50 protein-coding genes and 1 tRNA gene (2 of these 51 running past the window's edge) are annotated in these 57671 nt (G+C 63.2%); 23 read left to right on the plus strand and 28 right to left on the minus strand.

The annotated features are described in order from the left end of the window. The 5 genes from lon to J6524_RS04470 form a co-directional block, all read right to left on the minus strand. Positions 1 to 672: the 5' portion of an endopeptidase La gene (gene lon / locus J6524_RS04450; protein ID WP_225669125.1), read on the minus strand. The gene continues 1755 nt to the left of window position 1, outside the view; 672 of the gene's 2427 nt are visible here — the first part of the coding sequence; its start codon is at positions 670 to 672; its stop codon lies beyond the left edge, outside the window. A 304-nt stretch (positions 673 to 976) separates the two neighbouring features. Then, positions 977 to 2251, minus strand: a complete 1275-nt coding sequence (gene clpX, locus J6524_RS04455) for an ATP-dependent Clp protease ATP-binding subunit ClpX (protein ID WP_171712506.1) — start codon at positions 2249 to 2251, stop codon at positions 977 to 979. A 429-nt stretch (positions 2252 to 2680) separates the two neighbouring features. Then, positions 2681 to 3316, minus strand: a complete 636-nt coding sequence (locus J6524_RS04460; protein WP_225669126.1) for an ATP-dependent Clp protease proteolytic subunit — start codon at positions 3314 to 3316, stop codon at positions 2681 to 2683. 301 nt (positions 3317 to 3617) lie between these two features. Further along, positions 3618 to 4976 (minus strand): trigger factor, encoded by a 1359-nt coding sequence (tig, locus tag J6524_RS04465; protein ID WP_225669127.1) that lies wholly within the window; start codon positions 4974 to 4976, stop codon positions 3618 to 3620. Positions 4977 to 5145: 169 nt separating this feature from the next. Further along, positions 5146 to 5230, minus strand: a tRNA-Leu gene (locus J6524_RS04470). A gap of 195 nt (positions 5231 to 5425) precedes the next feature. Between J6524_RS04470 and J6524_RS04475 the strand changes: the two genes are divergently transcribed. Both J6524_RS04475 and J6524_RS04480 read left to right on the plus strand, forming a co-directional pair. Next, on the plus strand, positions 5426 to 6694 hold the full coding sequence (locus tag J6524_RS04475; RefSeq protein WP_225669128.1) for a multicopper oxidase family protein: 1269 nt from the start codon (positions 5426 to 5428) through the stop codon (positions 6692 to 6694). A gap of 23 nt (positions 6695 to 6717) precedes the next feature. Continuing rightward, positions 6718 to 7806, plus strand: coding sequence for an enolase C-terminal domain-like protein (locus J6524_RS04480; RefSeq protein WP_225669129.1), 1089 nt, complete (start codon positions 6718 to 6720; stop codon positions 7804 to 7806). Positions 7807 to 7900: 94 nt separating this feature from the next. On the opposite strand, the gene J6524_RS04485 is transcribed toward J6524_RS04480, so the two are convergent. After that, positions 7901 to 9400, minus strand: a complete 1500-nt coding sequence (locus J6524_RS04485) for an NAD(P)H-hydrate dehydratase (RefSeq protein WP_225669130.1) — start codon at positions 9398 to 9400, stop codon at positions 7901 to 7903. Positions 9401 to 9798: 398 nt separating this feature from the next. Between J6524_RS04485 and J6524_RS04490 the strand changes: the two genes are divergently transcribed. The 4 genes from J6524_RS04490 (at position 9799) to J6524_RS04505 (ending at position 14024) form a co-directional block, all read left to right on the plus strand. Further along, on the plus strand, positions 9799 to 10137 hold the full coding sequence (locus J6524_RS04490) for a P-II family nitrogen regulator (protein WP_027537227.1): 339 nt from the start codon (positions 9799 to 9801) through the stop codon (positions 10135 to 10137). Between the two features lie 140 nt (positions 10138 to 10277). Next, positions 10278 to 11687 (plus strand): type I glutamate--ammonia ligase, encoded by a 1410-nt coding sequence (gene glnA / locus J6524_RS04495; RefSeq protein ID WP_225669131.1) that lies wholly within the window; start codon positions 10278 to 10280, stop codon positions 11685 to 11687. A gap of 210 nt (positions 11688 to 11897) precedes the next feature. Beyond that, the gene (locus J6524_RS04500; protein ID WP_225669132.1) at positions 11898 to 12485 is read left to right on the plus strand and encodes a TRAP transporter small permease subunit; all 588 of its coding nucleotides are present in this window, start codon (positions 11898 to 11900) and stop codon (positions 12483 to 12485) included. A 3-nt stretch (positions 12486 to 12488) separates the two neighbouring features. After that, the gene (locus J6524_RS04505; RefSeq protein WP_225669133.1) at positions 12489 to 14024 is read left to right on the plus strand and encodes a TRAP transporter large permease; all 1536 of its coding nucleotides are present in this window, start codon (positions 12489 to 12491) and stop codon (positions 14022 to 14024) included. 49 nt (positions 14025 to 14073) lie between these two features. Here the strand turns inward: J6524_RS04505 and J6524_RS04510 are convergent, their stop codons facing one another. Then, positions 14074 to 15189, minus strand: coding sequence for a TRAP transporter substrate-binding protein (locus tag J6524_RS04510; RefSeq protein ID WP_225669134.1), 1116 nt, complete (start codon positions 15187 to 15189; stop codon positions 14074 to 14076). Positions 15190 to 15606: 417 nt separating this feature from the next. Here J6524_RS04510 and J6524_RS04515 point away from each other — a divergent pair, with 417 nt between their 5' ends. Further along, complete coding sequence (locus J6524_RS04515; RefSeq protein WP_225669135.1) at positions 15607 to 16140, plus strand: DUF992 domain-containing protein; 534 nt, start codon at positions 15607 to 15609, stop codon at positions 16138 to 16140. 999 nt (positions 16141 to 17139) lie between these two features. On the opposite strand, the gene J6524_RS04520 is transcribed toward J6524_RS04515, so the two are convergent. From J6524_RS04520 to J6524_RS04530, 3 genes are all read right to left on the minus strand, one after another. Next, positions 17140 to 19041 carry a PAS domain-containing hybrid sensor histidine kinase/response regulator family protein gene (locus tag J6524_RS04520; protein ID WP_225669136.1) on the minus strand — a complete coding sequence of 634 codons (1902 nt, stop codon included), beginning with the start codon at positions 19039 to 19041 and terminating at the stop codon, positions 17140 to 17142. Positions 19042 to 19164: 123 nt separating this feature from the next. Beyond that, the gene (locus tag J6524_RS04525; RefSeq protein ID WP_225669137.1) at positions 19165 to 19935 is read right to left on the minus strand and encodes a gamma-glutamyl-gamma-aminobutyrate hydrolase family protein; all 771 of its coding nucleotides are present in this window, start codon (positions 19933 to 19935) and stop codon (positions 19165 to 19167) included. A 123-nt stretch (positions 19936 to 20058) separates the two neighbouring features. Continuing rightward, a complete protein-coding gene (locus J6524_RS04530) occupies positions 20059 to 20754 on the minus strand; it encodes a hypothetical protein (RefSeq protein WP_225669138.1) in 696 nt (231 codons plus the stop codon). Between the two features lie 151 nt (positions 20755 to 20905). On the opposite strand from J6524_RS04530, the gene J6524_RS04535 reads away from it, so the two are divergent. After that, complete coding sequence (locus tag J6524_RS04535) at positions 20906 to 22030, plus strand: AI-2E family transporter (protein WP_225669139.1); 1125 nt, start codon at positions 20906 to 20908, stop codon at positions 22028 to 22030. A gap of 5 nt (positions 22031 to 22035) precedes the next feature. Here the strand turns inward: J6524_RS04535 and J6524_RS04540 are convergent, their stop codons facing one another. Next, positions 22036 to 22338, minus strand: coding sequence for an antibiotic biosynthesis monooxygenase family protein (locus J6524_RS04540; RefSeq protein WP_225669140.1), 303 nt, complete (start codon positions 22336 to 22338; stop codon positions 22036 to 22038). Positions 22339 to 22544: 206 nt separating this feature from the next. Between J6524_RS04540 and J6524_RS04545 the strand changes: the two genes are divergently transcribed. After that, entirely contained in the window at positions 22545 to 24698 is a 2154-nt protein-coding gene (locus J6524_RS04545; protein WP_225669141.1) for a carboxypeptidase-like regulatory domain-containing protein, read from the plus strand. An 8-nt stretch (positions 24699 to 24706) separates the two neighbouring features. On the opposite strand, the gene J6524_RS04550 is transcribed toward J6524_RS04545, so the two are convergent. From J6524_RS04550 to J6524_RS04580, 7 genes are all read right to left on the minus strand, one after another. Then, on the minus strand, positions 24707 to 24943 hold the full coding sequence (locus J6524_RS04550) for a hypothetical protein (protein ID WP_225669142.1): 237 nt from the start codon (positions 24941 to 24943) through the stop codon (positions 24707 to 24709). 141 nt (positions 24944 to 25084) lie between these two features. After that, positions 25085 to 26056 carry a Bug family tripartite tricarboxylate transporter substrate binding protein gene (locus J6524_RS04555; RefSeq protein WP_225669143.1) on the minus strand — a complete coding sequence of 324 codons (972 nt, stop codon included), beginning with the start codon at positions 26054 to 26056 and terminating at the stop codon, positions 25085 to 25087. Between the two features lie 57 nt (positions 26057 to 26113). Continuing rightward, positions 26114 to 27244, minus strand: a complete 1131-nt coding sequence (locus J6524_RS04560; RefSeq protein ID WP_225669144.1) for an iron-containing alcohol dehydrogenase — start codon at positions 27242 to 27244, stop codon at positions 26114 to 26116. Between the two features lie 16 nt (positions 27245 to 27260). After that, positions 27261 to 28298, minus strand: coding sequence for a 4-hydroxythreonine-4-phosphate dehydrogenase PdxA (pdxA, locus tag J6524_RS04565; RefSeq protein WP_225669145.1), 1038 nt, complete (start codon positions 28296 to 28298; stop codon positions 27261 to 27263). Further along, positions 28295 to 29401 carry a four-carbon acid sugar kinase family protein gene (locus tag J6524_RS04570; RefSeq protein ID WP_225669330.1) on the minus strand — a complete coding sequence of 369 codons (1107 nt, stop codon included), beginning with the start codon at positions 29399 to 29401 and terminating at the stop codon, positions 28295 to 28297. Before J6524_RS04570 ends, pdxA begins: the two co-directional genes overlap by 4 nt. Positions 29402 to 29403: 2 nt before the next feature. Then, positions 29404 to 30867, minus strand: coding sequence for an FAD-binding oxidoreductase (locus J6524_RS04575; RefSeq protein WP_225669146.1), 1464 nt, complete (start codon positions 30865 to 30867; stop codon positions 29404 to 29406). A gap of 25 nt (positions 30868 to 30892) precedes the next feature. Continuing rightward, positions 30893 to 31816, minus strand: a complete 924-nt coding sequence (locus tag J6524_RS04580) for a dihydrodipicolinate synthase family protein (RefSeq protein WP_225669147.1) — start codon at positions 31814 to 31816, stop codon at positions 30893 to 30895. 157 nt (positions 31817 to 31973) lie between these two features. Here J6524_RS04580 and J6524_RS04585 point away from each other — a divergent pair, with 157 nt between their 5' ends. Next, complete coding sequence (locus tag J6524_RS04585; RefSeq protein WP_225669148.1) at positions 31974 to 32819, plus strand: IclR family transcriptional regulator; 846 nt, start codon at positions 31974 to 31976, stop codon at positions 32817 to 32819. On the opposite strand, the gene J6524_RS04590 is transcribed toward J6524_RS04585, so the two are convergent. The 4 genes from J6524_RS04590 to J6524_RS04605 form a co-directional block, all read right to left on the minus strand. Continuing rightward, complete coding sequence (locus J6524_RS04590) at positions 32820 to 34037, minus strand: GGDEF domain-containing protein (protein ID WP_225669149.1); 1218 nt, start codon at positions 34035 to 34037, stop codon at positions 32820 to 32822. It lies immediately after the preceding gene. A gap of 234 nt (positions 34038 to 34271) precedes the next feature. Then, the gene (rpsI, locus tag J6524_RS04595; protein ID WP_225669150.1) at positions 34272 to 34748 is read right to left on the minus strand and encodes a 30S ribosomal protein S9; all 477 of its coding nucleotides are present in this window, start codon (positions 34746 to 34748) and stop codon (positions 34272 to 34274) included. Position 34749: 1 nt separating this feature from the next. Then, positions 34750 to 35214 (minus strand): 50S ribosomal protein L13, encoded by a 465-nt coding sequence (gene rplM, locus J6524_RS04600; protein ID WP_171712483.1) that lies wholly within the window; start codon positions 35212 to 35214, stop codon positions 34750 to 34752. Between the two features lie 153 nt (positions 35215 to 35367). Beyond that, entirely contained in the window at positions 35368 to 35796 is a 429-nt protein-coding gene (locus J6524_RS04605; protein ID WP_225669151.1) for a PaaI family thioesterase, read from the minus strand. Positions 35797 to 35881: 85 nt separating this feature from the next. Here J6524_RS04605 and J6524_RS04610 point away from each other — a divergent pair, with 85 nt between their 5' ends. The 8 genes from J6524_RS04610 (at position 35882) to nadC (ending at position 44117) form a co-directional block, all read left to right on the plus strand. Continuing rightward, the gene (locus J6524_RS04610) at positions 35882 to 36706 is read left to right on the plus strand and encodes an enoyl-CoA hydratase (RefSeq protein WP_225669152.1); all 825 of its coding nucleotides are present in this window, start codon (positions 35882 to 35884) and stop codon (positions 36704 to 36706) included. A gap of 128 nt (positions 36707 to 36834) precedes the next feature. Further along, a complete protein-coding gene (locus J6524_RS04615; protein ID WP_225669153.1) occupies positions 36835 to 37419 on the plus strand; it encodes a CoA-binding protein in 585 nt (194 codons plus the stop codon). Between the two features lie 144 nt (positions 37420 to 37563). Beyond that, positions 37564 to 38844 carry an O-acetylhomoserine aminocarboxypropyltransferase gene (locus J6524_RS04620; RefSeq protein ID WP_225669154.1) on the plus strand — a complete coding sequence of 427 codons (1281 nt, stop codon included), beginning with the start codon at positions 37564 to 37566 and terminating at the stop codon, positions 38842 to 38844. A gap of 240 nt (positions 38845 to 39084) precedes the next feature. Beyond that, positions 39085 to 39669, plus strand: a complete 585-nt coding sequence (locus J6524_RS04625) for a hypothetical protein (protein ID WP_225669336.1) — start codon at positions 39085 to 39087, stop codon at positions 39667 to 39669. 34 nt (positions 39670 to 39703) lie between these two features. Further along, positions 39704 to 40660, plus strand: coding sequence for an NUDIX hydrolase (locus tag J6524_RS04630; protein WP_225669155.1), 957 nt, complete (start codon positions 39704 to 39706; stop codon positions 40658 to 40660). A 54-nt stretch (positions 40661 to 40714) separates the two neighbouring features. Next, positions 40715 to 41701: a quinolinate synthase NadA gene (gene nadA, locus J6524_RS04635; RefSeq protein WP_225669156.1), complete on the plus strand. Its 987-nt coding sequence runs from the start codon at positions 40715 to 40717 to the stop codon at positions 41699 to 41701. Next, a complete protein-coding gene (locus J6524_RS04640; RefSeq protein WP_225669157.1) occupies positions 41698 to 43251 on the plus strand; it encodes an L-aspartate oxidase in 1554 nt (517 codons plus the stop codon). Before nadA ends, J6524_RS04640 begins: the two co-directional genes overlap by 4 nt. Beyond that, the gene (nadC, locus tag J6524_RS04645; RefSeq protein WP_225669158.1) at positions 43248 to 44117 is read left to right on the plus strand and encodes a carboxylating nicotinate-nucleotide diphosphorylase; all 870 of its coding nucleotides are present in this window, start codon (positions 43248 to 43250) and stop codon (positions 44115 to 44117) included. The genes J6524_RS04640 and nadC overlap by 4 nt, the downstream gene beginning before the upstream one ends. A 6-nt stretch (positions 44118 to 44123) precedes the next feature. Here the strand turns inward: nadC and J6524_RS04650 are convergent, their stop codons facing one another. Both J6524_RS04650 and J6524_RS04655 read right to left on the minus strand, forming a co-directional pair. Further along, entirely contained in the window at positions 44124 to 44936 is an 813-nt protein-coding gene (locus J6524_RS04650) for an FTR1 family iron permease (RefSeq protein WP_225669159.1), read from the minus strand. A gap of 150 nt (positions 44937 to 45086) precedes the next feature. After that, the gene (locus J6524_RS04655; protein ID WP_225669160.1) at positions 45087 to 46175 is read right to left on the minus strand and encodes a COX15/CtaA family protein; all 1089 of its coding nucleotides are present in this window, start codon (positions 46173 to 46175) and stop codon (positions 45087 to 45089) included. A gap of 106 nt (positions 46176 to 46281) precedes the next feature. On the opposite strand from J6524_RS04655, the gene J6524_RS04660 reads away from it, so the two are divergent. Then, positions 46282 to 46494 (plus strand): DUF2842 domain-containing protein, encoded by a 213-nt coding sequence (locus J6524_RS04660; RefSeq protein WP_225669161.1) that lies wholly within the window; start codon positions 46282 to 46284, stop codon positions 46492 to 46494. Here J6524_RS04660 and J6524_RS04665 read toward each other — a convergent pair. After that, a complete protein-coding gene (locus J6524_RS04665) occupies positions 46491 to 47507 on the minus strand; it encodes a polysaccharide deacetylase family protein (RefSeq protein WP_225669162.1) in 1017 nt (338 codons plus the stop codon). The genes J6524_RS04660 and J6524_RS04665 overlap by 4 nt on opposite strands. Positions 47508 to 47672: 165 nt before the next feature. On the opposite strand from J6524_RS04665, the gene J6524_RS04670 reads away from it, so the two are divergent. Then, complete coding sequence (locus J6524_RS04670) at positions 47673 to 48863, plus strand: GNAT family N-acetyltransferase (RefSeq protein WP_225669163.1); 1191 nt, start codon at positions 47673 to 47675, stop codon at positions 48861 to 48863. A 182-nt stretch (positions 48864 to 49045) separates the two neighbouring features. Here the strand turns inward: J6524_RS04670 and J6524_RS04675 are convergent, their stop codons facing one another. Then, complete coding sequence (locus J6524_RS04675; RefSeq protein ID WP_225669164.1) at positions 49046 to 51310, minus strand: GumC family protein; 2265 nt, start codon at positions 51308 to 51310, stop codon at positions 49046 to 49048. A 277-nt stretch (positions 51311 to 51587) separates the two neighbouring features. Between J6524_RS04675 and J6524_RS04680 the strand changes: the two genes are divergently transcribed. From J6524_RS04680 to J6524_RS04690, 3 genes are all read left to right on the plus strand, one after another. Then, the gene (locus J6524_RS04680) at positions 51588 to 52721 is read left to right on the plus strand and encodes a glycosyltransferase family 4 protein (protein ID WP_225669165.1); all 1134 of its coding nucleotides are present in this window, start codon (positions 51588 to 51590) and stop codon (positions 52719 to 52721) included. Between the two features lie 114 nt (positions 52722 to 52835). Beyond that, positions 52836 to 54374 carry an undecaprenyl-phosphate glucose phosphotransferase gene (locus tag J6524_RS04685; RefSeq protein ID WP_225669166.1) on the plus strand — a complete coding sequence of 513 codons (1539 nt, stop codon included), beginning with the start codon at positions 52836 to 52838 and terminating at the stop codon, positions 54372 to 54374. A 178-nt stretch (positions 54375 to 54552) separates the two neighbouring features. Continuing rightward, entirely contained in the window at positions 54553 to 55833 is a 1281-nt protein-coding gene (locus tag J6524_RS04690; protein ID WP_225669167.1) for an O-antigen ligase family protein, read from the plus strand. Here J6524_RS04690 and J6524_RS04695 read toward each other — a convergent pair. Both J6524_RS04695 and J6524_RS04700 read right to left on the minus strand, forming a co-directional pair. Beyond that, positions 55796 to 56995 (minus strand): saccharopine dehydrogenase family protein, encoded by a 1200-nt coding sequence (locus tag J6524_RS04695; RefSeq protein ID WP_225669168.1) that lies wholly within the window; start codon positions 56993 to 56995, stop codon positions 55796 to 55798. The genes J6524_RS04690 and J6524_RS04695 overlap by 38 nt on opposite strands. Positions 56996 to 57124: 129 nt before the next feature. Further along, positions 57125 to 57671 carry the 3' portion of a DUF169 domain-containing protein gene (locus tag J6524_RS04700; protein ID WP_225669169.1) on the minus strand. 239 nt of this gene lie beyond the right edge of the window, so only the last 547 of its 786 coding nucleotides appear in the window; its start codon lies off the right edge, out of view — the gene reads right to left on this strand; its stop codon occupies positions 57125 to 57127.

The raw sequence follows: 57671 nt of genomic DNA on the forward strand, positions 1-57671 counted from the left end.
GACGCGCGAACGGATGCGCTTCTCGACCTGCAGCACCGAGATTTCGCTCTCCATCAGCCCCAGCACCTTCTCCAGGCGCTGCGTGACCGACAACGTCTCCAGGATGCCCTGCCGGTCCGCGATCTTGACGGCCAGATGCTGCGCGACCTGGTCGCTCAGCTTGGCGAAGTCGGTGATCGCCTGAACCACGCCGACGACTTCGGCGGAGATCTTCTTGTTCAGCTTCACATAGCTTTCGAAATCGGACACGACCGAGCGCGCCAGGGCTTCGGCTTCAACCGAATTGGCGTCGGTGTCGGCGAGCGCGATCGCGGTCGCTTCATAGTATTCGGTACGGTCGGAATATTTCTGCACGCGCGCGCGCTCAAGGCCTTCGACCAGCACCTTCACGGTGCCGTCGGGAAGCTTCAGGAGCTGCAGCACGCTGGCGAGCGTACCGACCTCGTAGATCGATTCCGGGCTTGGATCATCGTCGGACGCGTTCTTCTGCGTCGCCAGCAGGATCAGCGCGTCGTTCTTCATCACCTCTTCGAGGGCGCGGATCGATTTCTCGCGGCCGACGAACAGCGGCACGATCATGTGCGGAAATACGACGATGTCGCGGAGCGGCAGCACCGGATACGAATGGCTTTCGCCGAGAACGATGGTTGGCCGGGTTTTTGGGGATGTCATGGCCTATTCCTTCTGTTTTGCCCCCTTGCACGCAACCCGCTTAAGCCTGCGCAACTGCCACAAGGTGCCGGGAGTTCCGGTTCGCTCGGCCGCCTTCGCAAGCCGCCTCACCAGATGATTTTGCGACGAATCTCGAACGTGATTTCCGCCACCATGGGCATTAGGTGGCTATCGGGTATGGGGGTGTCAAGTCACGGAAAAATGCCCATTATTTCGGGCCAGATGCGCGGGGAAATACCGGCAACGAAGCGGCCGCCGGAAGGCCCGGCGGCCGTCTTATTCACGCAAATCTTTGCGGGCGCGATCAGGCGCTGGCGCTGCTCTCGACGGCGCGGTCGGAACGGTCCGCATAGATGTAGAGCGGACGGGCAGTTCCCTCGACAACTTCGCGCGAGATCACAACCTCTTCGACACCTTCCAAACCCGGCAGATCGAACATGGTCTCGAGCAGGATGCTTTCGAGGATCGAACGCAGGCCACGCGCGCCGGTCTTGCGCTCGATCGCCTTGCGGGCGACCGCGCCAAGCGCCTCGTCGGCGAAGGTGAGTTCGATGTTCTCCATTTCGAACAGCCGCTGGTATTGTTTCACCAGCGCGTTCTTCGGATCGGTCAGGATCTTCTTCAGCGAGTTCTCGTCGAGGTCCTCCAGCGTCGCAACGACCGGCAGACGGCCGACGAATTCCGGGATCAAGCCGTACTTCAAGAGATCTTCCGGCTCGACATGGCGGAAGATTTCACCGGTACGTCGATCCTCCGGCGCCAGCACCTGGGCGGCGAAACCGATCGAGGTCGAACGTCCGCGCGCGGAGATGATCTTCTCTAGCCCTGAGAAGGCGCCGCCGCAGATGAACAGGATGTTCGTGGTGTCGACCTGCAGGAACTCCTGCTGCGGGTGCTTGCGGCCGCCCTGCGGCGGCACGGAGGCAACCGTGCCTTCCATGATCTTCAGCAGCGCCTGCTGCACGCCCTCGCCCGACACGTCGCGGGTGATCGAGGGGTTATCGGACTTGCGGCTGATCTTGTCGATTTCGTCGATATAGACGATGCCGCGCTGCGCGCGCTCGACATTGTAGTCGGCCGACTGCAACAGCTTCAGGATGATGTTCTCGACGTCCTCACCGACATAGCCGGCTTCCGTCAGCGTCGTCGCATCCGCCATCGTGAACGGCACGTCGAGAATGCGCGCCAGCGTCTGCGCCAACAGCGTCTTGCCCGAACCGGTCGGACCGATCAGCAGGATGTTCGACTTCGCGAGTTCGACGTCGTTGTGCTTGGTCTGATGATTGAGGCGCTTGTAGTGATTGTGGACGGCAACCGACAGCACCTTCTTGGCATGGCTCTGGCCGATCACGTAGTCGTCCAGCACCTTGCAGATTTCCTTCGGCGTCGGAATCCCGTCGCGCGACTTCACCAGCGAGGACTTGTTCTCCTCACGGATGATGTCCATGCAGAGTTCGACGCACTCGTCGCAAATGAATACAGTCGGACCCGCGATGAGTTTGCGGACTTCGTGCTGGCTCTTTCCACAGAACGAGCAATACAGCGTGTTCTTGGAGTCGCTCGTGCCAACCTTACTCATTCCTGTCTCCGTCCGCCGTTCGATCCGTTACCCGATCGACCCATTCCGGCACTGCACCGGACCTGAAGGTAGATAGAGCAAATTCCATACCAGAAAAGACCCTAACTCAATTACGCACCGTGCTGCGAATCACGGCCCTAGAATCCCCCGCGATCTTAACCCAGTCTGCACAGCCAACCATGCTGTCACCCGACTATCAAGAATTCGCTAATCGGGGCGAAATGGCTACCCGTGACAATACCGTGATTTGTGGCGTTCGCACGGGGAGAAGTTGACGAAATCGACCGAGCGTTGCGGTATTGCCACGCCGCAAAACCGGCACGAAAGCGGAACTTTCGGCCCGTGCGGGCGCGCAAGCAGGCGCTTTCGGCCATATTTGCCGATTCAACCAACCGTTAAGGTCAACGCAGGGTGTCGCGATCCGTATCCTTACGGGACCCTCACCGGCGTCACTTCCTCGGGGCGCTTGTCGATCACCTTGTCGACGATCCCGAAGTCGTGGGCCATCTCGGCGGTCAGGAATTTGTCGCGCTCCAGCGCGTCCTCAATCGCCTTGTAGGTCTGGCCGGTGTGCTTCACGTAGATCTCGTTGAGGCGCTTCTTGAGATTCAGGATCTCCTGCGCGTGCAGCATGATGTCGGTGGCCTGGCCTTGGAAGCCGCCGGAGGGCTGATGCACCATGATACGGGAGTTCGGCAGCGAGAAGCGCATGTCCTTTTCGCCAGCGGCAAGCAGCAGCGAGCCCATCGAGGCCGCCTGGCCCGTGCACAGCGTCGATACCGGCGGACGGATGAACTGCATGGTGTCGTAGATCGCAAGACCCGATGTCACCACGCCGCCGGGCGAGTTGATGTACATCGAGATTTCCTTCTTGGGATTTTCCGCCTCGAGGAACAGAAGCTGCGCGACAATCAGCGTCGACATGCCGTCTTCGACCGGACCGGTCACGAAGATGATGCGCTCTTTCAGAAGCCGCGAGAAGATGTCGTAGGCGCGTTCACCGCGGTTGGTCTGTTCGACCACCATCGGAACGAGGTTCATGTAGGTTTCAACGGGATCGCGCATTGGTTACCCCAAGGGTTAGTAGAACGTTAGGCACCGAGCAGGCGGGCGAACATCCATCGGCAAGGCAGGCCAACCGGCATGATGCCGCGCTCGGACGAACGTCCCGTGATGCAGGACTTCAACTCAGAACTCGCGTTAGCGAGCCGCTCACAGATATGAGCCAATTTCCCGGCGACAAGACCGGGTAATCGCAAGCCGAACGAGGCGAGTTCAAGCTGATTCGCCGACGATCTCATAGCGACGGGTGGCGTCACCACGCCGCTTTCGCCGTTCATCATTAACGTGCGCCTGACCAAATCGATCAGGCTGCGCTCTTCTCGTCTTCGTCCTTGAACAGGTCCTCGCGCGAGACCTTCTTCTCAGTCACGTTAGCGAGTTCGAGGATGAAATCCACCACCTTGTCTTCATAAATCGGCGCACGAAGCTGGGCCAGCGCATTGGCATTATTGCGATAGTAGTCCCAGACTTCCTTCTCGCGGCCGGGCATCGAACGGGCACGCTCGATCACCGCGCGGCTGACCTCGTCGTCGGTGACGGTGATCTTGTTCTTCTCGCCGATCTCCGAGAGCACGAGACCGAGCCGGACGCGGCGGTCGGCGATCTTCTTGTATTCTTCCTTGGCTGCCTCTTCGGTGGTGTTCTCGTCGGCAAAGGTCTTGCCGGACGATTCCATCTCGGCCTTGATCGAGTTCCACATCAGGTTGAACTCTTCCTCGATCAGCGACGGCGGCGCCTCGAACTTGTGGCTGTCGTCGAGACGGTCAAGCAGCGCGCGCTTGACGCGCTGGCGCGTGGCGCCGGCGAACTCGGCGACCAGACGCTCGCGCGCGGCTTCCTTCAGCTTGTCGAGCGATTCCAGACCAAGCGTCTTGGCGAACTCGTCGTCGATCTTCGTCTCGCCGGGAGCTTCGATCAGCGTCGCCGTGGTCTCGAATTCGGCCGGCTGTCCCGCAAGCTTTTCGCTGGCGTAGTTCTTCGGGAACGACACTTTCAGCGTGCGGGTCTCGCCGGCGCCGATGCCTTCGAGCTGTTCCTCAAAACCAGGAATGAACTGGCCGGCGCCGATCACGACCTGGATGCCCTCGCCGGTGCCGCCGTCGAACGGCACGCCATCGATCGAGCCCTTGAAGTTGATGGTGACGCGATCGCCCTTCTCGGCCTTGGCGCCCTCGCCCTTGGCCGCGTAGGGACGGTTCTGCTCGGCAATGCGCTTGATCGCCTCGTCGACCTCGGTGTCGGTGACCTCGACCACCGGCTTCTCCACGGAGAAGGTCTTGAAATCGGCGAGCTGGATGGTCGGCACGACCTCAATCGCAACCGTGTAGGTCAGATCGGTCTTGCCGGCGAGCAGTTCCTCGACCTCTTTGGTCTCAGTCGGCATGGTGATCTTCGGCTCGGTCGCGAGGCGAAAGCCGCGCTCGGTGAAGATCTGCGTGTTGGTGTCGCGGATGGTCTGGTCGATGGTCTCGGCCATGACCGAGCGGCCATACACCTTCTTGAGGTGGGTCACCGGCACCTTGCCGGGACGGAAGCCATTGAGGCGCACCTTGTCCTTGAGATCGACCAGCTTGGCATCCGCCTTGGCGTCGAGATCCGATGCGGGAACGCTGACCTTAAACTCGTGTTTCAATCCCTCGGCGAGGGTTTCGGTGACCTGCATGGTATCAATCTTCTTCCGCTTGCGCCGGGCTGCAACCAGCCCGGCAGTGTCAACAATTCGAGGCGTGGCCTTGGCAAGCCTGGCGCCGGTGGTTCGGCAGACCTTGGCTCCCCCATCGGGGGAAGAAGGCCCGCCAGTATTCGTCATGCAAACGCTTGGATAGAGCGCTTGGTGCGGGCGGAGGGACTCGAACCCCCACAACTTTCGTCACTGGAACCTAAATCCAGCGCGTCTACCAGTTCCGCCACGCCCGCGTGAAAAGCATCCAATACCCGGCCGCGATGCCGCGGGCGGCGGGCTTATATCATGAGCCTACACCTCCGCAGCAAAAAAATGGTCCTTTTTGACAGCACCGGGGCAAGGCGTCACAGCTGAGATGGATAATACAGAAAATGGTCCGCATCGGTCCGATGACAAGCCCCAAATTCCCGCTCGATCGTCGCGAACTGATGGCCGGCCTTGGCGCGGCCGCACTTGCCCCGGTGTTGCCTGCTAGCGGCCGGGCACAAGGGGCCCCATCAGTCACGCTTCAGGGCAAGGCCGATACCATCGCCCTGCGCGACGGCCCGCCCACGCCGGTCTGGTCGCTGCACGGGCCTGAACTGCGCTTCAAGCGCGGCGAGACGGCCGAGGTCGCGTTCGCCAACGAGCTTCCTACCCCCGCGGTACTGAACTGGCGAGGAATCGACGGGATAGCTTCGGCCGAGCCGCTGACCGCCCGTCCCCCAGTCGCCGCGGGTGCCAAGCAAACCCTGCAACTGCCGCTGCGCCATGCCGGGACCTTCCTCTGCGATTTCGGACTGCTTGGGGACGGCCAGGCGCGCCCCACACGGTCACGGGCGCTGGTGGTTCGAGAAAACGAGGCCGTCTCGGTCGACCGGGATGAGGTATTTTTGATCGAGGATTGGCGGGTCCTGCCCGATGGGTCTGCGATTGCGCCCGGCCTTGAGCCGAAAGATGCCGTGCCGGCCTTTACGGTCAACGGCCGAACTTCACTCGAAATCTCAGCCCGTACAAACGAACGCGTCAGACTCCGCTTTATCAGCGCCTGTCAACGCACTGTTATTGCAACGAAAATGGAAAACTATGAGGTTCGCGTGATGGCCGTGTGCGGCCAGCCGGCCGAGCCTTTCCAGGCCCGCAGCGGCGCGCTGGTGCTGGCGCCGGGCGGCCGGGCCGACGTCTTCATTGATGTCGCTTTGCCGGCAGGCACTTCCACGCCGATCCTGCTGCACGACGGCAAGGAGGCGCGCCCGGTCGGCAAAATCGTCGTTTCAAGCGAGCCGCCGATCCGTCCCGCGCCGCTGCCACCGGCCGCGCCGCTGCGCTCCAACGGCCTGCCCGAGCGGATCGAGCTCAAGGGCGCGACCCGTGTCGATCTGGCACTTGGCACTCCACAAGGCGACTGGGTGGCTCCGGCCAGCTTTGTCGTCACCGCGGCCCCTGCCTTCCGCGTCAAGACGGGTCGCACAGTGGTGCTTGCACTCACCAACCGCGCCGCCATGGCCACCGTCTTCCACCTCCACGGCCATCACTTTCGCCTGCTCGACCGGCTGGACGACGGCTGGAAGCCGTACTGGCTGGATACGCTGGCAATCGAGCCCGGGCAGACCCAGCGCATCGCCTTCTTGGCTGAACACGCCGGCCGCTACTTGATCGAGTCCGTCGCGACAGACTGGGCAGCGCCGCGGCTGGTCCGGTGGTACGCTGTCGAGTGAGGAGCACGCCCGAGAGCAATGCCATGAGAAAACCCGTTCCTGCCATCCGCAGCGTCAAAGCGCGCGCGCTCGTCGTGCCGCTCAAGCGTCCCGTGAAGAACGCCTTTGGCGTGATCGATGTCGGCCCGCTGGTCCTGATCGACGTCGAGACCGATCAGGGCGTTACCGGGCACTCCTATATCTTCGCCTACACCCGCCTGACACTTAAGCCATTGGTGTATCTGCTCGAGGATATCGGGCGCGAGCTCATCGGCCGGCCGGTCGCGCCCTCCGATCTGATGGCGGCGATGGACGCCAAATTCCGGCTGCTCGGCTGGCAGGGCCTGGTCGGTATGGCGGTGTCGGGCCTCGACATGGCCTATTGGGATGCGCTCGGAAAGTTGGCGGGCAAACCGGTGGTTGAATTGCTCGGCGGTTCGCCGAAACCGATTCCCGCCTATGACAGCTATGGCGTGGTCGATCCGGTCACTGATGAACGCGCACTGCGCCATTCGCTCGAACAGGGGTTTCGCGGCATCAAGATCAAGGGCGGCGACGGCGATGCCGCCAACGACGAACGCGTGGTCAAGGGCGTGCGCGAACTGATCGGCCCCGATGTCGCGCTGATGATCGACTTCAACCAATCGCTCGATCCCACGGAAGCCACGCGCCGCATCGCGCGCCTGGCGCCCTACGATCTGCACTGGATCGAAGAGCCGGTGCCGCAGGAAAATCTCGCCGGGCACGCCAAAGTGCGTGCGGCCTCGCCGACGCCGATCCAGGCCGGCGAGAACTGGTGGTTCCCGCGCGGCTTTGCGGAAGCGATCGCGGCGGGCGCCAGCGACTTCATCATGCCCGACCTGATGAAGTGCGGCGGCGTGACTGGCTGGCAGGCTGTTGCCGCGCAAGCCGAGGCCGCCAACATTCCGATGTCGAGCCACCTCTTTGCGGAGGCCAGCGCCCACATGCTGGCGGTGACGCCCACTGTGCACTGGCTCGAATATCTCGACTTCGCCAGCATCATCCTCGCCCACCCTGCCAAGATCGTCGACGGCACGGTTACAGCGCGGGGACCCGGTCTTGGGCTGGAATGGAATGAGCCGGCAGTGGCGAAGTATCTGATCTTGTACTGACGTAGCGCGTAGGATGGGTGGAGCGAAGCGATACCCATCATCTCTCCGCGTAGGGATTTGATGGGTTTCGCTGCGCTCTACCCATCCCACGCTCTCAATACTCAACCCCGAACTCGTCAAAGAGTCTTCTGAACACCGCGGGCAGCACTTCCGGCAGATCTTCCGCAATCAGCCCCGGCCCCGCTTCGCCGGCGGCCTCGCCATGCATCCAGACGGCAATGCTGGTCGCTTCGAAGGCGGCGACGCCCTGCGCCAGCATCGCGGCGATCATCCCGGAGAGCACGTCGCCGGCACCGGCGGTGGCGAGCCAGGGCGGCGCGTTGGAGGCGATGGTCGCACGTCCATCCGGTGAGGCCACCACCGTATCCGGCCCCTTCAGCAGCACCACCGCACCGGCACGTTGGGCGGCGTCGCGCACCCGCTCCAGCTTGGAGCGACCGGGGTGCTTGTTGCTGATGTCGCTGAACAGGCGCGGAAACTCGCCCTCATGCGGGGTCAGTACGACCTGCGGGTCCTCGCTCGCCTTGATCGCCTCGAACAGCCGGTCCGGCGCCTCGGCGAAACTCGTCAGCGCGTCGGCATCGAGCACGAGGCCGCGCTTGGTGGATAGCGCGGTGTGAACGAGATCGCGCGTGCGGTTGCTGATGCCGGCGCCCGGCCCGATCACGATGGAATTGAGCCGCCGGTCGTTCAACAACTCGGCGAATTCAACCACAGTATCGAAGGGACGAACCATCACCGCCGTCAGCGCTGCGGCATTCACCGCCAGCGCCTCGCGCGGCGAGGCCACGGTCACGAGCCCCGCCCCTGCCCGTAGCGCCCCGCGCGCCGCAAGCCGCGCCGCGCCGGTTGATGTCGGCTCGCCGGACAGCACGACGGTATGACCGCGGGCATACTTATGGCCGTCGATCGCCGGTACGGGGAACGACTTCTGCCAGCTCTGCGGAACGTTCTCGAACGTCTGCGGCCGGATCTGCTCCAGCACCTGCCGATCGATGCCGATATCGGCGACGCGGACACGGCCGCAATGTTTGCGACCGGGCATGAGCAGATGCGCCGGCTTGCGGCGGAAGAACGTCACGGTCTCCACCGCATTAATCGCAGCGCCCATCACCGCGCCCGTCGTGCCGTTGATCCCGCTCGGCAGGTCGACGGCAAGCACCGGCGCGCCATTGGCATTGATTGCTGCGATCATCTCGAGCGGATCGCCCTTGACGGGGCGATTGAGGCCTGCGCCGAACAGCGCGTCGATGATCAGCGCCGGCTTGCCGATCGCCTGCGGGTTGAACGGCAGCACCGGATATTTCCAGCCGCGTGCGGCAAGCGCGGCGTCGCCCTGCAGGCTGTCGCGCTCGCAGAGCAGGATGACCGACACCTCGCGGCCACGCGCCGCGAGTTCGGCGGCCGCCACAAAGCCGTCGCCGCCATTATTGCCGCGGCCCGCGACCACCACGATCGGCCCCTCCTCGACGAGGTCCATCGCGGCTTCGGCCACGGCCTGGCCCGCGCTCATCATCAGCGCAAAGCCGGGCGTGCCGGCGGCAATCGTCAGCCGGTCGGCCCGCTCCATCTCCGTCGTGGTCAAAACTTCCATGCCGAATCCTCGATCCGTCAGCCCTTTCCAGAGGCACATTTCATCGTGTTAACGGCCTGCTTCACCCTCGGCTGCATACGAATTGATCGGTTTGCCTATTTTATAAGCTTCGCTATCATGCCTCGCCCGGCCTGACCTCTTTCATTTGCCTGTTAAAAGTCTGATAACGTTCCGAAATCAGGCGCAATAACAACTTGGCATAGACCCTGCTTTTGAGGAAGCCGGTTGGAATGCGAGCCCAGGATCGTCGCGGCTAGCGGCGAGAATGAGCAATCCGGCTTTGCTGGATGAATGCCGGCTTTGCCGGTGCAAGGATCAAACCAGACGGCGCCAGGGTAAGTTCACCAGGCTGCGACATCGACCTATCTGCAATTTTGGAAATGCCCGGGAGGCGCTCAGTGAAGAAGATTGAAGCCATCATCAAGCCATTCAAGCTCGACGAGGTTAAAGAGGCGCTTCAGGAAGTCGGACTCCAGGGCATCACGGTGACCGAGGCCAAGGGCTTCGGCCGGCAGAAGGGACATGCCGAACTCTATCGCGGTGCGGAATACATCGTCGACTTCCTGCCCAAGGTGAAAATCGAGATCGTGATATCGGACGAATTGGTCGAGAAGGCGATCGACGCGATCCGCCGCGCCGCCCAGACCGGGCGCATCGGCGACGGCAAAATCTTCGTCTCGAACATCGAGGAAGCGATCCGGATCAGAACCGGCGAATCCGGGCTGGACGCTATCTAAGGGCGGTGGTATCCCGAATTTTGCGGCTAAAAAGCAAGAAAAGGGCTGCTGCGGCAGCCCGATTTCGTTCGCGGCATCTTCTTACGATCGTCTGCGAAATGTCGCGTCCTGGAAATCGTCCGTAGCCAAAAGGGGTATTCATGAAGACCGCTAAAGACGTCATGAAATCGATCAAGGACAACGACGTAAAATACGTCGACCTGCGCTTCACCGATCCGCGCGGCAAGTGGCAGCACGTGACCTTCGACGTCAGCATGATCGAAGAGGACACCTTCGCCGAAGGCCAGATGTTCGACGGCTCCTCGATCGCCGGCTGGAAGGCGATCAATGAGTCCGACATGAACCTGATGCCCGATCCGGTCACCGCGACGATCGACCCGTTCTTCGCCGAAACCACCATGGTCATCATCTGCGACGTGCTCGAGCCAACCACCGGCGAGCCCTACAACCGCGATCCGCGCGGCATGGCCAAGAAGGCCGAGGCGATGGTCAAGTCGATGGGCGTTGGCGACACCGTGTACTTCGGCCCCGAAGCCGAGTTCTTCGTATTCGACGACGTGCGCTACCAGACCACGCCCTACAACACCGGCTTCAAGCTCGACTCCTCGGAGCTGCCGATCAATTCGGACACCGAATATGAGGGCGGCAATCTCGGCCACCGCATCCGCACCAAGGGCGGTTACTTCCCGGTGCCGCCGCAGGACTCGGTGCAGGACATGCGCTCGGAAATGCTCGGCGCCATGGCCAAGATGGGTGTGAAGGTCGAGAAGCATCACCATGAAGTGGCTTCCGCCCAGCACGAGCTCGGCATGAAGTTCGACACGCTGACGCTGATGGCCGACCAGATGCAGATCTACAAATACTGCATCCACCAGGTCGCGCACATCTACGGCAAGACCGCCACCTTCATGCCGAAGCCGGTCTATGGCGACAACGGCTCGGGCATGCACTGCCACCAGTCGATCTGGAAGGACGGCAAGCCGGTGTTCGCCGGCAACAAATACGCCGACCTCTCGGAAACCTGCCTCCACTACATCGGCGGCATCATCAAACACGCCAAGGCGATCAACGCCTTCACCAACCCGTCGACCAACTCCTACAAGCGCCTGGTCCCGGGCTATGAAGCGCCCGTGCTGCTCGCCTACTCCGCGCGCAACCGCTCGGCCTCCTGCCGCATCCCCTACACGGCAAACCCGAAGGCCAAGCGCGTCGAAGTCCGCTTCCCCGACCCGATGGCCAATCCCTATCTCGGCTTCGCCGCGATGCTGATGGCCGGCCTCGACGGCATCAAGAACAAGATCGATCCGGGCCCGGCGATGGACAAGGATCTCTACGACCTGCCGAAGGAAGAGCTGAAGCAGATCCCGACCGTGTGCGGCTCGCTTCGCGAGGCGCTGGAAAATCTCGACAAGGACCGCGCGTTCCTCAAGAACGGCGGCGTGTTCGACGACGACTTCATCGACAGCTTCATCGAATTGAAGATGACCGAAGTCGAGCGTTTCGAGATGACCCCGCACCCGGTCGAGTTCGAGATGTACTACTCGCAGTGATCCCGCGCGGCGCTCGGCCGCCGGTATCACCGTCCAACAACGCGAAAGGCGCTCCGTTTGGGGCGCCTTTTGTTTTTGCAGTCCGTCTGGCGCCGAGATCGCCGCTAAAGTAACATTCCACCGCACCGCTCGACGGGGACCAATTGGTCGCACTGGATATGCGGCCGTTTTCACGGAGTCCACGACCGGGCTGCCTCTGAGGGTCAGCTGATGGCCACTGCAACGACCAGCGTCTCCTCGCCGCCAAGGCCGACGCCCCCCCGGGGCTATTTGGCCGTTATCCGCACCATCGACAAGTTCACGGATTGGAGCGGCCACCTCTTCGTGCTCCTCATCATTCCCCTGGTGTTCGCCAACGTTTACGAGGTTTTCGCCCGCTACTTCCTGAGGAGCCCCACTGTCTGGGCGCTCGACGTGACGACGATGTCGTACGCGGCGCTCTTCATGCTGGGATCGACGCTGGCGCTTCTCAAGGGCGCTCACGTGCGCACCGACATGCTGTGGGAAGGATTCTCGGACCGAACCAAAGGCATGATCGACAGCCTCGCATTCATCCTGTTCTTCCTGCCGACGATGGCAGTGCTGTTCTACATCTCGATCGATGACTTCCTTTACTCGATCTCGATCGACGAGCGCTCGAGCTCCGGAGCCTGGACGCCGATATTGTGGCCGCTGCGCGGGGTTATTCCACTCACCGCCTTCATGCTGTCCCTGCAGGGCATCTCGGAGCTCATGAAGAGCCTGTGGGCATGGCGCACCGGTCAGTTCCTGACCAGGCACGAGAAGATCGAGGTCTGAAACATGAGCCATTCCGAGCTCCTCGGCCTCATCATGCTCCTCTGCATGGTCGCCGTCATCTTCATCGGATTCCCGATCTCCTTCACGCTGCTGTTTCTCGCGATCATCTTCGGCGGCTTCGGACTGGGCTGGGAGCAGACCTTCAACCTGAGCTACCTGCAGATCTGGGGCACGATGAAGGATGAGATCTTTCCGGCCGTGCCGCTGTTCATCTTCATGGGCTACATGACCGAACAGGCCGGATTGATGGAGCGCCTGTTCGGCGCGATGCGCAGCCTGCTAGCACCGGTACGCGGCTCGCTCTATCTGGCGGTGATCCTGACTGCGACGATCTTCGCCATGGCGACAGGCATCGTCGGCGCGGCAGTCACGGTGCTCGGCATCATGGCGGCGCCGATGATGATCAAGACCGGCTACGACCCCCGGCTGTCCGCGGGGGCCATCGCTGCCGGTGGCACGCTCGGAATTCTCGTTCCGCCAAGCGTCATGCTGGTTGTTATGGGTCCGGTCATGGGCGTTCCCGTCAACCTGCTCTACTCGGCGGCGTTCGGCCCGGGCTTCCTGCTCGCCGGCTGCTACATCGCCTACACGCTGACCCGAAGCTTCCTGAACCCCAAGCTCGGCCCGGCCATGACGATGGAGGAGCGCGAGGCGGCCTACAAGGAGATGACCACCGAGAAAGTGGGGATACCGGTACTGGTCCTGGCGCTGCTCTGTCTGGTGACGCTCGTCTATCTGCTGGCCGACCTGCTGCTTGGAGTTGCCCGCGCCCCCTCTCTCCCGGTGACGATTGGCCGGATCGACGTGTCAGTTGCTGCGCTGGTACCGGCACTGCTCGCAGCGTGGGCCTATGTCCGCGACGCCTATTTCCGCGCCGTCGTGCTGGGCATCGCACCGCTGAGCGCACTGATCGGCTTTACGCTTGGCACCATTGTCGGCGGGCTGGCAACGCCGACTGAGGCCGCCTCCTGCGGGGCCTTCGGCGCCGCCATCCTGGCGCTCGTGTACCGCCGGCTCAACGTGCGCTCGCTCACGAACGCAGGCATTGGCACGATGGTGACCTCGGCCATGGTGCTGTTCCTGGCAGTGGCCTCAACCGTATTCGGCGCGGTCTTCACGAAGCTCGGCTCGGCAAATCTGATCACCGATTTCCTGCTCGCGATTCCGCTAAGTGACTGGTGGAAGCTCGCCCTTATCATGGCAATCTTCTTCGTGCTCGGATGGCCATTCGAATGGCCCGTGATCATCCTGGTGTTCCTGCCGATCGCCCTGCCAGTGGTCGAAAAGCTCCAGCTCGGTCTGGGTAAGCTCGACCTCTTGATCTGGTTCGGCGCGCTCACTGCCGTCAATATGCAGACCGCTTATCTCAGTCCGCCCGTCGCAATGTCAGCTTATTATCTGCGCAACGTCGTGCCGAATTGGAGTCTCGCCACGATCTACAAGGGCATGGCCGACTACATGGTGATCCAGGTCTTCGCCCTCATCCTGCTGTTGATATGGCCGCAAATCGCGCTATGGCTGCCGCATATGGTGCGGTAGCAAGAAGGGCGGCGCTGCCGCCGCCCTTCGATATGATGCTCCCCTGGTGCTATTTGCCCTCCTTCGGCGGCCAGTAGTAGTCCGCCTGAAAAGCGTAGGGCGGGAACATGAAGCGCTTGGCCGGCACCACCTTGGCGGCATAGGCCTTCTGCGAGTCGTACACCTTCTTGAAGAAGGGATTCTTGGCCGACTCGGCGGCCGCGAATTCATCCCAGGTCTTGAGGAAAGCCTGGTTCACCTCCGGCGGCGTGGTCAACAGCTTCACGCCGTGCTTCTCCGCAAATTCGGCAATCGCATCCGCGTTCTGGCGCTGGTAGCTCGCCCACCAGCGCAGGAACGTCTCCGAAACCGCCGACTTGATGGCCTCCTTGTTCTGGGCCGGCAGGCTGTCCCATACTTCCTTGTTGAAGGCGATCTCGGCCACAGATGCGCTCTCGTGCATGCCGGGCGTGTAGTGGTACTTCCACACGGTGTGCAGCCCGAGCCGCTGATCCTCGACGCCGCCGACCCACTCGGCACAGTCGATGGTGCCGCGTTCGGCCGCAGGCAGGATCTCACCGCCCGGCATGTTGACCACGGCCATGCCCATCTTGGAGTAGAGCTCGGCGACGATGCCGGTCTGTCGGCACTTCATGCCCCGGAAGTCGTTGAGGTCCTTGATCGGACGCTTGAACCAGCCGAGCGCCTGCGGGCTCGGCGGCATACTGGGAAAGGCGACCAGGTTGAGCTTGAGCTCCTTCTGGTAGAACTCGTTCCACAGATCGAGGCCGCCGCCCTCGTAAACCCAGCCGATGAAATCGACGGGATCCATGCCGGCGATGCCCGCGGGGGTATTGGCGAACAGGGTCGCAGCCTTGTTCTTGCCGAACCACCAGTAGGAGATGCCCCAGGCGCCATCGATGACCTTCTTGTGCGCTGCATCGAGAATCTCGAACGGCGGGACGATCGCGCCGCCTGGCAGGGCCTCGATCTTGAGCTGGCCCGCCGTCAACTTGTCCACCCGGTCAGCGAAAAACTTCAAGGCATCCTGCGCCGTGGACGACGGGGGCACTGCCGATTGGATCTTCAGCGTTCGGGCCTGCTGCGCGTGCGCCGTGACGGCTGGCGCCAATGTGGCAGAGACTGCAGCGACCAGAGCCATCGCCGTAAGCGAACTGATTTTCATTGTTTAGCTCCTCCCTAGCGTTAGGTATCTACCTCCCTCTAACAGCGTGCAGGCGAGCCCAACGGCGTCGCCGGCGAACAATCCTAGCGCAGATGGATGGGCTTGGCTGCACTGAATGCGCTCCAACACTCCGACGATCACGACATTGAGCCGACGACCAGCTTGCGCGAGGCGCTGCAAAACCTCGACAAGGACCAGCACGCGTTCGTCACAGCACGGCGGCGTGTTCGACGACGACTTCGAGCTGAAGATGACCGAAGTCGGGCGCGCGGCGCTCGGCCGCCGGTATCACCGTCCCACAATGCGAAAGACGCTCCGTTTGGGGCACTTCTTGGTTTTCGAGACTTGGAACGGGAACATCGCAATGCCGCTGCGCGTTGTGGGGGTCCACCAGACCGCGTCGACGGAGGGACGTTCATGAAAGCAACCCTGAATAGAATAACGTTGAATAGTCTCGCAACTACATGCATTGCCCTGACGCTCGGCCTAGCCGCGGCCCCGGCCACGGCTCAGGACACCGGGCGGACGAGGGTCGGCACGCTCACCTGCAACATCGCGCCCGGTGTAGGCCTTGTTGTCGGGGGACAGCGGCAACTGAGCTGCATCTATGCGTCAACGAGAGGCAGGGCGCGCGAGGCTTATGAGGGCACTGTCAGCACGCTTGGCCTCGACATCGGTGCCACGACCGGCGGCCAGCTGGCCTGGGCGGTCTTTGCGCCCGGCAGGCTGCCCCGGGCGGCATTGGCCGGAACCTATACGGGTGCGACAGCCGGCGGCACCGTCGGCGCCGGAGCAAGTGCCAACGTCCTGGTTGGAGGGCCGGACCGCAGGATCATCATGCAGCCGGCAGCCGTGCAGGCGCAGACGGGCGTGAATATTGCCGCAGGCGTATCCACGATGGAGCTGCGGCCGGCAGCGGCTGCGCCCGCACGTCGCGCGCCGCCCCAGTGATGACGTTATCGCTGGTGAACTAGTCGGCGGCTTGCCGCCGGGATCATCGCCGCGATGCGAAAGGCGCCTCCATTCAGGCGCCTTTTGTTTTTGCAGCCGTAAAATTGGCTACTCAGTGATTTGCTTTTCTTTCCCTGCAAGCACAATTTCATGCTGAAGCTGCGGCAAACTGGCACGACGGCAAATCACTTCTGATTTTCAGAAATCGTGTCAAGTCCCCGAAGAAAAGATATTCCGCTTTCATTCTCACCCAAATCAGTCGCATAACTCCGCCTGTCTCACCGCAAGATGAGGGGCGCTCGCGAACGTCACGAACGCGCGGTGAGATGCGATGGACGCAGATGGCGCGAGAGACGTTGCGCGCCGGATGCGTACGGTGAAGTCGTGTGGTTCTGATGTCGCGGTGCTGGCATTAAGTCCCAAGAGAAGCAACGCTTCTCCGGGGCGACGGTGGCAAAAAAGCCGTTCGCCGGGAAGAGCACGTTATAAGCCGTAAAGCCATTGCGCAGGGAAGGCCGGAGTGTTCTGAGCTGTACCTGTATGCTCGTGTGCGTTTTCTTTATGCGCAACGGCACACGAGACCGCGGGTGCAGCGGGCACCCGGTCTTCCCTGCGCCCTCTGAACTTCAGGCGGGCGAAAGAAGATGCAAACCTCGGGCGATGAGCGTCGCGAGAATGCGAAGTCATACTCAGTTGTCGTCACCCGCGAAGGCGGGTGACCCAGTATCCCAGAGAGCAGTGATTGAACCGATAAGCCGCGGCGTACTGGATCCCCGCCTTCGCGGGGATGACGGTCGAGTGTTGCGTCGCTATCTCCCCGTCATTGCGAGCGCAGCGACTTGTCCGCCGAAGCCTCGGCGAAGGCGGAAGCAATCCATTGTCACCTCGTACGCGGAAAGATGGATTGCTTCGCGGAGCCTGTCATCGGGCGCGCGTTCGCGCGACCCGTTGGCTCGCAATGACGGCGGGGCGACAGCGTCGCTGTCATACCTCGCAGATCTAGCCACGCTTCGGCGGATTCTCCTTCAGAAACCGCTCCACGTCCTCCTGCACCGAATAAGGCAGCGGGATCGGATCGCCCATGTGGTCGATCGCGCGATCGAGGCAGAGCCGCACCATGCGTGCGAGCTCGGCCTTGCGGTAGGGCTTCGGGAGCAACAGCACGCCTTCGCCGAAGCGCGCGCTCGAGCTGAACGCATCGAACGTGTTGCCGGAGGTAAACAGCACCCGGAGCGGCCGGCGCAGCCTCGCGACTTCCTCCGCAAGTTGCCGGCCATTCATGGCGCCGGGCATCACGATATCAGTGAACAGCATGTCGAATGCCGTGCCGCTGTTCACCAGTTCGAGCGCCTGCGCGGCGTTGGAAGCCGCAATCACCTTGTAGCCGAGGCTTTCGAGCCGGCCGATGACATGCGCCCGCACGACGTCGTCATCCTCCACGCAAAGGATGGTCTCCGATCCGCCGCGCAACTCCCCATCCGTCGCCGGCGCTGCATCGCTTGCGGCAGGCGCTTCCGAAGCCTCGACCTCAGCCTTCGGCAGAAGGATGCGGAAGCAGGTCCCCTTGCCCTCCTCACTCTCGACCACCACGCTACCGCCGGATTGCTTTGCAAATCCGAACACCATGCTGAGCCCAAGTCCGGTGCCCGCGCCGAACTGCTTGGTCGAAAAGAACGGCTCGAAAATCCTCTCCCGGATTTCGGGCGAAATGCCGGCGCCGGTATCGATCACCTCGATCACGACATAGTCGCCCGGGCCGAGCCCGCCCCTCTCGGCGTCGCCCTCGCGCGTGAGATTTCCCGTCCTGAACAGCAGGCTGCCGCCGTCGGACATGGCATCGCGCGCGTTGATCGCGAGATTGACGAGCGCCGAGGAAAGCTGGCTGCGATCAACCAGCGCCGGCCAGACCTGATCGCTCAGCGCGGTTGCGATCTGAATCTGTCTGCCGAGCGTCGGCGACAGCAGCTCGACCACCTCATCAATGACGGCATTGACGTCGGTCTGGTGCGGGCGCAGCGGCTGCTTGCGGGCGAAGGCGAGCAAGTTGGCCGTAAGCTGGGAAGCGCGATCGGCGGCATCGCCGATCATCCGCGCGATCGAGGCAAGCGCCGGATCATGCTTGACGCCGTCGGCCAGGATTTCGATTGTGCCAGTGATCACGGTCAGCACATTGTTGAAGTCGTGGGCGATGCCGCCGGTCAACTGCCCGACCGATTCCATTTTCTGCGCCTGGAACAACTGCTCCTCCGCCGCGCGCTTGGCGGTGATGTCCCTGATGAAGGCGTTGATGACGTAGCCCTCGCCGCGGCGGACCGTCGTCAGCGATACTTCGGCAAAGAATTCACGCCCGTCCTTGTGCAAGAGCGGCGTTTCGTAACGGCCGCCGACAGCATCGCCTGCCGCTTCGCCGAAGAATCGGTCGACCCATTGCCGGTGCACGGCGCGCTGCGTTTCCGGAAAGACCAGCTCGTCCACGCTTCTGCCGACGGCCTCCACGCGCGTCCACCCCATCAAGGCCTCGGCCCGCGGGCTCCAGGTGAGGACGACACAGCGTTCGTCGGTCTGGACAAAGGCGTCGAGCGCGCCCTCGATGATGGCTTGCGCCATTTCGCCGTCGATCAGCGTCCGGAGTTCACGCCCCTGCTCCGCTTCATTGCGAACGGCTGCAGGGCCCGTGGTATCGGGCAATGGCCAGCGCCAAAGCCCGACAAGTCCGACCGCAGCGACAGCCGCGAGTACGCCGGAGATTACCGCGCCCACCAGCGCGGCGCCGACAATGGTCGCAAGCGGCCCGCCGGGCGCGACGCGGCTGGCGAGATAATAGGTCACCGCACTCACGACGCAGGACGTCACGACCACGAGCGCAATCATCGCCAGCACGAGACGTCTTGGGTGCGTCATGCCTTTACCAGTCTGGAGATGACGAATGACTTAGCCGACTTCCCGGAGCCGATCCCATCCTTTCGGCCCCGTAAAACCACGGATCGTGTCGACCTGCAACACTCCCGTCTGGCGTGTGGCCACTCAGTTCGCCGGTTTATGCCCCTTGAGCGCCGCGCCGAATGCTTCGAACAGTTTTCGGTTGATCGGGTTCCGCTGCGCGTCGTACTCCGCGTGCCACTGGACGCCGAGCGCAAAGCTCGGCGCGTCCGCGATCCGGATCGCCTCGATGGTGCCGTCCTCGGCGATGCCTTCGATGACGACGCGCTTGCCGGGTTCGAGGATGCCCTGCCCGTGCAGCGAGTTCACCCGGATGGTTTCGCAGCCGAGCAGATTCGCGAACGTACCGCCCGGCGTGAGGTGGACGTCGTGGCGGTCGGCAAACACGACCGTCGGGTCGGGGTGAATCTCGCCGTTCTCCAGCCGCGGCATGCGGTGGTTCATACGTCCGGGAATCTCGCGGATCTCCGGGTGCAGCGAACCGCCGAAGGCGACGTTCATTTCCTGCAGACCGCGGCAGATGCCAAAGATCGGCACGCCGCGGGCGACGCAGGCCTCCGCCAGCGCCAGCGCGACGTCGTCGCGATGGATGTCGTAGGGCTCGTGCTTTTCATGCGGCTCGGTCTTGAAGCGGGTCGGATGAACATTGGCCCGCGCCCCGGTCAGCACGATGCCGTCGACAACGTCGAGCAGCGCGCCAATATCGGTAATCTCGGGCGAGCCGGCAAACATCAGCGGCAGTCCGCCTGCGACGTCGACGACCGCGCGCAAATTGCGCTCGCCGACCATTTGGGTCTGGAAACGATTTTCGACGCGATAAGCGTTCCCGATCACCCCGACCACGGGCCGCTTCATCGCAACAATTCCGCTGTCATCGTCCTGTGCAGGGATCTTCTGGGTTGGGTCATGTATGCCGAAGATAATGCCCGCGGCGGGGCGGCGGATCAATATCCGGCGACAAGCAGCGGGGCTGCCCTGCTATTTTCGCGTGAAGGCCTCCCGGGCGTCGATACCGTCGACCCCCGGCAAACCGGCCGCCCGCAGCGCCGTGGCGGCTGCGTTGCCGTCGCCGTTCAGCCACGGCAATTTGGCCTCGATCCCGCGTGTCACCGGCTCGCCCAGCGCGCCGCCGAAATCGAGCGGCCAGTAGCCGTTCGGCACCACTTCTGCGGATATCCCCTCGAGCCGATAACCCTTGCCGAGCACGGCTTCAGTGTCGTCGTACGCAACCAGCCGCGCGGTACCGGGTTGGGCGGGATCGACAAAGCTGACGAGCACCGGAATCAGTTCGCGCTTGACCGGGACTGTGCCGGTCTGCCGGCTCATTTCGCTGAACGGCACACGCTTGCCCGCAGCCGCCCCATAAGCGCGCAACGCCACGTAATTCATGTCGTCAAGCACGAGCTTGTTGTCGAGATGCGCGAGCAGCGCGACGAGATTCCTGCCCTGTCCGAGATCGACGAAAACGGCATCGCCGAGGGTGCGGGTCTGACCGCGTCGTGTGTAGCTGCGATCCGGATGGACGGTGACGACGCTGGAAGCCGACTTGCGTCCCTCCGGCGTCTCGACCTCGACCGTCAGCCGATATTTGTGGGCGGGACGGTTGATCCTGATCTGATCGCCGATCACCAGCGCCGCCAGCAGCGCGATCGGGCCGAACCATTTGAAGTACATCTCACCCCTCGCCACGACGCCATATCAGATGACACACCGCTTGGCATAGCGAATGCGGGAGCGTCAAACCGGCGGGTACGCTGCCGCTTGATCCCAGGTCGATTTTTGGCGAATGACTGGCGCAGCAAATTTCTTACGAGAAGGAATCAACGTGACAGGTCCCGCTGACAATCGCCTTCAGGCCCGCAACGATCTGGCGTGGGCGATCTCGGTCGGCGGCATCGGAGTCGTGCTGTTCGCCGCCCTGCTGGTTTTCACCTGGCACTTCGCCGCGACGCTGTTCTTGCTGTTCACCGGCATGCTGCTCGGCGTCGCCCTCAATGCCATGAGCAACCTGCTCGGGCGCGTGGTGCGACTGCCCCATGCGCTGCGACTGACGGCCGTGTGCCTGATCGTCGCGGGCATGCTGTCGGGCATCGTCTTCCTCGGCGGCACCACGATCGCGCAGCAGACGACGGCGCTGAGCAAGACGCTCAAGTCGCAACTCGTCAACGTCAAGGGCTTTCTGGAACAGAACGGCATCGATACCAGCTTCTTCGATTTCGGCACGCTGTCGTCGACCTCGGATGACGGCGCGCCGGCGGCGCCGGCCGCGACGCCGCACGCGCTTCCCAGTGCCGGCACGATTGCGGCGAGCGGCGGCGCCATCTTCAGCCAGAGCCTCAAGCTGATCCTGGGTACCGCGAGCGCCGTCGGAAACTTCTTCATCGTGCTGTTTCTGGGAATAGCGTTCGCAACCCAGCCCAGCGTCTATCGCAACGGACTGTTGTTCATGGCGCCGGCGAGACACCGTACACGCGCGATCATGATCGTAGACCGGATCGGGGAGACGCTGGAGCGCTGGCTGATCGCGCAGATCATCACCATGGCCGCGGTGTTCCTGGTGACCTGGATCGGGCTGTCGATCATTGGCATCCAGAGCTCGTTCATCCTGGGCATTCAAGCGGGGCTGCTCGCCTTCATCCCGACCGTCGGCGCGATCCTAGGCGGGTTGATCGTGGTGCTGGCCAGCCTCGCCTCCGGATGGGTCGCAGGCCTCTCCGCCTTCATCCTGTTCCTCGGCGTGCACGCACTGGAAAGCTACGTGCTGACGCCGATCATCCAGCGCCAGGCGCTCGACATTCCGCCGGCCACGCTGTTTGCGTTCCAGATCCTGCTCGGCGTCGTCTTCGGCATCTGGGGCTTGGCGCTCGCGCTGCCCCTGATGGCGATCGCCAAGGTGATGATCGATCACTTCAAGGCGGAAGCTTCGCCGGTCGCGATCGCGGCCGGCTGATGGCTTCAATCCGCCGTGGTCAGCACTGTCTCGGTATGTTCGACCTCGGGAGGCGAAGCAAAATACGGCCCGACCAGCGCGCGCCAGGCGGCGAAATCCTCCGAGCCGCGGAAATCCACGGTGTGGTTTTCCAGGGTCTCCCACCGCGCAACCAGCCGGTAGCGCTGCGGCTTCTCGATCGATTTATGCAGCTCAAAGCCCTTGCCGCCCTTGGCGCGCAGGAACAGCGGGCGCGCCTTGGCAACGGCGGCTTCAAAATCCGTCTCGGTGCCCGGCTTGACGTCGATTTGTGCGATTTCAGTAATCATTCGAGTTGTGCCTCCACATGACAACCGGCGTGTCTAGCCCAGCCGTCGGAAAAGCAAAAGGCAAAGCCACCCAAGTTGCTGCGATGCACGCTCGCCGCGCCAAGCATGACGAAATCGTGCAGGCGACATGCTCTCGCCTCAACCCTCTTTGGTGTAGGCTCGCGCCAAACAAGAGCGACAAGCTCACGGTCACGGGGAGAGAAACGATGAATCTCGGTCGGCTCCTGTTCTCCTTCACCTTGGCCACGGCGACGAGCATGCTCAGCCTGGCGGCCGGCCCATCGCATGCACAGCAGGCTCCGGCGGTCGCAATCGACAAGGACGATATTGGCGGTGTGGTGCGCGGACCGAACGGGCCGGAGGCTGGCGTCTGGGTAATTGCGGAAACCACCGAGCTGCCGACCAAATTCGCCAAGATCGTCGTCACCGACGATCAGGGCCGCTACGTGATCCCTGATCTGCCGCCCAACGTGAACTACGCCATCTGGGTCCGTGGCTACGGGCTGGTGGATTCGCCGAAGCTGCGGGCCAAGCCGGGCCAGCAGCTCAACCTCACGGCGGTGCCGGCGCCGAACGAGGCGGCCGCGGCGCATTACTACTCGGCGATCTACTGGTACACGATGATGAAGATTCCGCCGGCGAAGGATTTCGGCGGCAGCACGGAGATCCCGAAGGAGATCACGCAGGACATCTGGCGGCAGCGGATGAACAATGTCGACTGCATCGGGTGCCATCAGCTCGGCCAGGAATCCACGCGCACGATCCCGGGCGGGCTCGGCGAATTCAAATCGCACGAGGAAGCCTGGATGCGCCGCGTCTCATCCGGACAGACCGGGGAATTGATGGTGAACCGGCTCGCGGGCCAGCTCGGCGGCGTGCCGTTCAAGTATTTCGGCGACTGGACCGAGCGGGTCGCCAAGGGCGAACTGCCGAAATCCAAACCACCGCGGCCGGCCGGCATCGAGCGCAATGTCGTCATCTCCTCCTGGGAATGGGCGACCGAGAAGCACTTCGTCCACGATCTGATTTCGTCAGATCGCCGCTACCCGACGGTCAACGCCTATGGCCCGCTGTTCGGCGCGAATGAATATTCATCCGACGACATGCCTATCCTCGATCCGAAGACCCACAAGGTGACGTTCTCGAAGATGCCGGTCGCCGATCCCAACGCGCCGGAATCGTTCGGCCCGCCACTGCATGGCACGGCCATGCTCAATCCGCTCAGCCCTTCGCCCTATTGGGGCGATGAGAAGATCTGGAGCCAGCGCGCCAACAACCACAACAGCATGTTCGACAAGAAGGGCCGCCTGTGGCTCGCGGCAGCGGTGCGCGGCATCGAAAATCCAGCGTACTGCCGCAAAGGCTCTGACCACCCGTCCGCCAAGGCCTTCCCGCTGGAACGGTCAGGCCGCCAAGTGACGGTGTACGATCCCAAGACCGAGAAATACAGCTTCATCGATACCTGCTTCGGCACCCATCATCCGCAGTTCGGCTACGATGCCGACGATACGCTTTGGCTCTCGGGCTCCGGCCCGGTGGCCGGTTGGGTGAACACCAGGATTTGGGACGAGACCGGCGATGCCGTCAAAGCGCAGGGCTGGGCGCCGTTCGTGCTCGACACCAGCGGCAATGGCAAGCTCGATGAATATACCGAGCCGGGCAAGCCCGTAGAGGTTGGCAAGGACATGCGGGTCGCCGGTTCAGGCCCCTACGCCGTGATGCCGCATCCGACCGACGGTTCGGTCTGGTACACTGTGAACGTGTTCGCGGGCCAACCCGGCTTCATGCGCTTCGATCCCAAGACCAAACTGTCCGAGTTCTATGCTATTCCGAAGGAGGGCATCGGCGTTCGCGGCGGCGACATCGACAAAAACGGCGTGCTCTGGGGCTCGGGCTCGAACGGCAGCCTGATCCGTTTCGATCGCAGCAAATGCAAGGCCCCGCTAAGCGGGCCGGAAGCCACCCGCAATCACTGCCCGGAAGGATTCTCCTACTTCAGGTATCCCGGACCCGGCTTCGAAGGTTTTGAGAACTCCAGCGCCGAAGCGAGCTATTACACCTGGGTCGATCACCACAACACGGTGGGTCTTGGTGAAAATATCCCGATCTCCACCGCCAACCTCAACGATGGCTTCGTCGCCCTCAAGGATGGCCAGATGGTGATGCTGCGCATCCCCTATCCGCTCGGCTTTTTCGCCAAGGGCCTCGACGGCCGCATTGACGATCCGAATGCAGGCTGGAAAGGGCGCGGGTTGTGGAGCTCAAGTGGCGACCGCACGCCCTGGCTGATGGAGGGCGGCAAAGGTTCCAAGCCGCGCGCCGTACATATTCAGGTACGGCCTGATCCGTTGGCGAAATGAGAAGGCGGTCAGCCGAACAGCAACACGGTGCCGGCCACTATCAGCGCGCAGCCGATGAACATGATGGCAGGCCAGCGCATTCTGCGCTGATCGTAACGACCCTGCGCACGGCGCTCGGTGATGAGCGCCATCTCGTATTCTTCCGAGGTCGAGAACCGGCAGCCGAACCCACCGCGGGCCGAGGCTGCGGCCGCTTCGAGCGACACCAGGGCAGCCTGTGGGTTTCGTCTGCTGTGTGAATCCATACCTCAGATGATATGGACCGAATGGTAAACGAGAGGTTACCGCTCAAGCTTCCCTCCGGAGACAAGTTCGAAAGTATCGAGTTAATCTCCGGAGGCATCGCCCTGTTTGCACGCGATGAATTGGAAAACGCGATTTGCGCCCTACTCCATCTTGATGTTGGCGGCCTCGATGACCTTTTTCCATCGCGCCGTGTCCGATGCGATGTAGGCGGCAAACGGTTCTGCCGGCAGCGCCACGGCGTCGGCGCCGAGCTCGGCCATCTTCTGCATCGTCTCCGGCTGCTGCATGAACGCCCGGATTTCCGTCGACAGCTTTTCGACAATCGGCTTCGGCGTCGCCGCCGGAACGAAGAAGCCGTGCCACGCCACCGCCTCGAAGCCGGGCAGATACTCGGCAACAGTGGGAAGATTAGGATCGAACGAGGCGCGCTTGGGCGTTGCGGCGGCGATCAGCGCAAGCTTGCCGTCCTTGGCCTGCGGCAGCAGCAGCGGCACATTGTCGAAGGCAAGGTCGATCTGGCCGCTGATAAGGTCTGTCAGCATCGTGCTCGAGCCCTTGTAGGGCACGTGTACCATCTTGGTGCCGGTCATCTGCTGGAACAGTTCGCCCGCCAGATGCTGCGAAGTGCCGACGCCGGCCGAACCGAAAGAGACCTTGTCCGGATTGGCCTTCAGATAGGCGATCAGGTCCGGCACGGTACGCGCTTTGATTTTGTCGGGGTTGACGACGAGAACGTTGGGCACGACGCTGATCTGCACGACCGGCTGCAGATCCTTATCCGGCTGATAGCTGAGCTTGGGGCCATACAGCGACGGGTTGATCGCAAGCGCCGATGTGCTGGCGAGGCCAAGGGTGAGACCATCCGGCGCCGAACGCGCCAGCCGCGTCACGCCGACGATGCTGCCCGCGCCGCCGACATTTTCGACCACGAACGGCTTGCCCAGCTTCGCCTGAAGATGGTTGGCCACCATGCGTGCGAAGATATCGGCGGTGCCGCCCGCGGCGAACGGAACGATCACGCTCACCTGTCTTGAAGGATACGCCTCCTCCGCCTTCACGGGCGCCGTTGCCAGCAACATCGCCGACGCAAGAATAAGCCACATTGATCTCATCGAAGTTCCCTCTGCTTCCTCTGTTATTGATTGATGCAGTGCGCCGCCACGGCCTGGCTAAAAGGCTGTCTCGTACATCTGCAAAATTTCGTCACGGCTCAGATCGCGCGGGTTATTGTCGAGCAGGCGGCGAATGGCATGCGCCTCGTCGGCCATGACGCCGAGATCGTCGTTGGGAACGCCGAGCGCGGACAACCGCATCTCGATGCCGAGATCGGCGCAGAAGCGATACGTGGCCTCGAACGCCGCCACCGGAACGTTACGTTCCGACAGGCCGAGCGCATGCAATACGGCGATCGTCTTCGCCGAGGTCGCCGGCATGTTGAAAGCCAGCGTATGCGGGAAGATCACCGCGCAGGCGAGGCCATGAGCGATGTGGTGGCGCGTGCCGAGCGGATAGGCTACCGCGTGGCCGGCCGTCGTATTCACCGGACCGAGGCAATAACCGCCATAGAGGGAGGCCAGTGCCAATCCCGCGCGCGCTTCGCGATCGCCGCCGTCAGCCACCGCACGCCGCAGATAGCGTCCGACCAGCCGCGCACCTTCGATCGCGTAGAGATCGATGGCCGGATGCGCCTTGCGGCTGGTATAGGCCTCGACGCAATGGGCCAGCGCATCGACGCCGGTCGCGGCAGTGACCTCGCGCGGCACGGTCGTCGTCAGGTCGGGATCGACGATGGCGATATCCGCCAGCATGAAGCGGCTCTGAACCGCGAGCTTGTTGCGGCTGGCCGGGTCCGTGACTAGCGCGCGGGTGCCGGCCTCACTGCCGGTGCCCGAGGTGGTCGGAATCTGCATCAGCGCGACGCTGCGACCGGCAACCTTCTCGGCGCCCACGATGTCGGCAAAGGCCACCTCACCCGTACAGAGCACGGCTACCAGTTTGGCGAGATCCATTGCGCTGCCGCCGCCGAAGCCGACGATAAGGTCGGGCGCGGCCTCGCGCGCTATCGCCACCGCCTTTTCGAGATTGGGCAGATCCGGCTCAGGCTTCACGTCGCCGAACACCTTGACCACTCCGGGCAGCCCCAGTTGATCGACGCGCCGCGCATTGAATAGATCCGAAATCACCAGCGGCCGCCGCGCGCCGATCCGCTCCGCAAACCGTGCTGCTGCGACGATCGTTCCGCATCCGAACTCGACCACGGTGGGGCGAAGGATTTCGATCGGCGTGAATGAATTGGTCATTGGACGTCTGCTCTCATCACTTTGGAGCTATGGAGGTGCCGCCGGCCAGGCGTTCGGCATAATCGATGGCCTCGATCAGGCTGTGCTCGTTGGCGATACCCTTGCCGGCGATATCGAAGGCGGTGCCGTGATCGACGGAGGTGCGGATAATTGGCAGGCCGAGCGTGATGTTGACGCCGGAAAGCTCCTGCCAGCGGCCGGTCGCGGGATCGACCTGAAATCCGAGCAGCTTCACGGGAATGTGCCCCTGGTCGTGATACATCGCGACCGCCGCATCGAACTGGCCGGCGCGCAGCTTGACGAAGATGGTGTCGCCCGGCACCGGGCCGACGACATCGAGGCCATCGGCGACCGCCTTGGCGATGGTCGGCGCCGAAACGTCGATATCCTGCCGCCCGAACAACCCGCCCTCGCCCGCATGCGGGTTGAGCGCCGCAATGGCGATCTTGGGGCGGGCGATGCCGAGCCGGCGCAGCGCGTCGTCGGTGAGATCGATCACCTGACGGAGCCTCTCCGGGGTCAACCGCTTCGGCACATCCTCCAGCGCCACATGGGTGGAGACATGGCTGACGCGCATGTTGCCGTGGGCGAGCAGCATCACCGAGCCGCGCACGCCGGTGAGATGCGCCAGCATCTCGGTATGGCCGGGATAGTGGTAGCCCGCCTTGTTGAGCGCCTCCTTGTTTAGGGGCGCCGTGACGATGGCCGCGGTCCGGCCGGCCTGCGTCAGCCGCACGCCGTGCTCGACCGCCTTGAAGGCAAACCGTCCGCCGTCGGCGCTGAGCACGCCCGGATGGATCCGCGCGCCCTCGGCATCGGCCTGCAGAAAGCAAAGGCCCGGCCAATCGCGATCCTCGGCGCTCACTTCCGGAATCGCGATGCTTGCGCCGAGCGCGGCCTTCGCGCTCTCCAGCGCGGCGCCGCTGCCGATGATCAGAAGCCGCAGATCACCGCGCGCAATCCTGTCCTGCAAGCTAATGCAGGCCTTGACGATGATCTCCGGGCCGATCCCGGCCGGATCGCCCATGGTGATTGCGAGATGGCGAGAGATCATGTCGGGCTCCTCATGCTGAGCAATTGGTTGTCCTGGAGCAGTTCGCGCCAGAGCTCCCTTGTACCAAACGCTCCGGATTTCGAGATCACGTCGACGCCGGCCCAGCGGCCGCCCTGAAGTATCGAGCGCGGCAGGCCCGGCACGATCCGGCCCGTGACTTGCAGCGCCTGTGCGCCGAGCGCGACGCAGACGGCCTTCAAGGTTTCGCCGCCTGCCACAATCAATGTGCCGGGAGGCTCAAGCGCCGAAATTAGCGACGTCAATTCGACCGCGATCCGCCGCGCCGCCTCCGCACGTGACAATCGCTCGGGCAGCGAAAACTTCACTAGCGCCACGCCGTTATCCACAAGCTTACGGTGCACCCGGGTGGCGCCTTCGCCTTCGACAAGCGTGATGGTGGCTTCGCCGCATGCTTCAAGTTGCGACGCCGTGACGGCCTGATCGGAACCGAACAATCCGAGCACCGGCTTCTTCAATTGGCGCGGCGCGTCGGCATGGCAACCGCGCGCGAGGGCGCCGGCCAGACCACCGCTCCCGCACCACAGGACGGGTGCGGCCAGACGCCGGCCGATCTCGACCACGCGATCGAGGTCGCCATCGCTCTCGGCATCGAAGACCTGAACGCCGCCATGCGACCACGCGTCGGGCCCGCCTTGCCGGGCGTCGATATTCTCCGCCTTTAGCTGCGCCAGCAGATTTCGTCCGACCGGATACCAGTCACCCTCCGGCGTGCGCGCCAATTGCTGTCCGTCACATGTCCGGCGTCCCTGATACGCGAAGGCCGGCGCGACGACGCATGAGGCCCAATGACCAGTGCGCAAGCAGGCGCCGAGTTCGGCTGCCCACGCGCCGCGCAGCAGGCTGTCGACCTTCTTGTAGGCGATCGTGCCCTCGTGCAGCAGCGGCGCAAGCTGTCCAACGATCTCGACGCTATCAGCCTTCGCGAGCTCGCGTGTGCCGCTGTCGATCGCAAGACTCCGCGAAACGTTTACCGAAAGCGCCTCCGGCCATGTCACATCGAACGGTCCACACAACCCGACAAACTCAGCCGCGGTGTCGAGCGCACCGGTGAGATCGTCGGCAAGAAGGCGGACGCTCGTCATCGTCATGCCGCCCCCGCGTTGCCGATCGTGCGGAGAGCGCTCGCGAAGATCTTGTCCGGATTCATCAGACCGTTCGGATCGAGCAGTTGCTTGATACCACGCATCAGGCCGATATCGAGCGGATCGGTCACGCGTGCCAGCCGGCCGCGATTGGTGATGCCGATGCCGTGCTCGGCGCTGATCGCGCCGCCTTGCGCCGCCGTCTCGTCGTCGACGATCTCGTTGATCTCAGCCACCAGCGCGGCAATTGCGGCCGGGTCACTGCAGCGATCGCGGTCGATCAGTGCGATCACATGGATATTGCCGTCGCCGATATGTCCGTGCACGACCACGCGCGCATGGGGAACGGCCGCCATGATCCTCGCCTCAACATTAGTGACGAACGCGGCCTGCCGGTCCAGCGGGACCACGCTGTCGTGAGACACCACATAACCGCTGCGTTTGTTTCCTTCGGAGACACTGTGCCGCACCGCCCAGATCGCCTTCGCCTGAGCGAGGCTTGACGCCAGCACGGCATCCTCGGCCAGCCCGGCATCCATCGCTTCTGAAAGCGCGCTGGCGAGCGGCTCATTGAGATCGATCCCGGCCAGCGTATCGGTCAGCTCGACGATCAGGTACCACGGCGTTGTGAGTTCAAAGGGAATGGCGACATGCGGCACGGTCTCGGCAATCACCTCGATCTGGCTGCGTGACATGATTTCGAGGCTGCCGAGCCGGTCGCCGATCGCGCCGCGCAGGCGCTGCATGATCTGCAGGGCATGATCGACGCTGTGCAATTTGAGCAGCGCCAAAGCCGAACTGCGCGGCGGCGCGAACAGTTTCAGCACCGCCGCGGTCACGATGCCGAGCGTGCCTTCCGCGCCAATGAAAAGCTGCTTGAGCGCATAGCCTGTGTTGTCCTTGCGCAGCGCACGCAGGCCGTTGAAGACGCGTCCATCCGGCAGCACCACTTCCAGCCCGAGCACCAGATCGCGCATAGGCCCGTAACGCAGCACTGCCGTGCCGCCGGCATTGGTCGAGATGTTGCCGCCGATCTGGCAGGAGCCCTCGGCCCCGAGGCTCAACGGAAAATAACGGTCAACGGCCGTCGCCGCGGCCTGCACTTCGGCAAGGATGCAGCCGGCCTCCACCGTGATCGTATTGGCGAGCGGGCTCACGTCGCGCACGCGCCGCATGCGATCGAGCCGGATCACGACATTGGATGCGCCGTCATCCGGCGTCGCAGCGCCGCACATCCCGGTGTTGCCGCCCTGCGGGATGATCGCTAGCTGCCTTTCGACGCAATGCCGGACGACCGCCGCGACTTCATCCGTCGAGCCAGGCCGAACGACAGCGATGGCGCGACCGCGATACCGCCCGCGCCAGTCCGTCACATAGGGCTCCTGATCGCCGGCGGAATCGATGACATGATTGTTGCCGACGATATCAGCCAATCCAGCAAGGACTTCCTGGGGGGATCCAGACATCAGGTCGCCTCGTCGCCCATCCACGCTAAGCTGTTACGGCGGCAAGCTCGCCGGCGGCAGCAAGCAGCTCCTTCACCTGCGACGGCGGCAGAGATTCCAGCGGCGGGCGGAGGCGTTGCCAACCGGCATGGCCGGTGCGCTCGGCAACAAGCGCCTTCAGCGATGCCATCTGCGGAAAACGTGAGACGAGTTCGCGGGCCCTCATGATGCGCGCCTGCGCCGCCGCAAGCGCGGCGTCATCGTCGCCGTCGCGGAAATGCCGGTAGACATAGGCAAGATCGCGCGCAACGAGATTGGAGGTCGCGGTGATGCATCCCGCGCCGCCCTTGCGCAGCAGCGGCAACAGCAGTGGATCCGCGCCGGTCAGGACTGCAAAACCCGGAAAGCGCTCGACCATCGCGGTCATATTGGCGAAATCACCGGAGGAATCCTTGATACCGACGAAGGTCGCCGGATAGGCCGAACGCAGCCGCTCGATCAGCGCATGCGAGATCGGCTGCATCGACATCTGTGGAATATGATAGAGCAGGATCCGCAGCCGGGCATCGCCAATCCGCTGCACGACTTCGCTATAGGACGCATAGACGCCGTCATCGGTGACGGCCTTGTAGTAGAACGGTGGCAGCATCACCACGGTATCGACGCCGAGAGAGAGCGCATGGCGCGTCAGCGCGATCGTATCGCTGAGCGCCGCCACGCCGGTGCCGGGAAGCAGACGGCTTGGCGCGATACCATCCCGCACGACCGCCTCGAGCAGCGAGGTGCGCTCGCCGACCGAAAAGGAATTGGCTTCTCCAGTCGTGCCGAGCAAGGCGATGCCGTCGCAGCCTTCGCCCAGGAGGTAACGGCAGTGCGCGATGAACCGCGCGTGGTCGGGCGCCAGCTCCGCGTCGAGCGGCGTCAGTGCGGCGCAGAACACGCCCTGCGGATGAAGAGACCATGTCGCCAAGATTTCCTCCGATCGCCTGAAAATCGTTTCGCCCCGAAAAATCGTTGTTCGGAATGCGAACATATGTTATCTTCTGTTGCGCTTCCCTAGAACCGTGCCGGCGTCCCGTCAAGGGTTACGCCCGATCGTTCGTTGCAAGGCAGGTATTGAGGAGATGATGGCCAAGGCTGCCGGGCTCGCTTCGGGCAATACCCCGAAGACCGCAAAGAAGAATCTCAATAGCAACCCAAAGAACTACGTAGCATCGGTCGGCAAGGCGTTCGCCGTGCTGCAGAGTTTCACGAGCGAGGCTTTTGAGCTGACGCTCAGCGAGATTGCCGCGCGCGCCAATCTCGATCGCGGAACCGCATTTCGGCTGATCCAGACTCTCGTCGAGCTTGGCTATCTCCAAACCGTTCCGCAGAGCCGCCGGTTTCGGCTCGGCGTTGCCTGTCTCGACCTCGGCTACACGGTCCTGTCAGGGGGAACGCTCCGCGCTCTGACCGAGCCGTTGCTGCGCGAACTTGCGCCTTCCGTCGGCGATGCCGCATCACTCGGCGCGCTTGATGGCGGCGACGTGATCTATCTCGCCAGAGTCAGCACGGGACTCGACCGGCACAAGATCGATCGTCGCCCTGGCACGCGCATTCCTGCGTACAGCGCCGCGCTCGGCCACGTCATGCTGGCTTATCTGCCAAGGGAGGAGCAGATTCGCTGTCTGGAAGCGCGGCCGCGGATCAAATTGTCGGAGCGAACCCTGACAGATCTCGATGCCCTGCTCGACCGGCTCGATCTGGTCAGGCAGCAGGGCCACGCAGTTTCCGACGGCGAAAATGCTTATGGTCTCCGCACACTGGCTGCGCCTATCTTCGGCGCGCAAGGTTCGGTTGTTGCGGGCCTGAGCGTCACGGTGGACGCGACGCGCATGGAAATGGCCGTCTTCCAGGACAAGGCGCTTCCCCAGCTGAAGCGCGCCGCGGCTCTTGCGCAGAACCTGGCGGTCAAATCCGGCGTATCCGGCTAGCTACGTCGTCGCCCCCGCCTGGCGTTGCGAAGCCTTGGCGCCGGCGCGATTGCGCCGCCAGTTAGCCACGGACAGCGGCAGCTCTTCCGCAGCCTCGACGCGGTTACGACCGGTGCGCTTGGCCTGATAGAGCGCGGTATCGGCCGCCGCCAGCAGCACCTCGAGCTCCGTGCCTGCCGGCCCGCCCGCGACTCCGATGCTGACGGTGGTGTCGACCGGCCCTTCCTCGCAAACGATGTTGGACGCCTCGAATGCCTCGCGCACCCGCTCGGCCACGATCACGCCCTCCGCCAGCGGGCACGCCAACAACGCCGCGAACTCCTCGCCGCCGATGCGCCCCGATAGATCGCTGATGCGCAGATTGCTGAGCACCACGGTAGAGAACAGTTTGAGGATCTCGTCGCCCGCGGGATGACCGAAGCGGTCGTTGATGCTCTTGAAATGGTCGATGTCGAAAATCATCACCGTCACCGGCCGCCCCGCGGCGGCCTCGCGTTCGATCACCCGGTTGGAGGCTTCCGTAAAGCCGCGGCGGTTCAGCATGCCACTCAGAGGATCGACCGAAGCCGCGGTCTTGTGCACCGTCACGGCGCGATCCGACACCAGCATGAAGATCACGAACACGGTGCCGATTGCATAGAGTATCAGTTCGATCGAGAACGCCGTCACCCAGATGCTGCTGGCGAAGGTTTCGTCATGCGGGCGCAACAGGCTGCCAAGCAGGATCGGTAGCGCCAGCACGCATCCATGCATCACCGGTACGGCTATGGTCGGCCAGCGCCTTTGCATCGTGCGCCGCCGCTCGCTCCACAATTCGGAAGCCGTCAGCCCGGCATAGATCGCGACGATCATCGCACCGAGGATCAACCGAATGGCTGGGTTCATCGACGGCAGCGCCAGCACCGCGCCGACCCACACGACCGCGCCGAGCAAAAGGCCCAGCAGATTCGGTTTGCGGCCATGGAATACGCGCGAAGCGTTCCAGACCATGCCGCAGGCTACAAAGCCGACCGCATGCAGCGCCAGCAACAGCGGCTCGCCGAGCTTGTCGCCGCCGATGGTCCAGATCGCCACCGAGGCCGAGCCAAGCAGATAGGCCGTTCCCCACCACTTCAAAGCCGGGATGTTTTCCTGCTTGCCGAACAGCAGCAGCATGGCCCCGAGCATGCCTGCGACCATCGTGGCGAACAAATATAACGTGGAAGTATCGAACGACATGGGCTCACCCGAACGCGTGTGATGCAACTTGTTCGGCGCACACTGAAAATGCAATTTCGCGCCATCGCATCATCGACACTAGAAGCGCCGTGTTCCAAATCCGTTTGCGCAGGTAAGCAAGTTTTCAGGAAAACCCGTGGTAACTGATCACTAAATGTTAAGCAAAAAAGGGCGCCGATTGGCGCCCTTTTTCATCCGATGCGTGCAGCGATCGCTGCAATTTTAGCGAAGCGATTAGCGCTTCGAGAACTGGAACGACTTGCGCGCTTTCGCCCGGCCGTACTTCTTGCGTTCGACGGTACGGGAGTCCCGCGTCAGGAAGCCGCCCTTCTTCAGCACGCCGCGCAGATCCGGCTCGAAGTTCGTCAGCGCCTTCGAGATGCCGTGACGCACGGCACCCGCCTGGCCCGACAGACCACCGCCGGCGACGGTGCAGATCACGTCATACTGGCCGCTGCGCGCGGCGGCGACCAGCGGCTGCTGGATCAGCATGCGCAGAACCGGACGGGCGAAATAGACTTCGACCTCGCGGGTGTTGACCGTGATCTTGCCGGCGCCGGGCTTGATCCAGACGCGGGCGACCGCGTCCTTGCGCTTGCCGGTGGCATAGGCGCGGCCGTACTTGTCGACCTTCTTGACGTACTTCGGCGCTTCCGGAGCGGCCGTCTTCAGCGACGCCAACTGGTCGAGCGACTGCATGGTATCCGACATCTTATGCGGCCCTCATGTTCTTGCGGTTCATCGAAGCGATATCAACCTTCTCGGGCTGCTGGGCTTCATGCGGGTGTTCGGCGCCGGGATAGACGCGCAGATTGCCCATCTGCACGCGGCCGAGCGGACCGCGCGGGATCATGCGCTCGATGGCCTTCTCGACCACGCGCTCGGGGAAACGCCCCTCGAGGATCTGCTTGGCGGTGCGTTCCTTGATGCCGCCGATGAAGCCGGTGTGCTTGTAGTAGACCTTGTTGTCCCGCTTGCGACCGGTCAGCACGACATGCGCCGCGTTGATGATGATCACGTTGTCGCCGCAGTCGACATGCGGGGTGTAGGTGGGCAGGTGCTTGCCGCGCAGGCGCATGGCGACCAGGGTGGCAAGACGGCCGACAACCAGACCCTTGGCGTCGATCACGACCCACTTCTTCGTCACCTCGGCGGGCTTTGCCGAATAGGTTTTCATGTGAGAAATCCGTGAAAATGGAAACCGGCGCCAGATGCGCCGAACTGGCGCGTTTCTAGAGAACGGAATGTTGACAGTCAACGCCCATGTTTGCAAGTTACACGAATAAAAACAATGGCTTAAAAATATGGTGCGATATTACCACCCAAAACCTCATTTGGTTGGAATGGAATAGGTCGCCGTCACATGGGCGATCGGATCGGGCGATGAACCCGACAGCAGGTTGACCTCCCCGACCGCCAACCGCTTGCCGAGCTTCAGGAGCCGCGCCGCGGCCAGCACGTCCTGTCCGGGCTGCCCCTTGCGCAGGAAATTGATGTTGAGGTTGGTAGTTACCGCAAGTCCGACCGGTCCGATCGCCGAGAGCAGCACCACATACATCGCGAAATCGGCCATTGCCATCAGCGTCGGACCCGACACCGTGCCGCCCGGTCGCAGCATGCGCTCATCATAGCGACGCCGCAGCAGGCAGGTCTCGCCATCGGCGTTCTCGATAGTGATATCGCCATCGCTGAAAGCTTGCGGAAATTCCTCCCGGAGGAACTTCTCCAGCTCAGCCACGCTCATTTTCGCTTCTGCCATGCCGCCCTGCCCTCGATTCAGAGTGCCTGTTACATTACCTTGTCAGCAAAACCCAAACGAAAATCCTGGAGTGGAAACCTCAGAGATGCCCGCCCAGACCGCCCGCGCACCCACACCGCAACCGCCAATCCTGCTGCAGGAAAATGTCGGCAGTATCCGCGTGCTCACCCTCAACCGGCCGGCGGCGCGCAACAGCCTGTCGGAAGGCCTGATTGCCGAGCTGCATGGCGCGCTGAAGGAAATCCACGGCGACAACAGCGTTCGCGCCGTCGTCATTGCGGCCAACGGTCCAGCCTTCTCCGCCGGCCATGACATGAAGGAATTGACCGCGCGCCGCAGCGATCCCGATCGCGGCCGTGCCTATTTCGGGCAGATCATGAATGCCTGCAGCGCGATGATGCAGGCGGTCGTAAATCTGCCGAAGCCTGTCGTCGCCGCCGTGCAAGGTATCGCGACCGCCGCCGGCTGCCAGCTCGTGGCAAGCTGCGATCTCGCAGTCGCCTCCGAGGCCGCAGGCTTCGCCACGCCGGGCGTCGATATCGGCCTGTTCTGCTCGACGCCGATGGTGGCGCTCTCCCGCAACGTCCCGCGCAAGCAGGCGATGGAGATGCTGCTCACGGGCGAACCTATTTCGGCGACGACGGCGAAGAATATCGGTCTCGTCAACCGCGTGGTGGCCGCCGGCACCGAACGCGATGCGGCGATCGCGCTGGCACAGAAAGTGGCGCTCAAGTCAGCCTATACGGTGAAGCTCGGCAAAGAGGCGTTCTATCGCCAGGCCGAAATGAACCTTGCCGACGCCTACCGGTATGCGGCGGAAGTGATGACCGAGAACATGATGGCGCGCGACGCCGAGGAAGGCATCGGCGCTTTCATCGAGAAGCGCGAGCCGAAATGGCAGGATAAATGACGACGCGTAGCGTCGTCATTCCGGGGCGATGCGGAGCATCGAACTATGGTGCGCAATTGCGCACCTGAGAATCTCGAGATTCCTGGGTTCTCGCTTCGCGAGCCCCGGAATGACTGTGCAGGATCAAGATGAACCACGACAATTACGACGACAATTACATCCGCGGCATTCTCAACTCCGTGAAGTCGATCGCGATGGTTGGCGCCTCGCCGGTCAATGTGCGGCCGAGCTACTTCGCTTTCAAATATCTGGCGCAGCGCGGCTACGACATGATCCCGGTCAATCCCGGCCATGTCGGCAAGAGCCTGCTCGGCAAGCCCTTTGTCGCCTCGCTGTCGGAGATCGGCCGTCCCGTCGACATGATCGATATCTTCCGCAGTTCCGCGCATATCATGCCTGTTGTCGACGAGGCGCTGACGTTATCGCCGCTGCCGAAGGTGATCTGGATGCAGCTTGGTGCGCGTGACGATGCGGCTGCCGCGAAAGCCGAAGCCGCCGGTCTCAAAGTCGTGATGAACCGCTGCCCGAAGATCGAATATGGGCGGCTGTCGTCGGAAATTTCGTGGATGGGAGTTAATTCGCGAACGCTAAGCTCAAAACGCGCTCCGATACCGACGCAAGGCATGCGCCTGTCGCTGAATCGGATGAGCGTCGGCGGCGCCGCGACGACGGCATCGGATCGCGCCGCAAAGAACAAAAACCAGCTGATGTGAAGCAACGCGAAACGATCATTTCGAAGATACGAGCTGACGAAGCAGGCCCTTTTCAATCCGCTACGCACTAATGCCTCGCCTTGACGGCGGACGCGGCTACCATCAGCATGCCGCGCATTCGAATAAGCCAAACAGGACGCTAGAATGACCGACCGTCTCCCGGGATTTTCGACACTTGCCGTGCATGCCGGCGCGCAGCCCGATCCCACCACCGGCGCGCGGGTGACGCCGATCTATCAGACGACGTCTTTCGTGTTCAATGATGCCGACCATGCCGCCTCGCTGTTCGGCCTGCAGGCGTTCGGCAACATCTATACCCGCATCGGCAACCCGACCACCGCCGTCCTGGAAGAGCGCATGGCTGCGCTGGAAGGCGGCACCGCGGCACTGGCGGTCGCCTCGGGGCATGCGGCGCAGGTCGTCGTGCTGCAACAGTTGCTGATGCCAGGCGACGAGTTCATTGCCGCGCGAAAACTCTATGGCGGTTCGATCAACCAGTTCACCCATGCGTTCAAGAGCTTTGGCTGGAACGTCGCGTGGGCCGACCCAGACGATATCGCAAGCTTCGAGCGCGCGGTGACGCCGCGCACCAAGGCGATCTTCATCGAATCGATCGCCAATCCCGCCGGCAGCATCACGGACATTGAGGCGATCGCCGAAGTGGCGCGCAAAGCCGGCGTGCCGTTGATCGTCGACAATACGCTGGCGACGCCCTACCTGACCAAGCCGATCGATCATGGCGCCGATATCGTCGTACACTCGCTGACGAAATTTCTCGGCGGTCACGGCAATTCGCTCGGCGGCATCATTGTCGACGGCGGCACCTTCGACTGGTCGAAGGACAACAAATATCCGATGCTCAGCGAGCCGCGGCCGGAATATCACGGCATCCGGATCCAGGAGACTTTTGGCAATTTTGCCTTCGCGATCGCTTGCCGCGTGCTGGGCCTGCGCGATCTCGGCCCGGCGCTGTCGCCGTTCAACGCCTTCATGATCCTGACCGGGATCGAGACCCTACCGCTGCGCATGCAGAAGCATTGCGAGAATGCCAAGGCAGTCGCGGAATTTCTGGCCGGTCATCCCGCGGTGGCCGCGGTGAACTATGCGGGCCTCGCAAGTGACAAGTACAACAAGCTCGCGCGCAAATATGCGCCAAAGGGCGCCGGCGCGGTGTTTACCTTCAGCCTGCGCGGCGGCTATGACGCCGGCGTCAACCTGGTGTCGAACCTGAAGCTGTTCTCACACCTCGCCAATGTCGGCGATACCCGGTCACTCGTGATTCATCCGGCATCGACTACGCACAGCCAGCTTGATGACGCCGCGAAGATAAGATCGGGCGCCGCCCCGGACGTCGTGCGCCTGTCGATCGGCATCGAGGATAAGGAAGATCTGATCGCGGATCTGGAGCAGGCGCTGAGCGCGTGATGCCTCCGCCGTCATTGCGAGCCACCCGGTCGGCGCAAAGCGCCGCCGGATGACAGGCTCCGCGAAGCAAGCGCGGCATACCGGATAGATCGATTGCTTCGTCGCGAGCTCCTCGCAATGACGGGGTTAGAGCCCGGACCCGCCTGCTCCAGTGCCCCAGCTCGCCATCACAAGCCTCTCGTTAACGCTCATTCCGGCATAAAATAACGACGAGCCGCCCTCGATGATTCGGAGCCAATGATGCTGCGCTGGATGACACCCATTCTGGTCGCGATTTTCGCGGCCGGAACCGCTGCCGCCCAGAGCCCCGGAGCCACGCAGACCGGCGATGGCCCCGCAGCAGCAAAGCCCGCCGACCCACCGGCGGCCGCCGCACCCGCCGATAACCCGGCAACGGCCAAGCCGAAGGACAGCCCGGCCGCCGCCAAGCCCGCCAAAAGCCCAGCCGCAGTGCAGCGCGCCGAGAAGGCTGCCGCCGGCAGGCGCGCCGCGGCGCTTGCCGCCAGCCAGTTGCCGCCCGGCCTGCCCCGCGCGCATTACAATTACAGAACTACGGTTGCGCCCGCGGCGCCGCCGCTTTACGTGCGGCGCGGCCGCACGCTGGTGGTCGAGGAAGAGGATCCCGACGTGCTTTTCACGCCGACCAGTGTGGTGCCCTACGCGCCGCGCGTCTTCGGCACGCCGCTGTTGCCGGGCTCATCAACCCTGCCCGGCTATTACGGGACCAGTCATTCCTACAGCTATGACGGCCCCTATTATGGCGGTCCCTATGAGCCGTATTGGAACCGCCTGCCATACGCTTGCGGTGTCTACGGATATTGCTAAACGCGCATAGGCCAACAACGGAGACGGACGCGACGTGGCAGGGGCACCGCAGAAGGCCTTAAGGACAAGCGCAGCCAATGCGATCACGGCGGATCTGGTCGCCGTCCTCGTCGCCGTCACCGAGGGCGAGCCGAAGATCATGACCATCGCAAACGGCGGCGCCCTGCCGAGCGGCCCGTTCGAATTTGCGCACCGTTCGTTACAGACAGGGCTGCGCGCATGGGTCGAGGCGCAGACCGGCCATCCGCTCGGCTATGTCGAGCAGCTCTACACCTTCGCCGATCGCGGGCGGGCGGGCGATGCCAAATCGCTGCATTCGATCTCGATCAGCTATCTGGGGCTGACGCGCGAGGACAAGGTCGGCCGGGGTTTTGAGGCGCATTGGTCCGGCTGGTATGAATATTTCCCGTGGGAAGATCAGCGGGCCGGCCTCCCCCCATCGCTCGCAAAGACATTGGCGGCCCGGCTTAAGGCGTGGTCGAAATCTGCCGCCAGCACCAGCCTGCAGCGCGAACGCTGGCAACGCGCCGCCATCACTTTCGGCTTCGACGATCGCGAATGGAATGAAGAGCTGGTGCTGCAGCGTTATGAATTGCTCTATGAGGCCGGCCTGATTCCAGAAGCGGTTCGTGATGGGGCTGCGGCCACGACTGTCATTCCCGGTCGCCAAATGACGGGCGATCACCGCCGCATTCTCGCCACCGGGATCGCGCGGCTGCGCGCCAAAATCAAATACCGTCCCGTAGTATTCGAGCTGATGCCGGCGGAATTCACCCTGCTGCAACTGCAACGCAGTGTTGAGGCTCTTGCAGGCCGCCTGGTACACAAACAGAATTTCCGCCGCCTGATCGAGCAACAGCAACTCGTTGAGGAAACTGGCGCAATCGCCACTGAGGCTGTCGGTCGTCCCGCCAAACTTTTCCGGTTCCGCCATGCCGTCTTAGCGGAACGGGCCGTCGCCGGAACCAAGCTTCCCCTTTCGCGCACTTGACTTCGGTTATGCTCAGGATAAGTATAAGCCGTCTTATACTCAAGGAGAGTATAAATGGCCAATCTCAGCACTGCCGCGCTTGCGCGCACCGCGCCACTTTACGACCGGGTCAAACGAGTCATTCCGCCACCTGAATGGGCTGTCTTCGCTGAGGATGTCGACGCCATTCTCGCCCTGAAGCGAGAGCGCAACGCCGTCGTCCTCGCACACAACTATCAGACGCCGGAAATCTTCCACGGCGTCGCCGACATCGTCGGCGACAGCCTCTTGCTGGCGCGCGAAGCCACCAAGGTCGATGCCGACATCATCGTGTTGGCCGGCGTGCACTTCATGGCCGAGACGGCCAAGCTGCTGAATCCGGAAAAGACCGTGCTGATCCCTGACCTCCGGGCGGGCTGCTCGCTCGCGGAGTCCATCACCGCACAGGACGTACGGCTGATGCGGCAACGTTATCCCGGCGTGCCCGTCGTCACCTATGTCAACACGTCCGCCGCCGTGAAGGCAGAGTCCGATATCTGCTGCACGTCAGGCAACGCGCTCAAGGTCGTGGAGTCGCTCGGCGCCGAGCGCGTCATCATGCTCCCGGATGAATATCTCGCGCAAAACATCGCCGCGCAGACAAACGTGAACATCATCGCATGGAAAGGCCATTGCGAGGTGCACGAGCTGTTTACAGCGTCCGACGTCCGACAACTGCGCGAAAACCACCCTGACGTGACCATTCTGGCGCATCCGGAATGCCCGCCTGATGTGGTCGCAGAAGCCGATTTCTCCGGCTCCACGGCAGCGATGTCTGACTTCGTCGGCAAAAAGCGGCCGCCGCGGGTCGTGCTACTGACGGAATGCTCGATGAGCGACAACGTCGCGGTGCTCCATCCCGACGTGGAGTTCGTCCGCCCCTGCAATCTCTGCCCGCACATGAAGCGGATCACGCTGAAGAACATTCGCGATGCGCTGGAGACCGGCCGACACGAGGTGACGATCGATCCCGCGATTGCGGCGCCTGCGCGACGCGCCGTCGAAAGGATGCTGGCGATATGAGCACGGAAATTTCAGCACTGGCCGGCCTGCCCATCATCATTGGCGGCGGCGCGGCCGGATTGATGACGGCGCTTCAGATGGCACCCGAACCGGTCGTGCTGTTGTCGAAGGCGCCGCTCGGCGCGGAAGCCTCGAGCCTGTGGGCACAGGGCGGGCTGGCCGCGGCCATGGGTGATGATGATGACCCTGCCCTTCATTTGGCCGACACGCTTTCCGCAGGTGCGGGCCTCTGCGACGGAGCCGTCGCTCGCCGTATTGTTCACGCGGCGCCTGCGGCCGTCGAGCATCTAACGAGGCTTGGCGTCGCCTTCGACCGGCGTCCCGATGGCAGCTGGCGGCTTGGCCTTGAAGCTGCGCACAGCCGCAACCGCATCGTGCACGCGACCGGCGATGGCACCGGGCGTGAGATCATGCGGGCGCTGATCGGAGCCGTACGACGCTGTCCATCGATCACGCTGCTGGAAGGCTTTGAGGCGCGGAGCCTGATTGTCGAAGACAACGCCATCAGAGGCGTGCTCGCGGTGGACGCGCAGGGTCAGTTCGTGATCGATACTGCCCGCGTCGTGTTGGCGACAGGTGGCATCGGCGGGCTGTTTCTCGATAGCACCAACCCCAGTGGGTGTTACGGCCAAGGGCTTGCTCTGGCTGCCCGCGCAGGCGCAAAGCTTTCCGATCTCGAATTCGTCCAGTTTCACCCGACCGCGTTCGACGGGCCGTCGCGCCCGATGCCGCTGGTGACGGAAGCCGTGCGCGGCGACGGCGCGATCCTGATCGACGACACCGGACACCGCTTCATGGCGGACCAGCCGGGCGCCGAACTCGCGCCACGCGACATCGTCGCGCGCGCGGTCTGGCGCCGCCGCGCGGAGGGGCATCGCGTCTTCCTTGATGCGCGGAAGCATCCGGGCGCGGAATTCGCCAAGCGCTATCCGGTCATCTCCGCCTTCTGCAAAATGGCCGGGATCAATCCCGCTATGGATCCAATTCCGGTGCGGCCGGCCGTGCACTACCACATGGGTGGGGTAGCGGTCGACATTGAGGGCCGCAGCACCGTGAACGGCCTCTGGGCCTGCGGCGAAGTCAGCCGCACCGGGCTGCATGGCGCCAACCGGCTCGCCAGTAATTCTCTGATGGAAGCCATTGTCTGCGCCCAATGGGTTGCGGAGAGCGTCAAGAGCGCGAGCCACGGTCCGGTGAAGGCGCGCAGGACCGACGTGCCTGCGCCTGCGTCCGATCCTTCGGCCGTACGGCCGATCCTGTCGCAAGGCCTTGGCGTGCTGCGCGAGCGACACGGCATCGGCCGCGCGATCCGCGCCCTATACCCGATCGCCAACGGCCGTAGCGCGGCAGCCGGTCCCGCGCTGGTTGGATTGATAATGGCCGTTACGGCGTGGCGACGCGAAGAAAGCCGCGGCGGGCATTACCGCAGCGACTTCCCGGAGAGCTTGCCTTCGGCCGCGCCGTCGACCATCTCGCTGGCGGAAGCATTCGACTTCGCCCGCGACATTCTTGAAACCGAATCTCTATCTGTTGGGAGCGTTCAGCCGTGACACTGATCCCACTTCTGCCCATCATGTACGAGCCGCTGGTTCGAACCGCCCTGCTCGAAGATTTGGGACGCGCCGGCGACATCACGGCGGATGCCATCGTTCCCGCCGACAGGCAGGCCTCGCTGGTGCTGCGCGCGCGGCAGCCCGGCGTCGTGGCTGGGCTCGATATCGCGGGCTCAACGTTTCAGTTCGTCAACCCTGCCATCCACCTCACCGCCGAGCGCCCCGACGGAAGCACCGTGGTGCCGGGAGACGTGATCGCCACCATCGAAGGACCGGCGCGCGGGCTGTTGACCGGCGAACGCACGGCGCTGAACTTCCTGTGCCATCTTAGCGGCGTCGCCACCGCGACGGCCTCGCTGGTGTCGGCGGCGCAAGGCACCAAGGCGCGCATCGTCTGCACCCGCAAGACGACGCCAGGACTGCGCACGCTGGAGAAATATGCGGTTCGCGCCGGCGGCGGCAGTAATCACCGCTTCGGTCTCGACGATGCCATTCTGATCAAGGACAACCACATCGCTCTGGCGGGCGGCGTCAGAACTGCGATCGAGCGCGCAAGGGCGCATGCCGGCCACCTCGTCAAGATCGAGGTCGAGGTCGACACGCTGTCACAGCTCGAACAGGCGCTTGCGGTTGGCGTGGATGCGGTCCTGCTCGACAATATGACGGTCGAACAACTGCGGCAGGCGGTCGCCATGACTGGCGGCCGGGCGATCACGGAAGCCTCCGGCCGCGTCACGGCCGAAACCGCCAGGGCGATCGCATCAACCGGCGTCGACCTGATTTCGGCCGGCTGGCTCACCCACAGTTCCGCCGCGCTCGATATCGGGCTCGACTATCTCGACCTCAATCGGCAGGCGGCGTAACGCCGCTCACTCGGCCGCGCGCATCGCTGCCTTGTCCTCGCGCATCAGACGATTGTTGCGCTGGACCACAGAATAGCTGGCGAGCACGAACAGAATCACGAGTCCCTGGATCGACAGCGCTTCCATGGTCGGGTTGAGGCCGATTGCAGTCAGGAACGCCGAGCCTTTGACCTCCGTGACCGTGATGATTGCCTGCTCCTGGAATTCCTGCACGGCTTCGCCGACGAACTTGATTGCCATCACGAACAGGAACGCCGAGGTGACGATGAACAGCGGCCGCAGCGGCAGCTTCCGCGCGATCAGATTGATGAAGTAGAACAGCACGGCAAGGCCGGCTGTTGCCGCGGCGAGGCCAGCAAACAGCCCGGCGCTCCAGCCGCCTTCGGTTTTCGCCAGCGCATTGATGAACAGCACGGTTTCGGCGCCCTCGCGGAACACCGCGAGGAACGCAAGCGCGCCGACGGCCCACACCGTGTCCTGCGACAGCGCCTGATCCGCCTTCTGGGCGAGGTATTCCTGCCAGCCGCGCGGATCCTGCTTCACCATCAGCCAGCCGCTGACATAGAGCATCAGAGCGGCAGCGAAAAGAATGATGATGCCCTCGAGGATGTCGCTGTGATCACCCGAATTCAGCACCGCAAACAGCCAGGCCGCGATGAAGCTGGCGCCGACGGCCGCGAGCGCGCCGCCATAGAGCGCCTGAACGCGATGCGCCGCGCCGGCCTTGGTCAGATAGCCCGCCAATGCGGCGATCACGAGCATGGCTTCCAGCCCCTCACGGAGCAGGATGACGGCGGCCTGAACGAATGCTGAGGACATGGGACAAACCCTTTTTGCCCGTTTTATCCGGCAGCCGATTCAAGTAAAGCGCTCCGGCGCCACACAAACGCGTCAACGCGATGAAGCCGTGAGAAAGCCCCTACAAACCGGAGGTTTTCCGCAATCGTGTCAGATTAGAATTGCTCAATTTCAGCCGGGCTGCCCGAGCGGCACGCCCAGCTTCTGCGGATGGTGCTGCGCAGGTCGCGCAATCAGTCGTTCCGTCTGCAAGACAGCGAGCGTCAGGACAACGATCGCGACGGCCTGATGCGCCAGCGCGAGGTCGATCGGCACCTGGTGCAACAGCGTGAAGATGCCGAGCACAGCCTGCACGACAATCGCCGCCACCAGCCACCATGCCCCGGTCGCGACAGCGCCGGCGCGCGATCGGGCCGCGTCAACCGCATGGAGCACCGCCAGCGCCAGCAATGCATAGGCGGTCATGCGGTGCTCGAACTGCACGGTAAGCGTATTGTCGAACAGGTTGCGCCACCAGGGCTCTTCGAACCACAGTCGCGCCGCCGACGGAATGAAGGCGCCATCGATCTCGGGCCAGGTATTGTACACCCTGCCCGCCCGCAATCCCGCGACCAGCGCGCCAAAATAGATCTGGACGAACGTCAGGGTGAGCAAAGCCACCCCGGTGATCTTGAGCCGCATGGGAAAAACGGGCTGCGGACGCGCGCTCATCCGCCGCAGCGTCCAGACGATCGAGGCAAAGATGATCAGCGCCAGCACCAGATGCGTCGCCAGCCGGTACTGGGAGACTTCGGTCCGGTGCGTGAGCCCTGACGCAACCATCCACCAGCCAACCGCACCCTGTAGCGCGCCGAGGCCAAAGATCAGCCACAGCCGCTTTTTCAACTCGGTGCTGAATGCGCCACGCCACAGAAAGTACAGGAACGGCAGCAGATAGACCGCGCCGATCACGCGTCCGAGCAGGCGATGGCTCCATTCCCACCAGAAGATGGTCTTGAACTCCGAAAGACTCATGCCGGCATTGAGCTCGCGGTATTGCGGGATGGCCTTGTAGCCCTCGAACGCCTGCGCCCATTGCGCCTCGCTGAGCGGCGGCAGCGTGCCGGTCACCGGCTTCCACTCCACGATCGATAGCCCGGATTCGGTCAGCCGCGTGGCGCCGCCGACCAGCACCATGGCGGCGATCAATGCGGCGACCACGATCAGCCACCATCGGACGGCGGTGGCATAAGGGGCCTCTTGTGTGGAACTAGCGGTCATAAAACCCGTCTTGGGCCGCCTGGAAGGCGCGCTTGATTGAATTGGCGCGCCCCTTATAGTCCGCCCCCTCCCGCGCGCAACCCGCAACGAGGCTGACATATCCGCCATGACGATCCGCACTCGCAAATTCTTCGGAACCCTCGCTTTGCTGGCGCTCGTCGTGGTGTGGTCGCTCCTGGGAATGACCATCGCGCAGACGCCATGGCTTGCCAATTCGGGCCTGCTGCAAGCGATCTTCTATGTCGTGGCGGGCCTCGGATGGGTGCTGCCGGCCATGCCGATCGTGAGCTGGATGTCGCGGCCCGACCGCGCCGTCTAAACCCAATTGTCCCGGGTCGGCCTGACCGGCGGAAACATGATGCCGGACAGCATCACGCGCATCATGCGTAGCGAGTTCTCGCGTCCATCCCAGGCGATGCGCGGCAGCGCATGCAGATTGGTAAATCCCTTGGGCTGGACGACGCCCGGGATCGTCGACACCGCACTGGCGAAACCTGCCTCCTGCCCCATCACGACATGCTGGCGGCGCCAGGACTGCTGGTCGCCGAACGGATAGGCGAAATGCGTGGCCGCGCGGCGCAACGCGTTCTCGGCGACCGCCTTGCCCATCAGCATCTCTCGCTGCGCATCGCCGTCCTTCAGGTTGGATAGCGCCTGATAGTTCACGGTAGCGCTGCCGATCGTAACCAGCGGATCGGCGGCAAGCTTCGCCAGATCGTCCCAATCCATCACCTCCGCACGCGACAGCGCGGCAAGGTCGACGGAATAGCGCGTGCAGAGATCGTGGATCGCGAACGACAGGTCGGGCGGCGGCAGCTTCCGCATCCAGCTCGCTAGGAATTCGAAGGTGTCGTACTTGTCCTCCGCGCTTCCTGCAGCGAAACGCCGCTCCTTGCGGTCGATCACCAGGCTGATGCGATCCTCGCGCGCGATAATCTCTTCCAGCGCGAGCCACCAGGCTTCTCCGATCCCGTCCGGAAACGCCGTGGGCACGTAGACGGTGAAAGGCACGCCGTGCTTCGACAGCACGGGATAGGCCTCCCTGATCATGTCCTTGCAGCCACCGTCGAAGGTCAGGCAGGCAAACCGGTTGGCCTTCGGCAGCGTGACCGCCCGCCGGCACACTTCGTCCATCGTGACCAGATCGAAGTTCCAGCGCTTCAGCGCAACGATGGCGCGGTCGAGGAATTGCGGCGTGATTTCACGCCACCGGTTCGGCTGAAAGGGTCGGGCATCGCGCGGACGTACGCGCTCGAACCGCAAAATCACGCCGGCGCCGCCGGTCTTCCGCTGCTTCAGCCTGAAGTAGCCGCTGAAATAAGCGAGCTCCATCCGAACCCGCCGCAAAATCCCGATATCCGACGCCAACGTCCCGCCCTCAGCACGCGGTCGCGCTGCCCCGCCGCGGCCGCATTGTATTACCCTTTGTTGACATTTCCCTGCGAAGGTCGGCCAACGCCAAAATTGTAAACAATTTCATATAGCACGGGCTTTGCGATGACCATGGCTGCCGCGATTGAAGACCGCTCGGCGGGTGCAGATGCGTGGTCCAAGGCGAGCCGCATCGCCAGTATCGACATCGTTCGCGACCTCGCCGCAGCGGAAGGCATCTGGCGCAACCTCGAAGGCGCGCAAACCTCCTTCACACCGTATCAGCGGTTCGACCTCCTCAGTTCCTGGCAGCGGCAAGTCGGCGAGCGCGAAGGCCTCGTTCCCTTCATCGTGATCGCCTATGACGCGGAACGCCATCCGCTGTTGCTGCTTCCGCTCGTGCTCCGGCACGCCTATGGCGCGCGCTGCGCCAGTTTCATGGGCGGCAAGCACTCGACCTTCAACATGGCGCTATTCGACCGCGATTTCGCCGCAAGCGCAACGCACGCCGATCTCGAAGGCTTGATGTCGGCGATCTCCCAGCGGTCCGAAGCCGACGTCCTTGCGCTGCATCAGCAACCGCTTCGCTGGCGCGATTTGTCCAATCCGCTCGCCTTGCTCCCCCATCAGCCATCGGCCAACGATTGCCCGCTATTGATGATAGAGCCCGGCGCCGCACCGGCAGCGCTGATCCGCAACTCGTTCCGCCGCCGTCTCAAGGGCAAGGAGCGCAAGCTGCAGTCCCTGCCCGGCTACCGCAGTTATGTTGCCTCGACAGAGGCCGACATCACGCGGCTGCTCGACTGGTTCTTCCGCGTCAAGCCGCTGCGGATGGCCGAGCAGAAGCTGCCGAATGTGTTCGCCGAGCCTGGTATCGAGGAGTTCGTTCGTAGCGCCTGCACCGCACAGCTTGCCGGCGGCAGGCATGCCATCGACATCCATGCGCTGGAATGCGACGAGGAAGTGATCGCGATCTTCGCCGGCGTGGCCGACGGCCATCGGTTTTCGATGATGTTCAATACCTACACGATGTCGCCGAATTCGAAGTATAGCCCCGGCCTGATCCTGATGCGCGACATCATCGATCACTATGCCGGACTAGGTTATCGCGCCCTTGATCTTGGAATCGGATCCGATGACTACAAGCGGCTGTTCTGCAAGAGCGATGAGCCGATCTTCGACAGCTTCATTCCGCTCAGCCAGCGCGGCAGGCTCGCTGCCGGCGTGATGTCGGGCCTCAACCGCACCAAGCGGCTGGTGAAGCAGAATCCGGCGCTGCTCGAAATGGCGCAGAAGCTGCGCAGCGCGTTCGGGTAACTAACCCGTCATTGCGAGCTACCCGGTCGGCGCGTAGCGCCGCCGGATGACAGGCTCCGCGAAGCAATCCACGTCTCCGCGCTGGGATGGATGGATTGCTTCGTCGCTGCGCTTCTCGAAATGACGCGGATGAAGCCGGCCTCAGGGCGTTGGTATCGTGCAGTGAGCACGCTAGAAGATCCTCACGCCGCAACCACCCGCGGCCCGGCCTGGACCGTGTCCTCAGCCTGGCACGGTCCGCTCAACATGATCACCTCCGAGAACCCGACCGCCCTGAGCTGATCGCACATCAGCTTGCGCGCTTCCGATGCCATCGACGCTTCAGGTACGACCACCGCCCGCGCCTCTGACGTCAATAGTTCGGCCGGCAGGTCGGAGGCCGTCCCGGCATCCAGCAGCACATGATCATAGACTCGCAGCAGCGCATCGATCGCGAGGATCAGCCGTGGCGACTGGAGCAGCGCCCGGTCGAAGCCCGGGCGTCCGGCGCTGACGAGATGGACGCGCGACAGCCGGTCCTTGGTGATCACTTGCGCAAACGACGCCTCGCCCTGCATCAGTTCGGCGAGCCCAGGCGCAGCTGGATCGGCCGACGCTGCGGGAATCGTCAGTGACGATCTCACGAGATCCACGACCACGACCTTCGCCTGCAGCGCCATCAGCCGTGCCAGCGTCAACGCAGTCAGCGTGATGCTCTCGCTGGCGCCAGTGCCGAGCACAGTCACCTTGCGCGCCGCAGGGCCTGCCTCCATCAGTGCATTCGCCACCTGCTCGACTTCGCTGACCTCAGCTCCGGCGTCAACGTGAGCTTCATCCGCGTGCGGCTCCTGCACCACTGGCTCTGACGCATGGTCCGCGGCAGCGAAGTCCGCCACGGGCAGCTCAGGCGCGATCGCCGGCGCACGCACCCGTGCCGGCGGAGGAGCCGTCACAATGTCGGGCGCAACTTCGCGTATCATTTCCGCCGACGCCGTTGTGCCAGCCCGCGGCGCAGTCATGCGCAAAAGTTCACCGGTCGCAATCGCACCCGAGGTGAGCAGCAGGGTCGCCAGCGTCGCGATCAGCACGATTGGCAGCTTCTTCGGATAGGCCGGAGTATTGGAAACGGTGGCGCGGGATATGATGCGGCCATCGGTCGGCGTCGCCTCGAGGTTTTCGCGGGCGGTCGCATCGCGGTATTTGGCGAGAAAGGATTCCAGCTGATCGCGCTTCGCCTTGGCATCGCGCTCGAGCGCGCGGAGCTGGACGTCCTGGCTGTTGGTCGAGGACGCCTGCTTCTTCGACTGTTCAAGGCTTGCCATGGCACTTTCGACCCGGCCGCCGGCAATACGCGCGTCGTTCTCCAGCGAACGGGACACCTTGCCCGCTTCCTCACGCAATTGCCGATCGAGATCGGCGAGCTGCGCTTTCAATTCCTTGATGCGGGGATGGCCGCCGAGCAGCGTGGATGATTGTTCGGCAAGCTGGGCGCGCAGCGTCACGCGCTGCTCCGACAGCCGACGGATCAGCTCTGAATTGAGAACTTCGGACGCTTCGATCGGCCTGCCGGTCTCAAGCATCTCCTTGATCAGACGCGCCTTCGTTTCCGCATCCGACTTCAGTGCACGAGCGTTGTTGAGCTGCGTGTTGAGCTCGCCCATCTGCTGGTTGGAGAGCGTGGTGTTGTTGGTGCCGACGAATAGGCTCGACTTGGAGCGAAACTCCTCGACCCGCGATTCGGCTTCCGAAACCTCCTTGCGCAAATCGTCGATCCTGCCGGAAAGCCATTGGCCCGCGGCCTTTGCCTGGTCCTGCCGCGCGTCCTGCTGCAGCACCAAATAGCCTTCGGCGATCGAGTTGGCCACCCGCGCGGCAAGTTCGGGATCGCGCGACTGGAACTCGACGACGATGACGCGGGATTTGTCGACGGCATAGGCCGTGAAGCGCTCATAATAGGCTTCCAGCACGCGCTCTTCCGGCGTCTGAGAAAACGGGTCGCGCCCGATGCCGATCAAAGCCAGCAGCGATTTGACCGGAGAGAAGCCCCGCAGCACCGGATCGAATTCGGGAAGCTCGGCGAGCTTGTTCTTTTTGATGATCTCGCGCGCCAGATCGCGCGACTGCACCAGTTGCACCTGGCTGGTGACGGCCTCGGGATCGAGGGCGCTACGCTCCTCGTTGCGCTCGCCGTTCGGCCGCAGGAAAACGTTCTCGCGCCCGTCGATCAGGATGCGCGCTTCCGACTTGTAGCGCGGCGTGACCATGTTGACGGCGACGAGGGACAGCACCAGCGCCAGGAACGTCGGGACGATGATCCAGTTCCGCCTGCGCATCAGCGCATCACCGAGCACGCGCAGATCGAGATCGCCGGCTTCGGACGCGGCGACGACCTTCGGAGGCGCGGGCTTTGCCGTCGCCTGTTGCACCACCGGCTTGTCCTTGCCCGCACGCCAGAACGCCAAACGCATTGCACACCCCCGCGGACGCAGCTACTGGTCCGCTCGCCCTGGCCGATTACACTTCATTATGGTTGCCGCCGGGTTAATCCGCCCCGTTTGCGTCCCGGGCCAGCGCCCCGTGCAAACCCAGTCATTTTTTGTTAACCATCAAAGCCCTTAATCGCAGAATGCTTTTTCAGGACTCCCGTAATGCGCGGCGCGTTTTTCCCTATTCGATGTCTGGTTGCTGCGCCGGCGCTCGCGCGCTTCAGCACGCCCGCCGCGCTCGTATCTGAAGGCGGTCTCGATGCCGCTCGTTGACGGTCAACCGCTTCGGATCCTGCACGCGACGCGCGCGCCGGTCGGCGGCATCTTTCGTCACATCCTCGATCTCGCCAACGGCCAGGCCGACGGCGGCCACCACGTCGGCATCATCGCCGATAGTCTCACCGGCGGCGAACGCGCCGAGCAGGCGCTGGCGGAAATCGCGCCCAAGCTCAAACTCGGGGTTCACCGCACGGCCATTCGCCGCGAGCCGCTGCCGAGCGATATCCTGGTATGGGGACGGTTTCAGCGCATGATCCGCCAGTTAAAGCCGGACGTGCTGCATGGTCACGGCGCCAAGGCCGGCGCCTTCATGCGTCTCAGGACCGCTAGCCGCGACCGCATCAGGGTCTATACTCCGCATGGCGGTTCCCTGCACTATCCGCTGTCGACACTGAAGGGCAACATCTACGCGCGCGTCGAACGCGCGCTGATGAACGACACCGACCTGTTCCTGTTCGAAAGCGCCTTTGCCCGGGACACCTACCAGCGCACCATCGGCACGCCGAAGGGCCTGGTGCGGTGCGTTTTCAATGGTGTCACCGCCAGCGAGTTCGATCCCGTCGTGGAGGCCGAGGACGCCACCGACCTGATCTACGTCGGCGAGTTCCGGCACATTAAGGGCGCCGATCTCCTGATCGACGCGGTGGCGCGGCTGCGCGTCGACGGCCGTCCCGTGTCGCTCACACTCGCCGGCGATGGCGAAGAAAGCGCAAGCCTCAAGGCCCAGGTCGAGCGGCTCGGCCTCGGCGAGGCTGTCCGGTTCATCGGCCACGTCAAGGCGCGCTTGGGCTTCTCGAAGGGCTCGCTGCTGGTGGTCCCATCGCGCGGGGATTCGATGCCTTATGTCGTGATCGAGGCGGGGGCCGCCGGCATTCCAATGGTTGCCGCCAATGTCGGCGGTATTCCTGAGATTTTCGGCCCGCATGGCGACGCACTGTTCGCGCCGAACAACGCAGCCGCCATGGCCGCAGCGATCGACGCCGCGCTCAAAGATCCGGCTGCGGCAAAGCAACGGGCCAAATCGTTGCGCGAGCGAATCTTCATGCATTTTTCGCAGAAGGCGATGGTTGAGGGCGTATTTGCCGGCTACCGCGAGGCGTTTGCCAATCGTTAACCCTTATTTACCAACGTAACTGTTTCTTCCGATTTGTCCCGTAAGCCGTCGTGTGGGGAATTCCGCACCGGCAGGCGCACGCCTATGTGCCTGCCACAAGAACGGACGAGGACAGTGGAACAGATTAACGCCCGCTCGATGCTCGACGCCGCGGTGACTGCCAGCGCCGCTCGCCCACCTTTCGAACGGCGTCAACGGCTGACGCCGGCCGCACTTGCCGTCACCAATCAGAAAGTCGGCCGCGCCTATTCGCCGATCGTGATCGCCGGCGCCGTTCGTCTCATCGATTTCGCGATGCTGAGCGCGATCGGCATCGCGCTCTATTTCGGATATGTGGTCCCACTCAAGGGGTTTCACTGGGAATTCATCGCGGCCGTCTTCGGCGTGGCCGCAACGGCCGTGATCTGCTTCCAGGCCGCCGACATCTATCAGGTGCAGCTATTCCGCGGTCAGCTCCGTCAGATGACGCGAATGGTTTCGTCCTGGGCGTTCGTGTTCCTGCTGTTCGTCGGCGCATCCTTTATCGTCAAGCTCGGCAGCGAAATTTCGCGGCTCTGGCTCACGGCGTTCTTCGTCACCGGCCTCGCGGCGCTGGTGACCGGGCGCCTGTTGTTGCGCTCGCTGGTGCGCAGCTGGGCCCGCCAGGGTCGGCTCGATCGCCGCACCATCATCGTCGGCGCCGACCGGAATGGCGAGAAACTCGTCGAGGCGCTCAAGGCCCAGGATGATTCCGACATCAAAGTGCTCGGCGTGTTCGACGATCGCAATGACGACCGCGCGATGGATACCTGTGCCGGCAGCCCGAAACTCGGCAAGGTCGACGACATCGTCGAACTCGCCCGCCGCACCCGTATCGATCTCGTGCTGTTCGCGCTGCCGATCTCGGCCGAGACGCGCATTCTGGAGATGCTGAAAAAGCTATGGGTGCTGCCGGTGGATATCCGCCTGTCGGCCCATACCAACAGGCTGCGTTTCCGTCCCCGCTCCTATTCCTATGTCGGTGAAGTGCCCACGCTCGATGTGTTCGAGGCCCCGATCACCGACTGGGACCTGGTGATGAAATGGCTGTTCGACCACATCGTCGGCTTCGTCATTCTGGTGCTGGCCTTGCCGGTGATGGGATTGGTTGCATTAGCGGTCAAGCTCGACAGCCCCGGGCCGGTGCTGTTCCGCCAGAAACGTTTCGGTTTCAACAATGAGCGCATCGACGTCTTCAAGTTCCGATCGATGTATCACCATCAGGCCGATCCGACCGCCTCCAAGGTCGTGACCAAAAACGATCCGCGCGTTACCCGCGTCGGGCGCTTCATCCGCAAGACCAGCCTCGACGAGCTGCCGCAGCTTTTCAACGTCGTGTTCAAGAGCAACCTTTCGCTGGTCGGCCCCCGCCCGCATGCGGTGCAGGGCAAGTTGCAGAGCCGGCTGTTCGACGAAGCCGTCGACGGCTATTTCGCCCGCCACCGCGTCAAGCCCGGGATCACCGGCTGGGCGCAGATCAACGGCTGGCGCGGCGAGGTCGACAGCGACGAGAAGATCCAGAAGCGCGTCGAGTTCGATCTCTACTACATCGAGAACTGGTCGGTGCTGTTCGACCTCTACATTCTGCTCAAGACGCCGATCGCGCTGATGACCAAGAGCGAGAACGCGTATTGAGTTGACGGAGCAACAGGCGTCATCGCGAGGAGCGAATGCGACGAAGCAATCCATCTATCCCCGAGTGGTACCATGGATTGCTTCGCGGAGCCTGTGATCGGGCGCGCATTCGCGCGACCCGTTGGCTCGCAATGACGGTCGAACTGTATTGTGCGTATGTGCGTGAGTTGAGTATTCGATGAGCTATGCGGCGACAGCCGGGAATTCCTTTGCGCCGGCAACGGCCGCGCCCGGCGTGCTGGCCTTGCAGCGTGCGCTGGTGTGGCTGGTCGGCGCTTCGATCGCGATCGTCTTCATCGAGCCCTCGCCCTATGAGCTGGCCACTCTGGCGGCCACGGTAGTGTTTTTCGCAACCGGCCTGCGGATGCGGCTCGTGTTTATGCCGCTGCTTCTATTGTTGTTTCTGGTCAATGTTGGCTACACCATCAGCTCAGTCGCCGTGTTCGACCGGCCTAACGTCCCGAACTGGATCGCGACCTCCTGGTACATGGCGGTAACCGTCGTCCTGTTCGCGATGATAATCTCGGAGGATACGACCGCCCGACTCGATATGCTCCGGCGCGGCCTCATCGTCGGCGCAATGATTGCCTCGCTCGCGGGCATCGCCGGCTATTTCAACCTCGTTCCTGGCGGACGTGACCTGCTGACGCTGTACGACCGCGCCCGCGGCACCTTCAAGGACCCGAACGTGCTCGGCGCGTTTCTGATCCTGCCGGCGCTGTTCGCGCTGCAAAGCGTCGTCTCCGACAAGTTCGGCAAAGCGCTGCGCAGCGGGGTCGCATTCGGCGTCATTTCGCTGGCCATCCTGCTGTCGTTCTCGCGCGCCGCATGGGGCCAACTGATCGTTACAGCCGGCTTCATGCTTGCAATGATGGTGCTGACCAGCCGCTCGCAGGCGCAGCGCTCGCGCATCATCGTGATGGCGCTCGTTGCCGTGGTGGTAGCGGCGACGCTGGTCGCGGTTCTGCTGTCGCTCGATTCAGTCGCGCAGCTCTTCAAGCAGCGCGCCAGCTTTGACCAGAGTTATGACACGGGCCGCTTCGGTCGTTTCGGCCGGCATGTTCTCGGCGCCGAAATGGCGCTTGGGCTGCCCCTCGGCATCGGGCCGCTGCAATTCAACCGCTTCTTCCCTGAAGACACCCACAATTCGTACCTGAACGCCTTCATGTCGGGCGGCTGGCTCTCCGGCGTCTGCTATCCGGCGCTGGTCTTCGTCACCGTATGGACGGGATTCCGCTACACCTTCGTTCGCGTGCCCTGGCAGCCGACCTATCTCGCGATCTTCGCGGCCTTCCTCGGCACCGTCGGCGAAAGCTTCATCATCGATACCGACCATTGGCGGCACTTCTGGATGATGCTGGGCGTGATATGGGGCATGTTCGTCGCCGCCGAGCGATGGAAGGCGGACAGCAATTTTGCGCTTATGACGCCGGAGCGGAGGCCTGCTTCTCCACCGTGAACGTCAATCCCGCGTGCTCTTCCAGCCGCTTGATCAGCTTGTGCTGCATCGCCGCCCCCGGCGTCCAGAAACCGGCCGGGACGTCAGGCGTATCCCGCAACAGGCAGATCGCGCATTCGGAAATCATCTTTGACGTCGAGCCGTAGCCGGGATCACGATCGCCCTTCACCGCGGCGCGGACTTGCCGGCCATCGGGCGCAATCGCAACATATAGGAGGTCGTAGCGCCCGTTCTCGCGCTCTTCCTTGGAAGGCCCTTCGCCCGGCTTCGGCGCATTCGGGCCGGTCTTTTCGGCGTTCGCAGCCATCACGAGCCTGGCATTGGCCTCGCCCTTCTCGCCGGAACCCGTCAGCACCATCTCGTCATAGATGAATTCACGGCCATAGGGAAAACCCATCAGCATGTTTGAGCGATGGACGTTGCGCGTGTTGATCAAGGCCATCATGAACGGCGCGGCCCAGGATTGCATATCCTCCTCATAGGTCGGCTTGTTGCCGCGCGGCTGCTTCGGTCCAGTGAATCCCGGCGTCAGCGCAAAGGGGTCGTTGAGGATGGCGACGAGGCTCAAGTCCTTGGCGACGGCATCGAAGGTCGCCTTGGCGCTCGCGGCGGTGCCGCCGGAAAGAGTACCGCGCATGTCACGCACGCGGCCCTTGACGCGGGAAGCTGGCGCGCCGAACACGCGCCTCGCTTCTTCCTGCACGAAGAAAGCGCCGAGTTCGAACGGCACGGAATCGAATCCGCAGGAAAACACGATGCGGGCACCGCTCGCTTTCGCCGCAGCCTCGTGCTTGTCGATCATCTGTCGCATCCAGACCGGCTCGCCGCAGAGGTCGACATAATCGGTTCCGCTCTCCACGCAGGCCGCGATCAAGTCATTGCCGTAGAGCTGATATGGGCCGACCGTGCTGATCACGCATTTGGCCTGGCCCACCATCGCCTTCAGTGATGCCACGTCACCTGAATCGGCGACAATCAGCGCTGTATCCGCCGGCGCGCCGACCGCGTCGCGCACGGCAGTGAGCTTGTCCTTGCTACGGCCGGCCATCGCCCATTTCAGGTTGGCGTCGCCCTTGTAGTGCTCGGCAAGATATTCAGCGACGAGCTGGCCGGTGAAGCCGGTGGCGCCGCAGACGACGATATCGTATTTCGACGAAGACATGTTCTGTTTTCCCGGGAAAGTTGCGGCCTTCTTGTCATTGCGAGCGAAGCGAAGCAATCCATAAATGGCGCTGCAGCGGCGGTCTGGATTGCTTCGTCGCTTCGGTCCTCGCAATGACGGTGCAGGTTCCTATTTCTTGCCGTAGGACACACCCATTCCGGCGCGAACGTCGGCCTGGATGCCGTAGGGCGCGATTGGATATCGCAGCCCGTTCTTGGCGAGCTGCTTCATGCCAGCAATGGCCTTGGCGAGGTGCTCGGGCTTGAGCGCCATCAGCATCTCCTCATCGGGCACGCCGCCATAGCGCCGCTCGGCGAAGCACGGCAGCGAGAGCGATGGCTCGCCGGTCTTGAGCGCCCTGCCCCAGGAATCCGCGCACGCGGTCTCGCCGACCACGCCCCATTCGAACTTCCTGTAGCCGGTATACTGCAGGCCGTTGATCAGAATGATCATCTGGCCAGGCGTCGCGTAAACTAGGCAGATGTCGGGCGGGTTGAGCCGGCCGCTGGTAAGCGGACTCACCGCCATGGCCTGATACTGACCGAACGGAACGACGTCGAGCGCCTCCTGGCGCTTGCGCGCATCCTCGGCCGTGCCGTGCCAGACGCCGACATAGTTTTCCCCGGCGAGCCATTTTTCATCCTGCGGCGCGAGGCCAATCACGGCTCGGCATTGC

The organism is Bradyrhizobium hereditatis, from assembly GCF_020329435.1.
GTDB lineage: Bacteria > Pseudomonadota > Alphaproteobacteria > Rhizobiales > Xanthobacteraceae > Bradyrhizobium > Bradyrhizobium hereditatis.

Excerpts from the sequence above, each read along its gene's own strand:
- clpX (WP_171712506.1), bottom strand. The coding sequence starts at position 2,251 with ATGAGTAAGGTTGGCACGAGCGACTCCAAGAACACGCTGTATTGCTCG.
- J6524_RS04460 (WP_225669126.1), bottom strand. The coding sequence starts at position 3,316 with ATGCGCGATCCCGTTGAAACCTACATGAACCTCGTTCCGATGGTGGTC.
- tig (WP_225669127.1), bottom strand. The coding sequence starts at position 4,976 with ATGCAGGTCACCGAAACCCTCGCCGAGGGATTGAAACACGAGTTTAAG.
- J6524_RS04475 (WP_225669128.1), top strand. The coding sequence starts at position 5,426 with ATGGCCGGCCTTGGCGCGGCCGCACTTGCCCCGGTGTTGCCTGCTAGC.
- J6524_RS04480 (WP_225669129.1), top strand. The coding sequence starts at position 6,718 with ATGAGAAAACCCGTTCCTGCCATCCGCAGCGTCAAAGCGCGCGCGCTC.
- J6524_RS04485 (WP_225669130.1), bottom strand. The coding sequence starts at position 9,400 with ATGGAAGTTTTGACCACGACGGAGATGGAGCGGGCCGACCGGCTGACG.
- glnA (WP_225669131.1), top strand. The coding sequence starts at position 10,278 with ATGAAGACCGCTAAAGACGTCATGAAATCGATCAAGGACAACGACGTA.
- J6524_RS04500 (WP_225669132.1), top strand. The coding sequence starts at position 11,898 with ATGGCCACTGCAACGACCAGCGTCTCCTCGCCGCCAAGGCCGACGCCC.
- J6524_RS04505 (WP_225669133.1), top strand. The coding sequence starts at position 12,489 with ATGAGCCATTCCGAGCTCCTCGGCCTCATCATGCTCCTCTGCATGGTC.
- J6524_RS04510 (WP_225669134.1), bottom strand. The coding sequence starts at position 15,189 with ATGAAAATCAGTTCGCTTACGGCGATGGCTCTGGTCGCTGCAGTCTCT.
- J6524_RS04515 (WP_225669135.1), top strand. The coding sequence starts at position 15,607 with ATGAAAGCAACCCTGAATAGAATAACGTTGAATAGTCTCGCAACTACA.
- J6524_RS04520 (WP_225669136.1), bottom strand. The coding sequence starts at position 19,041 with ATGACGCACCCAAGACGTCTCGTGCTGGCGATGATTGCGCTCGTGGTC.
- J6524_RS04525 (WP_225669137.1), bottom strand. The coding sequence starts at position 19,935 with ATGAAGCGGCCCGTGGTCGGGGTGATCGGGAACGCTTATCGCGTCGAA.
- J6524_RS04530 (WP_225669138.1), bottom strand. The coding sequence starts at position 20,754 with ATGTACTTCAAATGGTTCGGCCCGATCGCGCTGCTGGCGGCGCTGGTG.
- J6524_RS04540 (WP_225669140.1), bottom strand. The coding sequence starts at position 22,338 with ATGATTACTGAAATCGCACAAATCGACGTCAAGCCGGGCACCGAGACG.
- J6524_RS04545 (WP_225669141.1), top strand. The coding sequence starts at position 22,545 with ATGAATCTCGGTCGGCTCCTGTTCTCCTTCACCTTGGCCACGGCGACG.
- J6524_RS04550 (WP_225669142.1), bottom strand. The coding sequence starts at position 24,943 with ATGGATTCACACAGCAGACGAAACCCACAGGCTGCCCTGGTGTCGCTC.
- J6524_RS04555 (WP_225669143.1), bottom strand. The coding sequence starts at position 26,056 with ATGAGATCAATGTGGCTTATTCTTGCGTCGGCGATGTTGCTGGCAACG.
- J6524_RS04560 (WP_225669144.1), bottom strand. The coding sequence starts at position 27,244 with ATGACCAATTCATTCACGCCGATCGAAATCCTTCGCCCCACCGTGGTC.
- pdxA (WP_225669145.1), bottom strand. The coding sequence starts at position 28,298 with ATGATCTCTCGCCATCTCGCAATCACCATGGGCGATCCGGCCGGGATC.
- J6524_RS04570 (WP_225669330.1), bottom strand. The coding sequence starts at position 29,401 with ATGACGAGCGTCCGCCTTCTTGCCGACGATCTCACCGGTGCGCTCGAC.
- J6524_RS04575 (WP_225669146.1), bottom strand. The coding sequence starts at position 30,867 with ATGTCTGGATCCCCCCAGGAAGTCCTTGCTGGATTGGCTGATATCGTC.
- J6524_RS04585 (WP_225669148.1), top strand. The coding sequence starts at position 31,974 with ATGGCCAAGGCTGCCGGGCTCGCTTCGGGCAATACCCCGAAGACCGCA.
- J6524_RS04590 (WP_225669149.1), bottom strand. The coding sequence starts at position 34,037 with ATGTCGTTCGATACTTCCACGTTATATTTGTTCGCCACGATGGTCGCA.
- rpsI (WP_225669150.1), bottom strand. The coding sequence starts at position 34,748 with ATGTCGGATACCATGCAGTCGCTCGACCAGTTGGCGTCGCTGAAGACG.
- rplM (WP_171712483.1), bottom strand. The coding sequence starts at position 35,214 with ATGAAAACCTATTCGGCAAAGCCCGCCGAGGTGACGAAGAAGTGGGTC.
- J6524_RS04605 (WP_225669151.1), bottom strand. The coding sequence starts at position 35,796 with ATGGCAGAAGCGAAAATGAGCGTGGCTGAGCTGGAGAAGTTCCTCCGG.
- J6524_RS04610 (WP_225669152.1), top strand. The coding sequence starts at position 35,882 with ATGCCCGCCCAGACCGCCCGCGCACCCACACCGCAACCGCCAATCCTG.
- J6524_RS04615 (WP_225669153.1), top strand. The coding sequence starts at position 36,835 with ATGAACCACGACAATTACGACGACAATTACATCCGCGGCATTCTCAAC.
- J6524_RS04620 (WP_225669154.1), top strand. The coding sequence starts at position 37,564 with ATGACCGACCGTCTCCCGGGATTTTCGACACTTGCCGTGCATGCCGGC.
- J6524_RS04625 (WP_225669336.1), top strand. The coding sequence starts at position 39,085 with ATGCTGCGCTGGATGACACCCATTCTGGTCGCGATTTTCGCGGCCGGA.
- nadA (WP_225669156.1), top strand. The coding sequence starts at position 40,715 with ATGGCCAATCTCAGCACTGCCGCGCTTGCGCGCACCGCGCCACTTTAC.
- J6524_RS04640 (WP_225669157.1), top strand. The coding sequence starts at position 41,698 with ATGAGCACGGAAATTTCAGCACTGGCCGGCCTGCCCATCATCATTGGC.
- J6524_RS04650 (WP_225669159.1), bottom strand. The coding sequence starts at position 44,936 with ATGTCCTCAGCATTCGTTCAGGCCGCCGTCATCCTGCTCCGTGAGGGG.
- J6524_RS04655 (WP_225669160.1), bottom strand. The coding sequence starts at position 46,175 with ATGACCGCTAGTTCCACACAAGAGGCCCCTTATGCCACCGCCGTCCGA.
- J6524_RS04660 (WP_225669161.1), top strand. The coding sequence starts at position 46,282 with ATGACGATCCGCACTCGCAAATTCTTCGGAACCCTCGCTTTGCTGGCG.
- J6524_RS04665 (WP_225669162.1), bottom strand. The coding sequence starts at position 47,507 with ATGGAGCTCGCTTATTTCAGCGGCTACTTCAGGCTGAAGCAGCGGAAG.
- J6524_RS04670 (WP_225669163.1), top strand. The coding sequence starts at position 47,673 with ATGACCATGGCTGCCGCGATTGAAGACCGCTCGGCGGGTGCAGATGCG.
- J6524_RS04675 (WP_225669164.1), bottom strand. The coding sequence starts at position 51,310 with ATGCGTTTGGCGTTCTGGCGTGCGGGCAAGGACAAGCCGGTGGTGCAA.
- J6524_RS04680 (WP_225669165.1), top strand. The coding sequence starts at position 51,588 with ATGCCGCTCGTTGACGGTCAACCGCTTCGGATCCTGCACGCGACGCGC.
- J6524_RS04690 (WP_225669167.1), top strand. The coding sequence starts at position 54,553 with ATGAGCTATGCGGCGACAGCCGGGAATTCCTTTGCGCCGGCAACGGCC.
- J6524_RS04695 (WP_225669168.1), bottom strand. The coding sequence starts at position 56,995 with ATGTCTTCGTCGAAATACGATATCGTCGTCTGCGGCGCCACCGGCTTC.